This window comes from Roseivirga sp. UBA838 (assembly GCF_002296035.1).
GTDB lineage: Bacteria > Bacteroidota > Bacteroidia > Cytophagales > Cyclobacteriaceae > Roseivirga > Roseivirga thermotolerans.
Map to the genome: position 1 here is coordinate 1 of NZ_DBHC01000032.1, position 57,671 is coordinate 57,671.

A 57,671-nucleotide genomic window follows, 5' to 3' on the forward strand; every position below is an offset into this window, starting at 1 on the left:
TGAATTAATTTCTGTCTTAGGCTTACTTGATTGTGGTAGTTGAATATGGTGCTTAGCCAAGTGAAGAAAGATATTAAAGGCACTATCAAATTCATTTTTCAGCCTGCTGAAGAAGGTGGTACTGAGTTCGTAGTGACAAATAAATAATTATACCTATTTAGATCACATAGAAGTAAATAAACCACTTAAGTTTCCAGCTGTGTCTTGGCAACCCTTATCAGAATCATTTGTAGAGACGTAAATGGCGGCAAAGTGTCAAAACATGGGTCATTCAATCTAAGTAAGTAGCCCTAATAGTTAAATCGAAAAGAATTAGTTATGTTGTAAAGTAATAATCTTACAAAATATTTTTCGATGACTTAAATTCTCTAAATGGGACAAACCTATTGGCATAAGGGCATTGAAATCTGGTATAGCCGAGAAAGAAGGCTTTGGTGCATTCGGAATCGTACTACTATCTCAACCTACGCAAACATAGAAGTCTTGATGAGAGATCATCCTGAATTTGCGCATATCGAAGGACTCAAGCTAGTGTTGACAAGAAGGTTGGAAAAAAAAGCAAGAAATCAAGAGGTGAAAAACGATATAGCTGGAATCAAAACAGTAGTGAAATTTCCGGAGAAAAGAATAGTCGAAGATGGCAAATTAGTTACCTGTTACTACTGTTCCGGAAGCGGACGAGTTGGATATGGGTTACCCTGCCCTGAATGCAAAGGAAAAGGTGATTATATGGTTACTACCAAAGGCTTCTAAATTCGTGAGCATGTGATTAGCTGGGCAAAAGGGTTGGTTTTTGAACTATTGCCTGACCCTGACCAACCCCTCTGAACTTTGGAGGGGTTTATTTTTAGGCTTAAGAAAAGAAAGTAGGCTCAATAGCGAAAAGCAGCATTATCTGATTTATGAGATTGCACTCTGTCTCTATTCATGTCATTGTAAATAAAAGTTTGAATCGTTTTCGAGGGTTTTACTTGGTTTTAACATTTCCAAAAATTACGGCCTCAAACTGAACCTTGTGTTCATTGAATCATTTTTTCAGGCGGATTTATTTTAATCGAGAAATATATTTTTTACAATTAAAATAGGGTTACTTAATTACTATTTGGCTCGTAGTCGACCCTCCACTACTAACAACCCGTAAATAATAAGTACCTTTCGGAAGATCTCTCACATTCATCTTTGTAGATTTTTCGTTCAGTTCCAAAGTTCTAACAACTTCTAATTCGCTATTAATCAAATAAGCTTGGTATCTCTCTGAAGTAGCATTACGCAAAGGTCTTTCCTTACTTGTTAGTTCAATATTAATTTCGTCACTAGTAGGATTTGGATAGGTGCCTACTGACATCATCATTGGTCCTCCAGAACCCGAACAGCCATAAGGTTGATGTGACATATCAAAGAAAAATGTCTTCCAATTAGAGGTACCACAGAAATTAGTGGTTTTCACTCTTAAATATCTGTTGATAGCTGAACCAGCATTAAAGTTAATAGTTACAGAAGGAACAGTAGTAGTTGAGTTAGATATTGTTCCAGCATTGGTCTCCCAATAGTAACTTTGTGCATTGGTGCCTACAGGAAGAGTGACATGAAAAGTGCCGGGATCATTAGTTTGTTCATAGCATATTTCTATCGGCATATATCCCAAATCTTCATAAGTAATTGAAGCTGCCAAGGGTGCAGGGTTCATATTTATTTCCGTGGTCGTGTTGATCGGGTAAGGCCAAACACTCTGTGACCTGACATTTAAACTAGCACTTGTAGGAAACGCAGAAGGCGCTTGGATTTTAACAGTCTTGCCTCCTTGATAAATATTTGTAGCACTACTTAGATTTCCATTAGTGCTTGTTACTTTCCACCCAGCTGGCAATTCCCAAATCCACTGATGATGCCAAAAACAAAAGTCAGAGTTATTAGAATCCGATGGGTAATCTGGCAAAGTAACAGTTTGAATTTGATTTACTGAACAGAAATAAAGATCATTTGTGCCTTGTACTACAGCTTTACCTGGTGGCACTACATTAAACCTAAAATAAAAAGTTTCCTCCACCCATGAAGAGAAAATATCATCTTTAAATCTTGCAACAATCTGCACATCATTAGATTGTTGCCGTAGTCCATCAACAAAAATAGTGTCAGGGGGATTGGTTTGAATAATTTCTGTTTTTCCAATAAAAAAATTTGCTCTTTTATTATTACTATTATCAACATTTAAATTCAAATTAGTTAGCTCAGGTAGTTGAAATGGAGAGTTTGTGTTTACCCAAGGACTACTACCTATATGAACTTGTGTTGTAGTATCTAGATTGCCATTGATATACAGTGCGAAGACAAATTTTCCAGCGAGCTTGTTATTAAAAGCATCTCTGGCCGAGAATGACAGAAAGGTTTCTTCATTCGGGCAAATGCGCATATTGGGCGTGTAATTTTCAAGCTTAATAGTCTGGGCGTTCATTCCTAAGCAAACGCAACCTATTATTAATGTTAGTATTGTGTTTTTCATAGTTTATTGATTATTACGATTGATTTATTAACAGACACAATCTAATACTACCTTACATTCATGGTGCAAGAGTGCCATAACTAACATTCTTAAAATTACCTGCAATTCTTAGAGTAAGTGGAATTTGGTCACCCCTTGTGTAAATTTCTATACTCCCAGCACAATACTTATACCCTGAGTCTTCATAAATTTCAGAAATCTCAAACCTAACCAATTGATTAAAATTAGTTGCCATCCAGATAGACCCTCCGGGCTCCGAGCTATTTAATCGAAAGGTTGCTTGGAAAAAATCTGGATAGTCTAAAGAATAATTCTCGATATTAAATGGGCGTGTAAAATCGATGGTCCTCGAATTATTTTCTAATATCATATACCATAATGATTCTTCATTTTTAGCAGACACGACAATGTGATTATCTATTGTGTCATAACCAATACTCAACTTTCTAGGAACCCACTTACTTTGAGCCACCTGAAAATCTGCTAACAACGGTAATAAAGGAATTTCCTCAGGTATTGGTTCTTCTTGAGTACTGCACGACACAACAGCAACAAGAAAGAAAGAAAGAAAGAATGAGTGTCTATTTTTCATAAGATGGAAACTAACTCAATAATACAACTTAATCAGCAATAAATCAATATTGAAAACAACCTAATGAATTTAGTTAGTTTCGTTTCATGTTTTGATATCTCTTCGATATGATTAATTGTTTAGATCACATAGAAGTAAATAAGCTGTGTATTCATAGCACTTTATAGTAGTCATTTGTGAAGACACAAATGGTGGCTAATATGAGTGTCCTGAGCCTTCTGTTCATTACGATCCGTTAGCTTCTTCTGCCCAATTATTGAGCAGATAGAAGTCTCTGAATTAATTTCTGTCTTAGGCTTTCTTGATTGTGGTAGTTGAATATGGTGCTTATGACGGCCGGAAAACCATCAACTATAAAAAAACCCTAGACGAGGTATCAGTCCTCAATCCATAGTTTTCATCATCGAGAATTAAGTCCTATCTTCCTCATCAAAATTCCTTTTTATGAAGAAGATAATACCAGTCCTACTTTGCCTTTTAAGCTTATTCGCTACTTCAAATTCATTCTCTAACGACAACAACCCTGAGGAAAACGCTTTAGCCGATAAAGTACTGGAACTTGCTAAAAATGTTGAGCCTAAAGTGATTGAATGGAGACACTGGCTACACGAAAATGCAGAGCTTTCAAATCGTGAATTTAAAACCGCGGCTTATGTAGCCACACACCTCAAAAGCCTTGGGTTAGAGGTAGAAGAAGGGGTTGCCAAAACCGGAGTAATAGGTATTCTCAAAGGAGGAAAGCCCGGTCCGGTGATAGGGCTACGTGCCGACATGGATGGCCTTCCTGTAAAAGAACGGGTGGATTTGCCATGGGCTTCCAAGCAAATAGGAGAATATAATGGAGTGGAAGTTCCGGTAATGCATGCTTGCGGACATGACACCCATTTGGCTATTTTAATGGGAGTTGCAGAAGTGCTAAGCCAAGTGAAGAAAGATATTAAAGGCACTATCAAATTCATTTTTCAGCCTGCTGAAGAAGGAGCCCCTGCCGGAGAAGAAGGGGGTGCCGAACTCATGGTTAAAGAGGGCGTAGTCCAGGGTATGGATGTTATCTTTGGATTACACATTAATGCACAAACCGAAGTAGGCAAAGTAAATTATCGCCCAAATGGAATTATGGCAGCCGTCAACAGTTTCGACTTACACATCAAAGGAAAACAAACTCATGGCTCCACTCCCTGGACAGGAGTTGATCCGATAGTAACGGCAGCACAAATCATTAATAATGCCCAAACTGTGGTGAGCCGAAGCCTGCCTCTTACCAAAGCAGCCGCAGTACTTAGCTTTGGCAAAATTGAAGGAGGTGTTAGAAACAACATTATTCCTGAAGAGGTGCATATGGTGGGTACTATTCGAACGCTCGATGCCCAAATGAGAGAAACACTATTTGCTACCTTTGAGCGCATAGTAAAGAACACTGCAGCCAGCAATGGTGCTGAAGCTATCCTTACTATTAACAAAGGGTATCCGGTTACCTTCAACGACCCGGACTTAACGGCCCTTATGGCCGACACGTTTGTAGAAGTTGCCGGTGCCGAAAATGTGAATGCTTCTATGGATGCCATTACCGGAGCTGAAGACTTTTCTTTCTTTCAGGAACAAATACCGGGTTTGTACTTCTTTATTGGAGGAATGCCCAAAGGGCAAGATCCGGCCAAATCGGCACCTCACCATACACCAGACTTTTATGTAGACGACTCAGGTATGCTCACAGGCATACGACTTATGAGCCGTTTGGTGGTGGATTATGCGGAAAAGCAAAAGTAGCTTAGGGCTTACTTTTTACCCGTAACGCCCACTAAAGACTCTAAGTCGGCCAGCAGGCCAATGGTCAGGTTGCTATCGTCCAGGTTGTTCACATCAACCTGGCCATCACGATACTTGAACAACGTCTTGAATGGCGATTTTGGTAACTCTACACCCAGGGCAACGCTGTAGTTGAGTCTGATTTTCTGCTCGGGATTGATTTTTTCGCTAAAGTCATAATAGGCGTTAGACTCCAGTATAATGGAATAATTGTCGAACACGGGAATGTTGTAATAAAGGTTGGCATAAACCTGACCAGAGAATTCATTTTCGCCATCGGCACCAATTCGCATGTTATCAAATTCCTTATAAATCTTTCCACCCACATTAAGCACAGGCTTCAGGCGTAATCGATTACTTCCGTAAGTCAGGTCTACCAAATTGTCGATTAGCTTTTCATAAGAAAAATTAAAGGCCATTCTCCCGCTTGTAAAGGTCTGGTTGCCCTCTACCCCAAACCGGGCCATCATTTGGGCATCGCTGGCTCCGGAAATATTGAAGTTGATCGGGTAAACATACAGGTAGTTCAACGAGTCTTTTGAGTTGGTACTTACTCTACCCTTTGCGTAAAAAACCAATGGTTTCTTATCGTTTCCTTTGCCTGAGCCAAGAGCATAACTCTGATGAAAACTGAAGTCGGCATTGAGTTCCAGCTTGCCAATATCGCTTTCACTTTTAGGCGTAAAACTCCAGTTAAATGAGTTATTGGCATAGGCATATTCACCTCCCGAAGCAGCAAAGTATATATCCATAATACTCTCATTCATCTCGATTTTGCCTAATGATTGCTTCTCCAAATCGGGCTTGCTGATGGTATGCACACCGTTGGTCAGAATTAGTTTTATATCTGCTTTAGAACTCAGATACACATTGGCCTGAGTATTTTGAAGCAGAACGAGTTCATATTTGGAAATACCCGATATCTCTACTTGTATGTTTTTGTTCTGAAATCGTGTTTTCACCGCAATATCCGGATTCTGAAAAAGCTCCTTGCCATTGGCGTAGAATGCAAAGCTATTCTGAGTAGAATCGAAGTAGTGCAACGTTTTTATTTGGTTGATATTAGCATCGATACCCAGATTGCCAATGAGAATATTGATTTTAGGTGGATTTGGAGTATCTACCACGGTTTGGAAAGTGTATTGTGCATGCGCCTGTACACACACAAACAACAGAAGTGCTATAAGCTTTTTCATGATTTACCTGGGGCCTGTGCTGTAATTATTAGAAACGTAGTCGATACAATCTTTCACCACAGACCAGCTTGCAAAGATGGTTGGGTTTAAGATGACATCGTACATGTATTGATGGTAGGTGGTGCCATCGTCCGTTACCGGAATAGCCTGAATATTGGACTTTATTTTATTGAGAAAGACACTTCTGTGAGTTGGCTGAAACCCATTGAAGCTAAAGTTTTCGAAATCACCGTCAAAGTCGCTCACAGCTTCCAATGCCGGCTTCACCACCTGGGATTTTACGATATCGCGTGTTAATGACATATGGTTGAAGTTTAATATTCTTTCAATTTAAGAAATAAAAGCAGAGTTATTGGCACAAGTTCTATACTCTCCAATGAAGCAGGAGGCTATATGGCTGCGGCTTCATTTTCCATGCGCCTGGCCACCAGGGTAGTCAGGCAACTGGCGCTGTTGAGCTGATCTTCCCAATACATACCATGTGCCCGAATACCCGAAAGCATAATAAATCCAAGCAAGTTGAATCGCTTTTTGGGCAATACATTGAAGGGCAAGTTTTGTGGCAACAAAGCCTCAGCAGTTACCGATTGTTCGGCTTCTCCTTCCTGGTGGTCTTTTCTAAAATTTGAAGAGAGAATATCGGCTTGAGAATATATATTGTACCAGTGCCGAAGCGTAGTAGATTTAAACTCACGTTCTTGGTAATAGCTCTTCCAATAAAGCCTCACAAAATCGAAAGGACAGCCTATGGTTACCAAATGGGTCACCTTATCGGCAACCCTGAAGCTAGTAGCGCCCTTCATTGGAAAAAGTGTGTCCAAAGCCACCATAGTTCCAAAGCTATAGGCCATTACCGTCACCTGATCGTAGTTTTTATCTTCTTCGGCTACCTTTTCGAGAAGTTCTTCAAATTTACCCGTAAGGTTGAGCCGGTTATGTCCTGTGCTAAAGTATCGGATCATACACACCAGCTCGGTAGCCATTTCGGTTATGAACAATTTAAAATCGGGCATTACCAGATAAAAAAGTGCAAAAAACCCGATCAGGTATTCGGCTTTGCCGCGCATAACACCATATACCGAGTCTATAAACTGACCAAGCCTATTGTTCTCTATAAAGTCGTTGAATTGAGGTAGGGCTTTCAAGTCCACCATATCGCCAATGGCTACAGGAAATGAAGCCACCAACAGCAACCCAAAAGAGGCCAACAGGGCCAATATTGAAGCTGCATACAGAAATTGACCCGAGCTCCCTTCTGAAATACCACCTCTCCTTTTTACTATTCGCCTCAGTGTGTAATAAAACACTTTCGGCACATTTAAAAAGAGAATTGCGCTGAGTACAAAGGTTTTATGAATAAGACTGGTTTTCTTAAAACTGGCTGTTAGCTCATCGATATAACTGAACTCGTAGATATCGATGACATGCCTACTTTCTTGTCCAAGTTGTTCGTGCACCGCAGCCACCTGCGTTTTGAGTCCACCATCAATACCAAAAGATTCTTCCCGAATTTTGATGGAGTACTTCTTTTTCTCGTTGGGCTCATTGATATCTACCGCTTTCACATATCGATGGGCAAAGCTTGCAAGTGACTGGTCGGTAAAGCTGGAACCCAAGCCCGGCATGTATATAATGGCCTCCATAATGAAAAAATTAGACCATAAATTAGGAAATTACCGTCAGGAAATACGCTGCCCCACCTTTATATTTTCGCACTTATCTACTGAAAATCAAAAGATTACCCGAATTAGGGTAGCGCTTACTAATTTAAAGCAACTACTGGTAGTCTTCTCTAGCCGGGTTAAAGACATCCAGCAATTGGCAGTCGGTTATGGCTCTTCCCGAATGTGTAGCATTAGAAGGTATAATGGCTACATCGCCTGCTTTCATTAGCTTGGTTTCCCCCTCAAGAGTTAGTTCAAACTCTCCTGAAATAACTTGTGCCGCCACTTGTTCGTGAACGTGTGAGTGTTCGGGCAATTCGCTCCCGGCCTTTATCTCCCAATAGGCCAAGGTCATGTTTTGAGTATGAATCATCTTGCCGGAAAAGCCGGGCAATAGTTCTTTAGATGGGATATCTTTTAGATTAATGAAGGGCATTAGCTGAAGATATTTTGTTCATTGGCCTCTTCCAGCAAATCGTCTTTATTGATTGGCACAACCCCTACATGTTCGCAAACCAAACCACCTCCAAGGTTGGCCAATGCGGCTGTTCTCCTGGCGTCTAATCCGGCTGCCAAGCCACAGGCCACAATGCTTATTACGGTGTCTCCGGCACCTGAAACATCCGATATCTGCCTAACATGGGCGGGTATCAGGTGGTTTTCTCCATTGTCTTTAATAAAAACTCCATGTTCTGAAAGGGTAACCATAATCATGTGTGCATTTAAGGCACTTTGGAGAGCCTGAGCGGCTGATTTAATGGAGTCAATGTCTTTGGGGTCTACATCTACTTTGAGCCCTTCTCTCAACTCCTTTAGGTTGGGTTTAAAGAGGGTAGCGCCCTTATAATCCAGAAAATTGCGCTTTTTAGGATCTACCACCGTTGGAATTCCCAACCGGTTGGCCTCACTAATGGTTTCGGCTATAATGGTCTTGTTAATGACTCCTTTGTCATAATCCTCAAAAATAACCACCTGGCACTCGGGCAAGAGATTTTTAATATGAGCTAAAAGGCTCTTCTGCTCAATCTCGCTCATGTCTTTGTCTGATTCCGTGTCTACCCGGAGCATTTGGTGAGAGCCGGCCAAAATTCGTTCTTTCACGGTAGTCACTCGTTCAGAACTGGTAATTACCCCTTTGTCGGGAATTCCCCTTTCCCGAAGTCGTTCTAAAAAGAACTCTCCATCGGGGTCATCTCCCACAATAGCGCAGGGAATGGGGGTGGCTCCTAAAGACTGCACGTTCAACGCTACATTGGCCGCGCCACCCAGTCGCTTTTCCTTACTTTTGGCCAATACCACCGGCACAGGTGCTTCAGGCGAAATGCGGCTTACCGAGCCCCAGATGTAGGAGTCTACCATAACATCGCCAATTACCAGTACCTTCAGTTTGCTGAAAGCTTCAAAAAGAGATTCTGCGCTATTAAAAGTCATTTATTGCAATTTAGCTAAAGCGGTTTTCATTCGGCTAATGGCCTCACGCAGCTCTTCTTCAGAAGCTGCATAGGAAAGTCGTATACAGTCAGGGTCGCCAAAGGCGCCTCCCGTTACCACAGAAACATGAGCATTTTCCAGAATGTACATGGCCAAATCATCGGCATCCTTTACCGTAGTTGTACCATCGCTCTTCCCAAAGTAGGCACTCACATCGGGAAAGAAGTAGAATGCTCCTTGCGGCATATTGGTTTTAAAGCCCGGTATTTGGTCTAAAAGTTCCTTCACCAGGTTTCTTCTTCTCAAATACTCTTTGGTCATTTGGCGGGTTGGCTCCAAATCGCTGGTAAGGGCAGTGAGTGCCGCACGCTGTGCTATTGAACAGTTGGCCGAGGTAAACTGCCCCTGGATTTTGTTACATGCTTTGGCCAGCCAGGTGGGAGCACCAATATAGCCCACTCTCCAGCCGGTCATGGCAAAACCTTTGGCCATACCATTTACTGTGGCGGTTCTCTCCAGCATTCCGGGCAGAGCTCCTATACTGGCATGGGCACCAGTATAGTTGATGTGTTCATAAATTTCGTCAGACACTACAACGAGGTTCTCGTGCTTGAGCACCACTTTGGCTATGGCCTCTAACTCGGGCTTGGTAAACACTGAGCCGGTGGGGTTGCAAGGCGAAGAAAAAATCATGGCCTTAGTTTTAGAGGTAATGGCTGCCTCGAATTGTTCGGCAGTTACCTTAAAATCGTTTTCTATTCCTCCTTTTACTAATACCGGCACACCTCCTGCCAGCTCAATCAGGGCCGAGTAACTTACCCAGAAGGGTGAAAAAACTACCACCTCATCGCCTTCATTGATGATGGCCTGAAAAATATTGGCTATAGACTGCTTGGCTCCATTGGAAACCACAATTTGGTCGGGCGCATAATTCAGTCCGTTTTCCTTCTTGAATTTCTCGGCAATTGCTTCGCGAAGATCCAGGTATCCATTTACGGGAGGGTATGCAAAATACTTTCCTTCATCGATGGCCTTTTTGGCTCCATCCTGAATATGCTGTGGTGTTTTAAAATCTGGCTCTCCCAAGCTAAGGCTAATTACATTGATACCCTTTGCTTTGTATTCTCTGGCCTTGGCTGCCATGGCCAACGTGGCCGACTCGGCCATGTTTTTAATGCGGTCTGAAACAATGTTCATGTCCTGTTCTAATCGTAAATGGTTCTTGTTAATATGCTGCGGCCCAGAGTTACCTCATCGGCATACTCCAGTTCGCCACCAATTGGTATTCCTCGTGCAATAGTAGTGACTTTTATGCCCAAAGCCTTCAACTTTTTGGTGATATAGAAGGCTGTAGTGTCTCCTTCCATAGTAGGACTCAATGCCAGTATTACTTCCTCCACTTTAGGATCGCTTTTTTCAATACGGGAAAAGAGGGAGTCTATGTGTAAATCTTCCGGCCCAATACCTTCGATTGGTGAAATTACTCCACCCAAAACGTGGTACAGTCCCTTATATTGGTGGGTATTTTCTATGGCCATTACATCTGGCGTATCTTGTACCACACAAATAGTGGTAAGGTCGCGAGTAACGGTGCGACAGGTGCAATCGGTAGTATCTGAGATTATATGGCAGGTGCCGCAGTACTGAATATCTTCTCTAAGCTGCGCGAGGGCCGAAGTAAGGTTTTCGGTAGATTCTTTTTCTTGTTTCAGTAAATACAATACCAACCTCAAAGCTGTCTTTCTACCGATTCCGGGCAGCTTGGAGATTTCTTCTATGGCATTTTCTACAATTTTTGGGGGGAAGTTCAAGATAGTAGTGGGCAAAAATTACATAACTGTTGCGGTAATCCCCGCCTCTAAAATACTTTCACACATGGGTCTTAACTCTTTGAAGGTGCCATGTTTTACCGTGCACTTACCCTTGTAGTGAATCAGGAGTGTACACTGTTCGGCCTGTTCGGCAGAATGCTTACACACCTTCATTAAGATATTGATTACATGCTCAAAAGTATTCACATCGTCATTGAAGACCACCAAATCGCACAGGTCTTCTTCAATCACCTCATCCAATACCTCTACGCTTTCTTGCTCTTGGTAGCTTAATCGCATATCTCTAAAATTTGGAACAAATTTAATGAAAATCATCTGCATAACCAGTTGGTGGCGATTGGTTAATCGGAAATCAGTAGTCTGGCTCTTCTCCGTCATTGCGTGGCAAGTGCGGCTGCGACAGTCTCTACCATAAAGGCGCACCGTGTAAAACAAGTAGGTTGCTTTGTCGCAACCTGCTGCCAGTGCAAAGTTTGTTTCTCGCAACGATGCAACGGTTACAGCAATACCCCCGATTTCTGATGAACTGTTTTCTCATCACTGATATACTGATATCTTTACCCCATGAGTCCTACGCTTGTCATTGCCCTAATTGGTGGATATTTTCTGATGTTGATCGTGATTGCCCGATTGACTTCCAGAGGTGCCAATACACAGACTTTCTTTACGGCCAACCGGCAAAGCCCCTGGTATTTAGTGGCTTTCGGTATGATTGGAGCCTCACTTTCGGGAGTTACGTTTATCTCCGTTCCGGGGGAGGTGGGTAATAGCTTCTTCTCCTACTTTCAGGTGGTAATCGGTTACTTGCTGGGCTATTTTGTTATTGCCACAGTGCTTATGCCATTGTACTATCGCCTCAACCTGGTTTCTATTTATGGCTATTTGGAGCAACGCTTTGGTTTCTGGTCGTATAAAACCGGGTCAGGATTCTTCTTGCTTTCGAGGGTAGTAGGCGCAAGTTTTAGGCTGTTTCTGGTAGCTATAGTATTACAAACGGCCTTGTTCGATGCCTTTGGAGTACCTTTCTGGGTGAGTGTTATGGTGACCATACTGCTCATTTGGGTCTACACTTTCAAGGGTGGGATAAAGACTATTGTATGGACAGATACTCTGCAAACGCTGTTTATGCTCACCGCAGTGGTTGTTACCATTTTCATCATTACCAAAGAACTGGGCTGGTCTATTGGCGATGCCATTGCCCAAATTGAGGCAAGCGAAATGTCCAAAATCTTTTATTGGGACTGGAGTAGCGCCAGGTTCTTCCCTAAGCAGTTTATCTCGGGTGCCCTTATTGCTATTGTAATGACAGGGCTCGACCAGGACATGATGCAAAAGAATTTGACTTGTCGCAATCTTAAAGAGGCTCAAAAAAACGTATTTGGTTTTAGCGTGGTACTCATTTTTGCCAACCTACTCTTTCTTGGTATGGGCGCATTACTATTTATGTATGCCAATAACAAGGGAATTGAAATTCCTGCCAGGACCGACACCCTCTACCCACTTTTGGCCTTAAACCATTTAGGCACTTTTGCCGGAGTGGTCTTTTTACTTGGAATTATTGCCGCAGCATATTCCAGTGCAGACTCTGCACTCACTGCCCTTACCACGGCTTTTTGCGTAGACTTTCTGAACTTCGAAAAGAAGGAGGAAGAGGAGAAAAAAAGAACCCGCCTTAAGGTTCACATTGGTTTCTCGGTGCTTCTGTTTCTGGTCATTCTCATTTTCAACGCTATTAATGATGACAGTGTCATTAATTCCATTTTCAAAGCTGCCGGCTACACCTATGGCCCACTTCTAGGCCTTTTTAGCTTTGGACTTCTTACCAAAAGACAGGTGATAGATAAATATGTGCTTCCGGTTTGCCTGGCGGCCCCCTTGCTTTCTTACTTTATAGATTTAGCTAGCGGAAGCTGGTTTGGTTTCTTTATTCTGGCATTGAATGGAGCACTGACTTTCATTGGGTTGTTCTTGATTTCGAAAAAACCTTAGTGCTCCTGGTGGTGGCAATTTGCCGCCAAGATAGGACCAGCAGTAGCCTACAGACTCATACCACTTCGGCCAATCACCCCAACCTGATCTGGAACAGGCAGATATTCCTTTAATCTAAGGCACAAACCTCTTATGCATGTATTGAAATTCTTAGACTCTAATGCTTTAACTTAAAGCCATATGAGAACTGCAGCACTAAGAATACCCGCCTTCCTTTTAGTTGCTTCGGGCATTATCTTCATTAGCCTATGGCTCATGACATCTCCGAATTTCATTAGCAACCGTTCTTTGCTGGCCGTTGGCAGTTCGATAGACATAGCTCTTATTATTCCTTTGATCTACTTTCTTTTTATCAGAAACAGTTCCTTTCCGAAAATCACGGTCGTCCCTGTTTTTATATTAAGTCTTATCATGGCCTTTCAGGTTATTCCAGACGACTACCATGCTACTCTCAATAGAATTAAAATGTTGGTAGCGCCTATTGAGTTGGGTGTTATTGGTTTTCTTATTTACAAAGTCATTCAGTTAAATAAGAACCTCAGCCAAACAAAGGGTGGACTTCGTAATTTTCCTGAACGAATGAAGGCAGTTTTGCTCGATATGAAAGCCAAACCGGTTCTTGCTAATATAGCCAGTTCAGAATGTTCACTTTTCTATTACACTTTTGCAGGATGGGCGAAACCCCAAGCATTGGCTTCCAATGAGTTTAGCTATTACCTCGAGTCAGGATACAAGTCGGTTTTTGTTTTGGTACTCTTTCTTTTGCCGGTAGAGACTTTCGTTTTGCATTATTGGTTAATGATCATAAGCCCAACACTGGCCTGGATTCTCACAGGCATAAGCATTTACAGCCTGTTCTTCATTTTCGGTGATAGAAATGCGATGAGACACAGGCCCATTGTTTTGGATCAAGATTCGCTTTCAATCAACATTGGAATACGCTGGAGTTTTGAGCTACCCTATCACCTAATCGATAAAATTGAACTTAGAGAGGGCGATGCACACAGTGAAAAATTTGTCAACCTTAGTTCATTTGGACATGGCAATGTGGTTATCTCTTTAAGAGAAAAGCTACAGGTTCAGGGAATCTACGGCATCAAAAAAAGCACCGATAAACTGGTGCTTTCTATAGATAGTGAAGACAAATTCTTTGCGTCTCTTTCCAAGAGAATTACTGCGTAATTTTCTTCCTCAGCTTAATTTTGGCTGCATTTCTCCTTCTTCTCATGTTCAGTATTTCAACAGTAAGCGAGAAGAACACGGCAAAATAGATATAGCCCTTTTCTATGTGTTTGCCTATACCTTCCAACACCAGCATAAAGCCTATGAGAATGAGGAAAGACATGGCCAACATCTGAAGTGTTGGATGTTTGTTAATAAAGGCACTGATTTTACCGGCAAAGGTCATCATTACAATCATGGCCAACACCACGGCCACAATCATAATAATGATGTGTTCCGTAAGCCCTACAGCGGTGAGAATAGAGTCGAAAGAAAACACCATGTCAAGGGCCACTATTTGTAAAATAACCTTGCTCATAGTGGTAACGGTTTTGGTTTCCGACTCATGATCGGCTACCTCCAGCGACTCATGAATTTCAGTAGTACTTTTACCAATTAGAAAGAGACCACCCACAATTAGAATAATATCTTTTACGCTCACGGGGTGCTCCATTACGGTAAGCACGGGCTCGGTGAAACCAATAATCCAACTAATACCCAAAAGTAAACCCACGCGCATAAGAAGCGCCAGAGCCAAACCAAGGTTCCTGGCGGTTGCCTGCTGTTTCTCGGGCAATCGGTTAGAAATTATGGAAATAAAAATGATGTTATCGACCCCCAACACGATCTCCAAAAAGGTGAGGGTTAAAAGCGCTACTATTCCTTCAGAGCTTAAGAGTACTTCCATTGCGTTTATTCTTCTTTCTTAAATTTACTATCGCTGGCATAGGCCAGAATTGATTTATTAATGAATCGCCTAACCGGCTTTTCCAGGTCTTTCTGCCGCCTATCCAGTGTTACATGGAGTTTTATGACAATGGCATCTTTTTTTATGGAGTCTACTTTCAGGCTAAACTTCTCCAGGTTAATGTTCTTAAACTGTGCTTTTAGTGCCTCAATAAGGTAGCTTTCGAAATGGTCTATGTTGGGTAAGGCTTCCGGTAACAGCTCAAAATCAAAGCTCAGTTTTTTGAAATTTTTCTTTGAGCTATTGATAACATGCGATGAGGCCATGGTAGAATTGGGAATGTACACGATCTCATCATCATCGTTGAGCAACACAACATTCATAAGGGTAATGTCTGTTATGCGCCCGCTATCTTCGCCCACTTTAATGTAATCATTGATTGAAAACTGATTGGAAAACATCAGAATGAACCCATTAATCATATTTACCAGATACTCTCTGGAAATAATGGCAATAGCGGCTGCTACTATGCTAATGGAGGTAAAAAACTCATTTACCTCTATGTTGAAATAATATGGAATGGAAATAATAAGTATAACCCCATACAAAATGGACGCTATACGGTTGATACCCACAATATAATTGTCGCGAAAATCGCTCTCTTTGTTCTGTCGTTTTAGGTAAAGATATACCAGAGAGATTCGTCCAAAAGACACTAACAGCACACTGGTAAGATAAAAGAAGAGGGTAGGTAAAATACGTCCATCCAGTTTCAGTTGGTCATAACTATCAGGAAACCTGTATCGCCAAACCAAGCCAACCACAACCAGAATAAGCTTAATGAGAAAAAACAATCGCTTTTTCCCTTCTTGCCTGGCCCTGTCAAGGGGTCTGTTAATCTTACTTGCCTTTTTCAACAACTTCATGCTTACACGGGGCGAAATTACCGAATTTCGGCTAATCAAAGAGACAATTCAGCAGAGGGATCCCAAAACACCCTATCGAATTGCTGTATCTTATCGCCAATCACTTCTACGCCTTCGGCTTCCAGCCGTTCCTGCATTAGGCTAGGCGTTTCAAAATGATGCTTTCCGGTCAATATTCCTGTTCGATTCACCACCCGGTGAGCGGGCACATCGCTGAGCCCATGTGCTGCATTCATAGCCCATCCCACCATTCGGGCACTGCCTTTAGTACCCAGGTAGTTGGCAATGGCTCCATAGCTGGTTACCCGGCCTCTGGGTATAAGCCTTACCACCTCATATACATCATTGAAAAAATTTGAATGGTCCTTTGCCATGGTTTGAAACTACAAAAAAGTCCTGCACATTGAGCACAGGACTTTCAAATTCGTAGGTGTCAGTCTATGGGCTACCCTCCTCCGGCAAAAAAGCCCAAAAGGCCCATCATGTTGAGCAACACCAGTAAAATGGTGATGGGACAAACATAGCGGATAAAAAACACAAAGATGCTGGAAGCCAACGAGCCGGCCTTCCAGGTTGGAGACCCTGTATCCAGCTCGCTCACAATTTTATTCACAGGCATTTTCCAGGCCACATAAATGCAGGTAACCAAGGCTACCAACACTATAAAGAAAGTGCCAAAGAAAAAGTCTAGTATGTCTTGAAATCCTGTATACTGGTGTCCAAACATTACTATCTGCATTTTACTAAAGAAAGCGGAACCGCCTTGAGAAAGTGCGGAAGGAATACCCACAATAAATAGCAGGATACCCACCACCCAAGCCGATTTGTTTCGGCTCCATTTCTTTTCATCCATAAAGTAAGAGGCGGGCACCTCAAGCATAGAAATGGAAGATGTAAGAGCCGCTACAGTGAGTAACAAAAAGAAAAAGGCTCCAATAATGGCACCACCGGGCATACTATTGAAAATCTCAGGCAATACCTGAAACACCAGTGTGGGCCCGGCTGCAGGGTCTTTTCCAAAAGCGAAAACGGCAGGGAAAATCATAAAGCCCGCCAACAAAGCCACTCCTGCATCCATTAGTCCCACCCATAGGCCTGAACTAATAATACTGGTCTGTTTTGGAAGGTACGAACCATAAGTAATCATAATTCCCCAACCAATGCTCATAGAAAAGAAGGCTTGCCCCAGTGCTACCAAAAAGGTATTGGCACTTATTTTTGAGAAGTCAGGGTTTAGGTAAAAGTCTACGCCCTTCATGGCTCCCTCTAAAGTAAGCGACCGAACGGCCACTACTGCAATGAGCAAAAACAACATAGGCATAAGCACTTTAGCGGCTTTTTCTATGCCTCCGGAAATCCCTCCCTTTACAATAAAAATAGTGATCAGAGTAAATAACCCCATCAGTGGAATGGTGTTCATTGGGTTAGAAGCAAACTCCTGAAAACTACCCGTATCGCCACTAACAGACTTGAAAATATAGCCTATGGTCCAACCGGCTATATTTCCATAATAAGAAAGCACAAAGAAGCTGACGCAAAGTGCCAAAATAGCTCCAAGCCCCATAAACAGAGGGTTGGCCCCTGTGTCTTTAAACGCACCAATAGTGCCTTTTTTTGTCATTCGCCCAAACCCCATTTCTGTAAATAGCAAGGGCACGCCAATGAGCACTACGCAAAGCAAGTAAACCAAAACAAAGGCTCCGCCTCCATTTTGGCCCGTGATGAACGGAAAACGCCAAATATTACCCAAACCTACTGCCGAACCGGCAGCTGCCATGATAAATCCGAACTTGGATCCCCACTGACCGCGATTTCCATCGCTTAAATTAACGGCCATATAAAAAAGTTTACGTTGAGAATAGAAAAGTTTTAACAAAGAATATTCTCCATTTTCCATCTAAAAACCAAGCATATTTTATAGTAAGCCCTAAAACCAAAGAGAAAACTGTTCAAGACGGCTGCAAACGGTTGCACATTATGACACCGATTCAATTAAAACTTGAGTTTCTGCTTAAAAAAATTAGTTTGTCCGGCTTCATAAGAATCAAAACTGAACAATCGCAAATACTAACAGTCAATTATATATGGCAGAAAAAAGAGAAGAATTTAGTAACCGGTGGGGAATAATTCTAGCCGCCCTGGGTATGGCTATTGGTGCCGGAAACCTCTGGCGGTTTCCAAGAATAGCCGGAGAACATGGGGGTACCTTCATTATTTTATGGATGTTTTTCCTGGTGATATGGTCTATTCCCTTGCTGATGGCCGAACTGGCCATTGGTAAGCACTACCGAAAAGGAACACTAGGGTCGCTAGGTTCTTTAAGCGGAAAAAAATTCAATTGGATGGGCACCTTCGTTACCCTGGTAACAGTAGGTATTGCCTTTTACTATTCGGTGGTTACAGGCTGGTCGTTGCGTTACTTTTTGCTCAATACACAAAACCTGGTAGACTACCTCTTTGGGTCGGGTGCTATGAACGAAAAGTTTGCCGACCCTAGCGTAAACTTTATGGACAACTTCTGGGCAAGTCTTTCCAACTCTAGCTGGGAGGCAGTTTTATGCTATATGCTCACTATTACTATAGCCATTTGGGTTTTGGGCAAAGGCATTAAGAAAGGGCTCGAAAAAACCAATAAAATATTAATACCAACCTTATTTATTCTTTTGCTGGTGGTTGCTGCCTTTGCCATTCAAATGCCAGGTGGAGTGCAAGGCCTGGAATACCTCTTTACCATTGATGTAGAGAAGTTTAAAGATCCAATCATTTGGATTGAAGCCATTACCGACTCGGCCTGGAGTACCGGAGCCGGCTGGGGTCTGATGATTACCATTGGCTCTTTCTCGAGACAGAAAGAAGATGTAACCTTGAACACCTTCTTAGGTGCTTTTGGCAACAACACAGCCGCTCTTTTGGCAGCTATGGCCATTTTGCCGGCCGTTTTTGCTATGGCAGCTACGCCTACTGAAGCCATTGATTTCTTACATGGTGGAAATACAGCTTTGGTATTTACCATCTTACCACAGCTGTTTGCTCAAATGCCAGGGGGGCCATTCCTTTCGTGGATATTCTTTGGGGCCTTTGCCATGGCCGCTTTCAGTTCCATTTTGCCAATGATGCAACTGATTATAAAAAACCTGACCGACTATGAAATACCCAAAAAGAAAGCGGCCATTATTGCTGGTGCGGCATGTTTTATTGTTGGATTCCCTTCGGCCTGGTGGCTCGACTTCTTCGAGAATCAGGATTGGGTATGGGGCGTTGGCCTTTTGGTGAGTGGCATTTTTATATCCTTCCTCATTATCAGATATGGCCCCATGAAGTTCAAGAAAGACTTCATCGATCAGAATTCCGACTTCAAGGTATCTAAGCTATACTTTGCTGGCATGATCTACTTCAACTTTATAGCTGGCCTATTTCTGGTTTATTGGTGGATGGATCAGGGCTACAGCGAATACCCGTGGTTTGATGCCGAAGGCAACTGGAACTTGTTCGACAGATTTAGCAATGCAACCATAGTTACGCAATGGGGAATAGCCCTGCTTATTGCTGTGGTGTTTAATGGATGGTTTTACAGAAAATTCGTGAAAAAATGAGTGGAGAAGCAATAATAGGAATGATTATATGCCTTTCGATTACCCTGGGGGGATTTTTAGTTTTTTTAAAAATTGCGCTCAGTGCGGATAAGAAAGAGAACGTTAAAAACGAAAATTGACGTTAACCCTGAATGCATTTCAGGGTCTACTAAGAAGATGCTGAAACAAATTCGGCCTGACAACGAAATGTTTTAATTCTTGATTTGATCGGCCACAATGGCAATCCCTTCATCGAAAGAATGAGGCTCGTACCCAAGCACGGTGCGGGCCTTTTCTATGAGCAGCCCGGTTTTTGGGGGCCTTTTGGCTGTTTGACTGAAGCTGCTGGCATCGGCACGCTGCATAGTACGCATGTCGAGGTTAAAAAACTGTGCTGTTTTTACGGCCATTTCATAAGGATTGAGCAGATCTTTTCCACAAATGTTGAATATTCCGGAAGCTTTCTTTTTGGCAATAAGATAGCAGCCCATCGCTAAGTCTTCAGCAAGTGTAGGGCTCCGCAATTGGTCATCTACCACCTTAATCTCCTTGCCTTCTTCCAGGCTCTTTTTTACCCATAGAATAATATTGCTACGGCTCATATCGTGGGCAATACCATACACTAAAACGGTTCGGGCAATAGCATAGTCAATGGTAGAGTTCTCCAATAATTTTTCGGCTGCCAGTTTACTTTCGCCATAGTAGCTCACCGGATTGGGCACAGCCTCCTCATCATAGGGGCCATTTTCACCATCAAAGATAAAGTCGGTCGACAGGTGGAGTAAAAAGGTATTGTTATCTGCGCAAGCTTCAATTAGATATTTTACAGCATTTACGTTCTGATCCCAGCAAGCCTCTTTTTCCAGTTCACATTGGTCTACGTTGGTCATGGCGGCCGTGTGAATAACTACCTCGGGGCGGTGCCTGGCTACAACTTCCCGTACTTGCTCACGGTTGGTTATATCCATTACATCAAACTGGTAGTCATCTTGTGCATAGGGAAGCCGATTGGCCCCGCGGGCAGTCGCAATAAGCTCATCTTCTCCACGGTCGAGTATCAGTTTTACGAGTTTTTGACCTAGCAACCCATTGGAACCGGTGATGAGTACTTTCATGATTTAATCTTTTTGTGGATATTCTATGCCGTATTTTTTGGTAACCTCCCTCTTGGGTAGCGTTATTACTTTCACATGCATGTGAATATCTTCCAGCGGCTTATCGCGCAAATTGGTTTTGGTAGCAGCAATTTTATCAATCACTTCCAACCCTTCTACCACCTGACCAAACACGGTATATTGCCCGTCAAGGTGAGGAGCCCCTCCTTCGGTAGCATACACTTCTTTGGCCCAGGCCGGATAACCCGGGTCAGTCTGGTCGCCAAATTCCTTCTCAATTACATCGATAGAATTGAAGATTAGTCGCTTATAGGCCAGTCCAAAATCATAGGTAGAATCGGTTTCGCTCAAACCTCTGTGATACTCCACCTTTTCCGTTAGTTCCGGAAAACGTTCCGAGCGTAGCATTCGCGCAAACAACCCACTGAGCTTAAGCTCCTGCCTTCGCTCTGCCCGGGCTTTCAACCCTTCTTCATCGAATATTTCGCCATCTACAATGTAAAACTGAGAGCCGCTCGATTTTTTCTCAGGGTTTACAGCATCGCCTGTTCGGGCAGCCGCCAAAGCACCTTTTCGGTGAATATATTTTTCAGGAAGAAATTCAGCCTCGAGTGAATAGTCTACGGATTCACCTGCTACTCCAGTCGAAACATCACCTGTTTGAATCATGAAGTTTTCAATAACCCTGTGAAAAATCACGGAGTCGTACTGACCGTTCTTAGCCAGCTTCAGAAAGTTTTGCTTGTGAATGGGGGTATCATCGTACAACACGGCCGTCATATCGCCATATGGTGTAGAAATAACCACCAGTTCATCTACTTCTTTGGGGGAGCACGCCAGAACGCTCAAAAGCAACAGACTTGCCCAAAAAGCTTTAATACTTGTTCTATTGTTGGTTGCTGTAGTCATAGCCATACTTTTCTGCAATTTCTTTCTTAGGCATTTCTTCCACCGATACGTACATCCGAACGTCTTCTACCGGTCGGTCTCCGGGCTTGGTTTGAACCCCCGCAATGGAGTCGATTATGTCTAAACCGGAAATTACCTCGCCAAACACGGTATAGTCTCCATCCAGAAAAGGCGTACCTCCAATGGTTTTGTAGGCTCTCTTCTGTTCTTCAGACATTTCAGGTCTATTGAGTTTTCGGCCGGTGGCTTCTTCGAGTTGGTCTATGGTGGCCAATAGCTTCTTTTTCAACTCAGCGTCTCCTCCTTGCTCATAGGCCTGCTGATACTCTCTGTTCAGGTCGTGATCGGGTAAGGCAGAACGCAAGTATTGAGCTGCGCTGCCAATGGCTTGCAAGTTGGGGCCGCTAAATTGCCCGAGAGAGGCATCGTCTAGCACTTGTCCCTGAACCACAAAGAACTGGCTTCCGCTGGACGCTTTTTCGGGGTTCACAAAATCGGGTTGCCTGGCGGCAGAAAGGGCTCCCTTCTTGTGAAAAAACTGAGGAACAAATTCGGCCGGAATAGTATAGCCGGGGCCGCCACTTCCCAAATTCTGGTCGGGAGCCGCATTTTTCGATTCGGGGTCTCCACACTGAATCATGAAGCCCTGAATGACCCGGTGAAATAAGAGGCTATCGTAGAATTTTTCTTGTGCGAGCTTAATAAAGTTTTCTTTGTGCTTGGGTGTTTTGTCATACAAAACAGCCTTCATTTCGCCAAAATTGGTTTTAATGGTTACCAGGTAGTCATTGCCTGAAAGGTCTGCGGCTTTGGTAGTTTCACTGCCCGACTTTTCTCCTGAAGAATCGCAGGCCATTGTCAATAGAAAAACGGCCACTACGGCTAAAAAAATCTTCTGTCTAATCATGGTTCATTGTTCGTTTAATCTCCTCTAAAATGGCTTTCCCCCCCGAAGATAATACTTCATTGGCAAGTTCGGAACCTAGCCTCTCGGGAGTAGAAGCGTGTGTTTGGTGTTGTTTCACAATTCTCTTTTGGCCATCGAGGCTGATTATGCCTCCGGACATTTTCAGGGAATTATTCTCCAAGGTTGCGTATCCGTAAACCGGTATGCTACACCCTCCGTCCATGGTTTTTAAATAAGCTCTTTCGGCCAATAGGCAAGTTTCAGTGTCTGGGTGGTTGAGCACCTCCCTTACCTTGGCGCGTTTTTCGGCAGACAGGGTACTGTGAATTTCTATGGCAACACTACCCTGACCCACCGCGGGAATAAACTCATTGACCGATAGCTTGTGCTTTATTTTATCGTCATACCCCATCCGGTGCACTCCTGCATAGGCCAACAAAAGGGCATCGCAGGCACCTTCTTCCATCTTTCGGATTCTCGTTTGTAAATTTCCTCGAACGGCCACCGTTTCGATGCCCGGGTAAAAATGACGAAGAGTGGCTACTCTCCTTGTGCTGGAGGTTCCCAAAACCAACCCCGGACTACTCAGATCAACTGAGGGCTTGTGACTAATAATCACATCGTTCACTTCTTCTCGCTCCATAAAGGCAATGAGTTCAAAACCTGACGGGAGCTTTGATTGCATGTCTTTAGCACTATGAACGGCTATATCGATTCGGCCATCGGCCAATTGCTCTTCAATCTCTTCAGTGAACACACCCTTGCTGCCAATCTTGGCAATGGAAACATCGAGTATTTTATCGCCTTTGGTTTCAATGGTCACTATTTCTGTTTCGAGCCCTGCGGCCTGAAGTTTTTCTTCCACGTGGTAGGCCTGCCAAAGTGCCAGTCTGCTTCCCCTCGTTCCTATCTTAATTTTCATCAGGCCTTGAGTTTAGAAATGGTGCCTTTCTTTTTGGGTTGGTTTCTTTCGATGTAAGCCACTATTTGCTCGGCAATGTCTACACCGGTTGCTCTTTCTATACCTTCGAGGCCGGGAGAACTGTTGACTTCCAAAATAAGTGGTCCGCGGCTCGACTGCAAAATATCTACTCCGGCTACGGAAAGCCCCATGGCATTGGCGGCTTTTACAGCTACCGATTTTTCTAAACGGCTAAGTTTCACCACCTCGGCTTTGCCTCCACGGTGCAGGTTGCTCCTAAATTCACCTTCCTGACCTGTGCGCTTCATGGCTCCTACTACCTTACCATCGACTACGAAAACGCGTAGATCTGAGGCCTTGGCCTCTTTAATAAATTCTTGCACAATAATACGTGCTTTAAGTCCGTGGAAAGCTTCTATAACCGACTGAGCAGCTTTTCGGGTTTCGGCCAAAACTACACCCAACCCCTGGGTTCCTTCCAGAAGTTTAATAATCACAGGTGCTCCGCCTACATGATCTACAAGGCTGCGTTCTTCTTTGGAGTAGTTGGTAAAAGCGGTACGAGGCATGGGCAAACCTGCTCCACTGAGCAACTGTAAGCTTCTTAGCTTATCGCGAGAGCGAACAATGGACTGGGAGTAGGTGGTACTGAAAACTCCCATCATTTCGAACTGACGAACAACAGCAGTACCGTAAAAGGTTACAGAAGCCCCAATTCGGGGTATTACGGCATCAATATCGTCCAGAACCTCACCCATATAGTGTACTTTTGGACCTGTGGGTTCAATGGTAAGGTCGCACTTGAGGTGGTCAATAACCCTGGCCTCATGCCCTTTTGCTTTGATAGCCTCCACCAGCCTGCGTGTGGAATACAGGTGGCTATTTCTTGAGAGTACTGCTATCTTCATTTTTGTATTTCTTTTGGTACGAAAGATTCTTTTTTCTTACATCTACAACAAACCCCATTCTCAGTAGTTTTCGGCCCAAAAGCACTGGATACTTCATTTTACTTCGGTCCGAAAGGGAAAACTCGGTTTGTATTTTATGGCCAAAAAGCTCTACCAGGGTAGTTACTACAAAGCGCTCTTCCATGGTGCCATTGGAGCTTCTGATCTTCTTCTTCTTAAAATTGGTGGTTGAAAATGTTCTTGCTCTCTTTTCCTGAAGCCTGTTACCCTGAATATTAAAGGTGAGAACTTTTTCCCCATTAATGGTTTTCACCTTCACCTTAGAACAGTTAATGGCCGATGTGTAGGCTCCGGTATCAACCTTGGCGTCTACATCAAACAGGCCAAAATCGGGTAAATCGATCTTATCGACACGGCCAATGGTCACCGAACGTTTGAACATTTAAAGATTTTTGGCTCTCGCAATTTGGGCAATGGAAAGCGATAAATCAAGGAAGAGAATTTTCGGATTGGCATTTCGCTCCACATGATACTGCGCTTCATCGAGCTTAGGGCTTAGTATGGCTATTTTCGGGGGTACAAATACAGCCGAAAACTTTTCTACAAAGCCGCGCTCGGTTTCGGGCAATCTGGAAATGGCCTCTGCGCTAACCCCTTTAAGGAGCGTTTCGCGCATAAAGCGACTGGCCACCGCAAAAAGGCCCACCTGAAATTCCTTGCCTTTTTTCTGAAAATCATCGGCCAGCTGTATGAGCGCCTCAAAGTTGTATGAAAAACACTGGCGCATCCAGTCTTTAAAGTAATCGGCCACTTCATTGCCGGTTCCGCCAATCTCCAGGAGGGCCTTGCGCATATTGCCTTCGGCTCTGTAAGCCAATTGGGCAATCTCCTCTTCCGAAAGGTCTGTTTTTTGAGCCAATACCTGCTTTATATCCTCATCGTCAAAGGCAGGAATACGTAGCTGCTGAGCCCTGGAAAGTATGGTGGTTAAGAGCTTGTTGGCATCGTTAGAGACGAGAAGGAAAAGCGTATTTTCAGGGGGTTCTTCCAGTATTTTCAGAATACCGTTGGCGGCATTCACGTTCATTAGTTCGGGCAACCAAATGATCATTACTTTGTACTTTCCCTCAAATGACTTTAAGGATAGGGCCCTGACTATATTGCGGCTTTCCTGTCGGGGAATCATGAGCAGCTTGTTTTCCCAACCAAAGTGATTGCTCCAGTCACTCACATTGCCATAGGGATTTTGCTGCAAAAAGGCCCTCCACTCTACCAGAAATTTTTCGCTTGTAGCATCTTCTCTTTTCAGTTTTGGTGTGGCTGCCGAAGGGAATACAAAGTTTACATCGGGGTGAATGTATTTACTATTTTTTATGCATGAGGGGCAGTTACCGCAGGCGTCTTCGGCCCCGGGGTTTTCGCAGTTGACATAGGTGGTGAAGGCAAGTGCCATGGCTAAATTGGCAGAACCTTCTGCCCCTACGAATAACTGGGCATGTGCCACGTGGTTGCCCTGAACTGCCTCAATGAGCTGTTGTTTAGTATGCTTTAAGCCGGGTATGTCTTGAAACCTCATGATTTATCCCAGGTTCTATATGGTGCTGTTTCTTCAAAAACGTGAGCAATAATGGCCTGCTCAGTGGCATCGTAGGTTTTGCCGCGTCTTTGCATAGCAGCTTCGGCCACCTCGGCAAATTTATTGAGTCTGAAGGTAACTAAACCTCCGGTTCCGCCCCATGAAAATGAAGGAATGAAATTTTTGGGGAACCCCGCACCAAAAACATTGGCCCCAACACCAACCACTGTGCCGGTATTAAACATGGTGTTGATTCCGCACTTGGCATGATCGGCCATCATTAAACCACAGAATTGGAGCCCTGTATCATCGAACCGGCCGGAACCATAATTCCAAAGCCGCACCTTTGCGTAATTGTTCTTAAGATTGGAGGTGTTGGTATCTGCCCCAAGGTTGCACCACTCACCAATAACAGAATTGCCCAAAAAGCCATCGTGCCCCTTGTTGCTGTAGCCAAAGATTACTGAGTTGCTCACCTCTCCGCCTACCTTAGAATATGGGCCAATGGTAGAGTCGCCTTTTATTTTGGCCCCCATATTTACGTGAGACCCTTCACAAAGGGCAAAAGCTCCGCTAATAATGGCCCCCTCGTGCACTTGTGCATTCTTACCAATATATACCGGCCCATTTTCAGCATTGATAATAGCCGCTTTTATGGAAGCTCCTTTTTCGATGAACAGGTTCTGAGGGTTATAGACTATGGTGTGCGGATCGGTCACCGGCTCGGAGTTGCGGCCTGAAGTGAGTAGCTCGAAATCGGCAATTATTTCATTCCGGTTTTCTGCAAAGATTTTCCAGGTACGATCGATGAGAGTGAACTCTCCTTCAAATTCTACCGGGTGGCCTCCTTCTCCGTTTCTGGCCAATACTTGTTTATTTGCCACCAATTCTTCACCGGGCTGCAAGGCACTTATGGCTTCAATAAGGGCCTTGTTGGCACATAAAGCACCGTTTACCTGCACAGCAGAGGAGGCTTGCGCAAATTTAGCGCCCAGGTACGGCAGTGTTGAGTAGCTGCAAGTAAAGCCTCGCATTCGCCACTTGTCGGCAAGGGTTAAAATTCCTACCCTTATTTCGGCCACCGGGCGAGTAAAGGTAAAGGGAAGTAATTGGGTTCTTATTTCAGGTGAATCGAAAAGCGCAATGTCCATGCACAAAAATAAAAAAGTCTCCATCTGAAAAAATGGAGACTCCAAATAATGCTTTATGTATTTTTAGCCGACTACTTTTTGTAACGCTTGTTGAATTTCTCAACACGTCCTGCAGTATCAACAAATAGCTTCTTACCGGTGTAGAAAGGGTGCGAAGCAGAAGAAACTTCCACTTTAATAACTGGGTAAGTGTTACCATCTTCCCACTCAATGGTTTCACTAGAGGTCATTGTAGACTTAGTCAAAAACTTGTGCTCACTAGATGTATCGTAAAATACAACGGTGTTATAATCAGGATGAATGTCTTTCTTCATGGCTTCAAAATTATATCTCCCTCAAAAAGGACTGCAAATGTAGCGACTTGCCATTTATTTCACAAACTTTTCAATTTAATAATCAGGCAGTTATTTACAACTTTTTAAAACAAAGCCCTGATAGTCTTACAACAAGGCCCGGGGTTTTGGGCTCAAAGGTCTTAAATTTTATTCATTACGGCCGATACTACCCGGTCGCAACGGCTATTGCCAAATTCAAAAACCGCGCTAGTCATAGACTGTTTGAGTAGGTCGTCTTTGAGCATTTTTTTAGCACGGTGCAAACGCACCTTCACATTACTGTCGCTCAAATCGAGCAAACGAGCAATTTCTTGCCTGGGAGTTCCCTCCAGTTCATGTAAAATAAACACCAGCCGATACTTCTCCGGCAATCTGTCTATTGTTTGTTCTAAAATAGCCCTGGTTTCTCCTCCAATTACCTTCTTTTCAGGACCGGGTTCAGGGGCAACTATTTTGTGGGTATGATCTGTAGTACCAGCAGCCTCCATAAACATGGCCTGCTTCCTTTTTCTGAGTTTTTGAAGCGCTTCATTCATTCCTATTCTGATTAGCCAGGTAGAAAAAGCTGAGTTTCCTCTAAATTCATCGAGTTTTAGGTAGGCCTTCAGGTAAGCTTCCTGCATAATGTCTTCCACCTCACTTTCGGAGACTATATAGCCTCTTACCACCCGATAAAGAGTCTGATTGTACCTGCGCATGAGTATCTCAAACAACTCTTTTTCTCCGCTAAGTATTCTCCCTATTACTTCCGTGTCCGTCAGCTTTGCGGTGGTCTGTCGAGAAAAGGATATAGCTCTCATGGCTCTTTTGGGTTGTTTTCGGCCATTAGATGCCGGCAATACAACTTGGTTACAAAATTTTGTAACGGATTAGTTCCTTTTTCATCTAAAAGGAAACTTCAAACAAAATTGAAATGACAACCCATCAAAATTTGAACTCCTTTGTAAAGATTCAACAATGGCTCAAATACACCTTTGGACTGGTGCCCATAGCTGCCGGAGCCGACAAGTTTGTAAACATACTGACCGACTGGACCCAATATGTGTCGGGAGGACTAGCCGATATACTGCCTGTGAGTGCCTCCACTTTTATGGTTGTTGTGGGTGTAATAGAGATAGTTGCAGGCTTGGTGGTACTTACCAAAACCGAAATTGGCAGCTATGTGGTAGCCGCCTGGCTAACACTTATTGCTTTGAGCCTCATTTTTTCAGGGCATTATATAGATGTGGCCGTACGCGATATAGTGATGGCCATTGCAGCACTTTGCCTGGGCCAACTAACTCAAACCCTTGAACAAACGAAACAACAGGCTACCTAAAATACTCTCTCTAAGTGGTAGGTTCCGAAGGCTGTTTCGTGCACCGGAAGGCATGGTTCTGCTTTAGTCACAAATTATGGATAGCATGTTTCCGGTTTTACAGTTCTGCCAACAATTCCGATAATCTATGTAAGAATTGTATGCATTGAGACAGCCTTCTTACCTCCAACACTCACTAATCCCGAAATGACAAATCAAATGAAAATAATTTCGGACAAAATTGTCTTAAATAAAAACAGCCATTACATTTGGGCTAAAAGTAAGTCGCGAATGTTTTCAAAAGCATGTGAATACGGAATAAGGGCAACTCTATACATTGCTCAAAAGTCGCTGAACGGTCAAAGAGCAAGCCTTAAGGCCATAACTCACGAGATAGATTCACCAGAAGCTTTCACGGCCAAAATCCTACAACAACTCGCCAAAGCGCAGGTAGTTCGTTCGGTAAAAGGCCCACATGGTGGCTTCGAAATAGCGAGAGAAGACATTGATAGCATGCGGCTCAGCGAGATTGTTAATGCCATAGATGGCGACAACATTTACAAAGGCTGTGGCTTGGGCCTAAAGGCTTGTAATGCTCAAAAACCCTGCCCTGTACACCACAAGTTTACGGCCATTAGAAATGACCTTAAAACCATGTTGCAAGAAACACGCCTCCTGGAGTTAGCCACCAGCCTGGAAACCGGACTTACATTTTTGAAACGATAAAATTTAATTCAATAAAAGATATAAAGGTCTTAATATCTAAAATATGAATGCATATGACGTATTATCAACTAACTGAAACGGCAAAAGGCCCAATTCATCAATATCTGACTCCATGAGAACCATCATCAGCCTCACAGATATTCAGCTACTGGTAGATAGCTTCTATGAGAAAGTGCGTAAAGACACGCTTCTTGGGCCCATTTTCAACCGGCAGATTGAAGACCGCTGGCCTCAACATTTAGAACGGATGTATACTTTCTGGCAAACTGTGCTGTTGCAAGAACATACTTACCACGGCAGCCCATTTGCTCCACATATGCGTTTGCCCATTGGTGAACCACATTTTACCCGGTGGCTCCAATTGTTTTACAAAACCATTGACGAGAATTTTGAAGGAAGCAAAGCCGAAGAGGCCAAATGGCGCGCTCAAAAAATGGCCGAGATGTTTATGGTGAAAATAGATTACTATCAAACGAGAAACTCAAAACCCTTGCTATGAGTAGCAAAGTACAATCGCCCGTTTCGGTAGCATCAGTCTTTCTGTGGATTGGTTTTGTCTGTGCCATCAGCTTTATGGAGGCCTGGCTCAAGTTTAGGGCACCGGGAATTACGCTGCCATTGGGTCTTGGTATAGGACGTCTGGTATTTGGCGCCCTCAACAAAGTGGAGTGGGTATTTGCTCTTTCGCTACTTTTCCCGCTCCTGTCAGTGCGCAAATTCATGAAAGCGAGCACCCTTTTGTATCTGCTAGCCATTATTATTCTCATTGTCCAAAGCCTATGGATGCTTCCTACCCTCGATGCCCGGGCAGAGATGTACATACAAGGAATTACCCCACCACGCTCTAACATACACTTTTACTACGTGGGAGCGGAGTTTGTAAAAGTGGCCTCGCTATTTATATATGCTATAACACTCTTTAAACAAAACCACTCAAGAACGCCTTTTACTCAGGAGAGTACTCAACGAACCTATTGAATGAAAAGAAAACCATTGAAGCGAACCCAGGCCCTACAGCCCCTTAGCCGGGAGCATCATCAAGGGCTATTGCTCTGTTGGAAGATTAGAAAAGGTCTTGGCACCGGAGTAGACCCTTGTCGAATAAAGGCCTACGTAGACTGGTTTTATGAAAATTACCTGTTCACTCATTTTCATCAGGAAGAGCAATTCGTTTTCCCACTACTGGGCAATGAACACGAGCTTGTAAGAAAGGCTCTGACCGAACACCGAAGGCTCAATCGGCTATTTTCGCAAAAGGAAGACCTTACAAGAAACCTTAGCCGTATAGAAGAAGAACTTGAACAACACATTTGATTTGAAGAACGAGTGCTCTTTGAAGAAATACAACGCACCGTTAGCACAGAGCAATTGCAATCGCTTGAACTAAGCCATCAAGAAACCGGATTTCAGGAAAATAACTCCGACCCCTTTTGGCTTTAAGGCCACGCTGTATTACAGTTGCACAAAGTCGGCCATCCAACACTTTTGCCATTCAATGCTGTAACCAAAACCTACTTTCTGTATCCAATGGTCACTTATAATAACAGAACAGACCATTATGAAAACACTTCTCAGATCACAAACAAGACTGCTGGCCATAGCCATTTTTCTCTGCATTGGTTTTGGCCTGAAGGCACAGGAAACACCAAAGCTAAACGACACTGAAATAGCCCATGTGGGCGTTGTGGCTAACCAAATTGACATTAGCTATGCAGAAATAGCCAAATCCAGATCCAGAAATAAAGCCATAGTGAACTTTGCTGAAACTATGGTTCGAGACCATAAGGCCTTCATTGAACAGGCCGAAAAGCTGGTTACTCGATTAGGGGTAAGCCCTCAAGACAATGCAGTAAGCCAGTCTCTGCTTGAAGGAGCCAAACAAACCCGCGAAATGCTGATGACCAAAAGCGGAAAAGCCTTCGACAAAGCCTACATCGATAATGAAGTGGCCTATCACAAAATTGTTATTGATGCCCTCAAAAACCTACTAGCCGCTCAGGCAAGCAACGATGAGCTTCGCTCTTTTCTTGAGGGCATAGTTCCTGCCCTGGAGGGGCACTTAAAGCATGCCGAAATGGTACAAAAGTCTATTTAAGACCCACTACTAACTGCTGGGGCTTCTCAGCCCATTGATTTCCAAGGCCCGGTTCAGCTCCCAACCAACTACTCATCAAGTAGTTGTTCATTGAGAAAAGTGTCAACGAACCGCGTCCGCTTATCATAGCTGAGAGCCCCTCTTTTCTTTCTTAATCATAAACTCATATTTGCATGAAAACTTTGTTCAGCCTGGCAGCTATTGCCTTAATTAGCTATTGTAGCCTTTGGCCACAGGCCTCCCTAAAAAAGGGACAAACTCCTCAAAATCATACCGTTGAAATAAAACAACTCAAATTCATACCTGATTATATTGAGGTTAATAAAGGAGATACTGTTACCTTTATTAACAGAGATTATGTTCAACATGATGTTACTGAAGAGAAAGCTAAGCGGTGGACTTCCGGGATTCTTAAAAAAGATGAAAGCTGGAAAACAGTTGTAAAAGGCGATGAAGACTACTTTTGCACTCTTCATGTCATCATGAAAGGGAAAATAAGAATTAAGAAATAGCACCAACTCACCCATGGAGCACGGTCGGACTGACACTTTTGACATAGAAGCCCAACCCTCACTTCACCTGCTGGAGACTGATTCTACAAGCAGGTCAGAACTATTGAGTGCCATAGTCAATTATGGAGAGGTTTTTCTAAACACGCTTCAAGAACGTAAGGCCTACGAGCACTCTGCTCACGAGCGTAAGGGAACGGACGACTTCTTTGAAATAGATCAGGCCAGATATTCTATAGAAGATATTTTGCCTTTTTTGGCTCAACGCCTCGATGTTCCCGGTATTAACACTGCCTCCGGGGGCCATATGGGTTACATTCCGGGGGGAGGTATTTACGAATCGGCCTTGGGAGATTATCTGGCGGCAGTAACCAACCGCTATGCGGGAGTATTTTTTGCATCGCCCGGAGCTGTGCGCATGGAAAACGCCCTAATTCGCTGGGCTGCAAGATTAATTGGCTATACGGACAGCTTTGCAGGTAACCTGACTTCTGGCGGAAGCATGGCCAACCTTATTGCCGTTTCTACCGCCCGAGAGGCTCAAAACATTAAAAGCCGACAGGTAGATCAGTCGGTTATTTACACCACCCAGCAGGCTCATCACAGCCTGCAAAAAGCCATTAGACTTTGCGGCTTAGAGGAATGTGTACTTCGTTTTGTTGAGCAAGACCTCCAATATAAAATGGTACCGCAGGCTCTTGAGGCACAAATTCAAGAAGATATAACCAACGGGCTGAAGCCATTTTTAATTATTGCCAATGCCGGTTCCACCGATATTGGTACCGTAGACCCACTAGACGACATTGCCCACATAGCTCGCAAATACAGCCTGTGGTTTCATGTAGATGCGGCTTATGGTGGCTTCTTTATGCTCACCGACTACGGCAGGCAAATTATGAAGGGTATAGAAAAAGCCGATTCGGTTATTCTCGACCCACATAAGGGACTATTCCTTCCATATGGTTCTGGAATTGTATTGGTTAAAGAACAGCGACACCTTGCTCAAGCCAACCGCTACGAGGCCAATTACATGCAAGACACCAAGGATTATCATGAAGAAACTTCTCCGGCAGAACTCTCACCAGAATTGAGCAAGCACTTTAGAGGTATGCGAATGTGGCTACCCCTAAAGCTGCATGGTACAGCCCCTTTTCGTAGCTGCCTTGAAGAAAAGCTGGATTTGGCACGTTACCTTCACGCTCGGCTAAAAGACCTTGGTTTTGAGGTAGGTCCTTACCCAACCCTTACCACCGTCATTTTCAGGCATGTTCCCAATGAGCAAAATGCCAATGCCTGTAACACTGCTCTGGTGAAGGCCATTCACAAAGACGGTCGTATTTTTGTTTCCTCAACCAGCCTGAACGGCCATGTTTATCTCAGAGCTTCCATTCTCTCGTTCCGAACTCACCGAAGAGAGGTTGATCTTCTGATCCAAATTCTGGAAAAAGAAAGAGCGCTTCTTGAAACACAGCCTTAATTGAGAGCTTTATTCATTCAAAGCACTCCGCTTTGGTATATATCTTATATTTAGGTTGAATAGCAGTCGCAGGCCAGAATAGTGGACGAATTACCATTTTTGTGCTGTTTCGATTGGCTATACACCTAACTTCGCATCGATTTTACGATATGAAAAAAACTCTTCTTTCAGCACTATTCCTTTTTTTGGGCACTACCCTTTGGGCTCAGAACAATTATATTCCCTACAACCGCGATTATTACCACCTGATTGACCGGTTTCAAATTAAGTATGCTGAAAAGGGCAATCTGTTGCAAACAAGCTTTAAGCCCATTCGCAGAGCAGAACTGGCCACATTTCTAAAAAACATTAGCCCAAATGTGGAAGAAATGTCTTTGCAAGACCGGTTCAACTACGAATTTTTAATGAACGACAACTGGAGTCTTACGGCTTCTGAGTACAATGAAAACGATAAGCATTGGTGGAACCTGGCCTATGAACGAAAATCCGACCTGTATGTATTAAAGAGTCAGGACTTTACTCTTCGTATTAACCCCGCTCTTACCTTTGGCCTGGGCAAGGATTCTGAAGAAGACCAGACACTCTTTACAAACACTCGTGGTATTGAGGTACAGGGCGATATTGACGGGCGGCTAAGCTTTTACACCATGCTCACTACAACCCAGGCTCGCTTTCCGGACTATGTCTACGATTATATAAGGGGGAATAGGGCTTTTCCCAACGAGGGTTTTTGGAAAGATGGAGAAGGCAATACCCGAACCTGGGATTTTTTTCATGGTAGAGGATACCTCAACTTTAACCTGACTAAGAGTATTCACTTGCAGGCCGGCTACGACAAACAGTTTATCGGCAATGGCATTCGGTCTATGGTATTGTCCGATTTTTCTAGCCCTTTCCTCTTTGGTAAAATAACAACCCGCCTGGGGCCTGTTAGGTACACCAACCTTTTCGCTGAACTCACAGAAGATATTGTTTTTGCCAACGCAAACCCCGGAGACGGTAGCTACCCAAAAAAATTCATGGCTTCACACAGGCTCGATGTAAACCTATTGCCCAACCTGGAGATTGGTGTGTTTGAAACTATTATGGCCGACAGTGCCAATATTAACTACTTCAATCCGGTAATTTTTTATCGCTATATAGAACAACAGCAAGGTAGCCCTGATAACTCTTTGGTAGGTCTGGATTTTAAACTGAACCTAAAGGGGCAATATCAACTCTATGGGCAGTTCATTCTCGATGAATTTGTAATCAGTGAACTACGTTCTGGCGATGGTAGCTGGCGAAACAAATTTGGTATTCAGTTGGGAGCTAAATACATCGATGCGTTCAACATTAGTAACCTGGACCTGCAAGCAGAGTACAACGTAGCTCGCCCTTATTTCTACGCCTACGAGCGCCCGGCACTCAGCTACTCGAACTATCGCAACCCATTGGCACACCCCCTGGGAGCCAATTTTAAGGAGATTATTTTGGCGGGTAGATATCAACCCCTGCCCCGGTTGTACGTGAGTGGAAAACTCATTTACAGCCAATATGGCGAAGACGGAAATGGCATGAACTATGGAGGAAACGTATTGGCCGACACGGACGATCGTATTGGAAACAACAACATTCGTATTGGCCAGGGTATTGGTACTAACCAAACCTACATAGACCTCACCGGAAGCTACATGCTATTGCATAATGTATTTGTTGACTTAAAAACCATTTACCGCAACAAGACCAGCGACCTGGCCTCACGCTCATCCAGTAGCTTCATAAGCTTGCTTTCTTTGCGCTGGAACCTGCCTCAAAGAGAACATGAGTTCTGAGAATGTCATTTATTGCCTAACTTGCCCACCAATTAGCGCATGAGTACATACGGACGCATTATTTCATTTGCCAAACCCTACCATCGGTACTTTCCGCAGTATGTGGTACTGGCTCTTTTGGCTATTATTTTCAGTCTTACTAACCTGGCTCTTCTGGAGCCGCTGTTTATTGTAATCTTCGATACCAAAGGGGCAGAAGCAATGCAGGCTTTGGCAACGGTCGGAGAGTTTGAGGTAAGCATAAATTATGTTAAAAGCCTTTTCTACCATAAGCTTCTGGAAGTGAGAGAAGCTTATGGTAAAAGTAGTATGCTCATTTATGTGAGTATTGTTATTGGCATCTCTGCTTTTCTGTCCAACCTCTTCACATACCTTTCCAATGTAATTATGGGCTACCTCAGGGCAGAGGTCATCCAAAAAATTAGAGACAAGGTATTTCTGAACACTTCCGGTTTGCACATGGGCTTTTTTGCCGGTGAACGAAAGGGAGACATAATGTCGCGCATGACCAACGATGTGCAGGAAATTGAAGTCACTCTGGTGAGCTCCATTAAAGTATTTTTTAGAGAGCCAGCCACCATTATCGTCTATCTCATCTTCTTATTTGTCACCTCTGTAAAGCTTACTCTGTTCACACTGGTCTTTTTTCCGGTAATGGGTTTTGTGATCTCGGAAATAGTAAAAAAACTCAAAAAGAAAGCCATTATGAGCCAGGAGTCTCTGGCCCGAATTGTGAATCTAATGGATGAGGTTTTTGGAGGCATGCGGGTTATCAAAGCCTTTAATGCCAAGGCTTATGTGAATGACCTTTTTAATAAAGAAACACACCAATACAAGCGCATTAGCATGTCTATGGCACGCAAAAACGAATTGGCCTCTCCCATATCACAGTTTTTGGGCATTATTGTAGTAGCTACTTTGCTGGTAGTAGGCGGTAACCTCGTGCTCAGTGAAAAAAGCGATCTTGAGCCAGAGCAACTCCTTACCTATATTATAGTCTTTAGCCAAATTCTTAACCCGGCCAAAAGCATTTCTCAAAGCATAAGCAATATTCAAAGAGGCCTTGCTTCGGCAGAAAGGATTTTTAGGCTTATCGATGAAAAACCAAAGATTCAGAACCATCCGCAAGCCAAAATCCTCAACAGCTTCAACCAGGAAATCAGGTTTGACAATGTGAGCTTCACCTATGAAAAGGAGCCTGTACTTAAGAACATCAACCTAACCATTAAAAAAGGGGAAACTGTGGCACTGGTGGGCTCTTCTGGAGCCGGAAAATCTACGCTAGCCGATTTGGTACCGCGGTTCTACGACCCAACCGATGGGCAAATTACCATAGATGGTGTGCCGGTAAGTGAAATAAATATTAACTCGCTGAGAGACCTAATGGGTATTGTTACCCAGGAGTCTATACTCTTCAACGACTCAGTGGCCAAAAACATAGCTTTTGCCAAGCCCAATGCTCGCGAAGAAGATATTGTGCAGGCCGCTAAAATTGCCAATGCCCATCAATTCATTACGGAATTGGACGAAGGTTACCAAACCAGCATTGGTGAACGAGGTGGTAAGCTTTCAGGAGGCCAAAGGCAACGCATTAGCATTGCCCGGGCCATTATGAAAAATCCGCCCATTCTAATTTTGGACGAAGCTACTTCAGCACTCGATACTGAATCGGAAAAGCTGGTACAAGAGGCACTAACCAACCTCATGAAAAACCGAACGTCTTTGGTAATTGCTCACAGGCTAAGCACCATTCAACATGCCGATAAAATAGTGGTAATGGATAAAGGCCGTATTGTAGAACAAGGAACCCATCAGGAACTTATTGCTTTAAAGGGCATTTATCATAAGCTGATCAACATGCAGTCAGTTTAGATTAATTCAAGCATTTATTGGCTTATTATTGGCCAATTAAACTATATTAGAGAACCTTACACGAAATGGAGAATCAGGAACTTATTGTTAATGAGTTAAAGGAAGCCGCCAAAGTGCTGGACCAGTTTCTTTCTAACTCAACCAACATTGAGGCTATAGAAACGGCCGCACAACTCATGGCCGATGCTGTATTGGAAGAAGGAAAAATATTTAGCTGTGGAAACGGAGGCTCTCACTGCGATGCCATGCATTTTGCCGAAGAGCTTACCGGACGGTATCGGGAAGACCGCAAGGCCCTTCCGGCCATTGCCATTTCAGACCCCAGCCACATATCATGCGTTTCTAATGATTTTGGCTATGACGCAATTTTCTCGCGCTATATAGAAGGCCTGGGCAAACCGGGCGATGTACTCTTAGCCATAAGCACCAGCGGCAACTCCAATAATATTTTACGGGCTGCCGCCATGGCCAAACAAAAGAAAATGAAAATTGTAGCCCTAACAGGCAAAAATGGAGGCGAACTGGCTGAACTGGCCGATGTGGAAATACGGGTTCCGCATTTTGGCTATGCCGATAGAATACAAGAAGTACACATTAAGGTAATACACATAATCATTCAGTTAATAGAAAAACACACCGTTGGAGTTATCTAAAGGATATGGAAGTGCCGTTTTCGGGGTCGATGCGCAAATCATTACCATCGAAGTTAATATAGTTGATGGCACTAAATTCTTTTTATCGGGTTTACCAGATAGTGCGGTTAAAGAAAGTGAACACCGTATAGAATCCGTATTTAAATACTTTGACTACCGCATGCCTCGCAAAAAGGTGGTGGTAAACATGGCTCCTGCCGACATTCGTAAAGAAGGCTCGTCTTACGATTTACCCATAGCCCTAGGGGTCCTTAAATCGTCAGGACAAATTGTAGCCGATGATCTGGAAAAGTATGTGGTTATGGGAGAACTCGCCCTCGATGGTACTCTACGCCCCATCAAAGGAGCCCTTCCTATAGCCATTGAGGCACGTAAACAAGGCTTTAAGGGCTTTATTCTTCCTCAAGAAAACGCCAACGAAGCAGCTATAGTTAATAACTTGGATGTGATAGGTGTCCACAATCTTGTAGAAGCCATAGAGTTTCTGGACGGATCGCGGCCCATAGCCCCCATTATTTACGATACACGCGAGCACTTTTTTAATCAGCTTAACGACTATGAAGCAGACTTTGCTCATGTGCAGGGGCAAGAAAACATAAAGAGAGCCTTGGAAATTGCCGCTGCCGGGGGTCATAATGTAATAATGATTGGCCCTCCTGGAGCCGGTAAAACCATGCTTGCCAAGCGATTGCCTTCCATTCTACCTCCCTTAAATCTTCAAGAGGCACTGGAAACCACCAAAATCCATAGCGTGGCCGGAAAATTAGGATCGAATGCTCAGCTAATCACTCAACGCCCTTTCAGAAGCCCTCACCATACGGTTTCTGATGTGGCTCTGGTGGGTGGCGGTGGAGTACCTCAGCCAGGAGAAATATCGTTGGCACACAACGGGGTGCTATTTCTGGACGAACTTCCTGAGTTTAAACGTACGGTTTTGGAAGTAATGCGTCAGCCCTTGGAAGAGCGAAGAGTAACCATTAGCCGGGCCAAGCTGTCAGTTGACTTTCCTGCCAATTTCATGCTCATAGCCAGTATGAACCCTTGCCCTTGTGGCTACTATAACCATCCGGAAAAAGAGTGTGTTTGTGGTTCTGGCCAGGTACAGCGCTACCTCAATAAAGTAAGCGGCCCATTATTGGATCGCATAGATCTCCATGTTGAAGTAACTCCTGTCTCTTTCGATCAGATGACCCAAAATCGGAAATCAGAAAGTAGCGAAGAGATTCGAGAACGTGTGATTGCCGCCAGAGACATACAACGTGAGCGGTTCAAAACCCTGGGTATTCACTCCAATGCCATGATGGGCAGCCAGATGGTTAAAGAAGTCTGCCAAATTAATGAGGCTGGAAAAACCCTACTCAAAACAGCTATGGAAAGACTAGGCCTTTCGGCAAGAGCTTACGATAGAATATTGAAAGTGAGCCGCACTATTGCCGACCTTGACGGAAAAGAAAGCATTGGTATTGAACATTTGGCAGAAGCCATTCAATACCGCAGCCTCGACAGAGAAGGCTGGGCCGGGTAACCTACCAAGCCAGGGAAGATACTGCTACAATGTATTTCAGGTTTCTTTGTACGGCCTTATTTGGAAATAAGCAATTAGAAAGCAAACAGTCTTCTTAAACCAGGCAAGACCTAAGTTAAGAAGACCGTTATCCAAATCGGCCCCAACTAACCTTGATTTATTTTCTTATTGAGAAAATAAGAAAATAGAAATCCTGACCCAAGCATTAAAAACAAACTTACAAAGTATGGTCCGGGATTATCTCCCCTTTTATCCATCCATCCTAAATCGTTCATCAGGGCTTCGAGGCCAAAACCTAACATAATACCCAAGGCTATACATATACACACAATACCCAACACTACTATAAAGAAGTAGTTTTTCTTTCTGGGTTCAATGTTAAACAGCTTGGCATCTGCCCCCTTTTCTATAAGTAGTACTCTCTCCTTATGCCGGGTGTGATAGTAGTAGTAGATTAGAGCCACTGCCCCACCGATGGTTAGTATCAGAAATACCGCAAACACTGTACTTGCTTCCATAATTGTTATTTTTCGTTCTGCCAGCTTTGATGCCGCTTCCGCTGAGTAGGTTACAGTTTGGACCGGTATTTCTGCTCATGAAATAATTCGTAACTTTCACTTGTTCTGCCTGCAAACCTTATGGTGTTTTCTTTTTTAAATCGTAATGCCCCCCTGCTATCCCAGGGCTTATTTACCCAACTGTGTCAGGCAAGCTTTTTAAAGAAACCCTAAAAATCTACTAGGCCTGTAACCTTATTCTTTCAAATGTAGTCAAACGCAGCAAAGTGAAAAGCCACAATGAATTATACGCAATGGAACTAATCATCGCTAGGGTAAAACAGGGCGATATGGTTGCATTCAATGCACTCATTGATGAGCACAAGGCAATGGCTTTTACTTTAGCTATAAAGCTTTTGAAAAACCGGGAAGATGCTGAGGAAGTAACTCAAGACGCATTTGTCAAAGCATATAAGAACATATCCCAGTTCGAAGGAAAATCTAAGTTTTCTACCTGGTTATATACCATAGTATACAACACTGCTCTTACAAGGCTGCGCAAAAAACAGATCAGCATACAAGAGTTAGACTCGCATACCGTAGAAAATTCGGTTGAAGCCAGTGAATCATCTGCTTCCTGGAATACCTTACGAAAAGATGAAAGAAGCAGCTACATTCAGCAAGCGCTACACCGACTGGTTGAAGAGGATCAGGTGGTGATCACCTTGTTTTACCTTAATGAAAATTCACTGGTAGAGATTTGCGAAATCACAGGCTGGGAATTATCCAACGTTAAAGTTAGATTGCACAGAGCAAGAAAAAGGCTACTTGCTCAACTCGAAAAGCTATTAGATACAGAGGTTAGGTCATTATTATGAGTAAGTTCGAACTTTCAGATGAGCAGCTAAAGCAACTTCTTAGAAGCGAAGGGTTAGAAGAGCCTTCACTGAGCTTTAACCGTAAAGTATTGGAGCAAGTGCAGGTCTATGAGCGCGCCCGATCCATTCGTACGCCTATGTGGGTTAAGGTTCTCTTTGCCCTATTTATTGTTGTGCCAGTTGTACTCATCATTACAGTTGGCGGTGTTAATTACCAGCTAGGAGAAGGTAGCTTTTCGTTCAATACAATTCAACTACCCAGAATAAACATAGACCTAAATTATCTCTACTATTTTGCACTTCTTGTGGCTGCCTTGTGGTTATCGGTGGTCTTCTACAAAATTCTGGACAAGTCGAATCACAGGGTTAAAAACGGTTAATAGTTTTTCAGGAACAGGTCAATTATACAACTTGTGGTATTGTTCATGCTATGAGAACCTGCTACTCCCTAATTGTCATGTTGGCCACAACCCTGTTATTACAAGCACAGGAGAGCCAACCCTTGAGCGGTGTAGTTTTAGATTCTAAAACTGGTTTCCCTGTGCCATACGCCAGTATTCTCATCAAGAATAAGCAGCAGGGAATGGGAGCCACAGGCAAGGGTACTTTTAGACTAAATCTCTCGCTGGGAGATACCCTTCAAATATCTTCAATAGGCTATGAAACTCTCACTATTGGCCTCGACTCTTCAAACACCAATTTTTCTGAGGTAAGTATATTCAAACTCAACCCGGCAGTGTATGATCTTGACTCTCTAGAAATTTTTGAGCTAAGCGATCATTTCTACCTAAAGCGCCCAAAACGCGACACTTTAGACATTGGAGTGAGTCTACCCGCTGTACCAAGAGACTGGAGCCGCCCTCAAACACTACCTCTCACCACTGGTGAAGCAGGAGTTATTATTACCGGTTTTCTCAACAGTTTTGACAAAACACTTAAACAAAAACAGATTCTCAACGAGTTTAGCAAGGCCGATGCCTTTAGGAAACAAAGAGCAGCCGAAAGAGAAAAATACTTCAATAAAGAACTTGTAAAACGAGTAACACGCATAGACGACCGTGTAATTGACGAGTTTATGGAGTTTTGCAATTTTCTGGATGGGCAAATCATTGGTAAAACCGAATATGAAATTACACTTCTTATATTAGAAAGGTACAAGGCTTTTTTAAGAAGGTAATTAAAACAAAAGGCATTGCACTATAGTCAGCTTTAAGTTGCGTTCAGGTCACTCAGATTCCTCTAGCCTTATTTACCCCTTGGCTTTGGTACAATTTTCGTAATATCGAACATTAAAGAAAGAGCTTATGAAAGTTTTAATGTCTATGCTTTTCGGATTTCTGATGGTTTTGCCGCAGAGCAACGAATTGAACAAAGCAGCCGGAAATTGGGAAGGAAATATCACAGCACCTGGTGTAAGCCTCAAGATAGTCTTCCATATTGTCAATAGCGAAGGAAAGCTTAGTGCTACTATGGATAGCCCCGATCAGGATACCTACGGACTTAAAATGGATGAGGTAGTCTTTGCCAATAATAAAATTAAAATGACGATTCAACAGTATGGAGGCCAGTATGAAGGCGAGTTGAAGGACGACAAGTTTGTTGGAAAATGGTCTCAGGGAGGTCAATCCATAGACCTAAACTTAACCCGAATTAAAAAGAAGGGATCGAGCTGATACTCAGCTTAAATAAACAGTATTGTTAAAGGTTGGCGAAATCAATAAATTGAAATCGTCAACCTTTTATTTTATGAAGAAACTTACCTATGGGCTCACCTTTCTGGTTTTTGCCCTCTTTATTGCGCAACCGCTTTTCTCCCAGATTGAGAAAGCCCCTCCCAGAGCGGAAGGAGAAGGCCCATTCAACAAACTTATCATTAGGGGTGTAACACTGATCAATGGCAACGGAGCTCCTCCCACGGGACCGGTAGATATAGTAGTGGAGAAGAACATAATCAAGGGTATTTACAATGTAGGTTACCCTGGTCTGCCCATCAATGAGCGTGGTCGTCCTAAAGCAGCTCCGGGCGATAAAGAACTGGATGCCGAAGGCATGTACCTTCTTCCAGGGCTTATTGATATGCACGGACATATTGGTGGCACCGGACAGGGAACACCAGCCGAATATGTATTTAAGCTATGGCTCGCTCATGGCATTACAACCATTCGAGACCCTTCTGCAGGAAACGGATTAGATTGGGTGCTGGAGCACAAAAAGAAAAGCGCCAACAATGAAATAACCGCTCCTCGCATTTTTGCCTATACGGGCTTTGGCCAGGGAGCAAAAGAACCTATATCGACCCCCCAGCAAGCCAGAGAGTGGGTGCGGCAAAACGCTGCCAACGGAGCTGATGGCATTAAATTCTTTGGTGCTGCTCCAGACATTATGCAGGCGGCATTGGAAGAAAATAAGAAACTTGGGCTTCGGTCGGCCATGCATCATGCGCAAATGGATGTAGTGCGTTGGAATGTCCTTAATTCTGCCAGGGCCGGACTTACCTCTATGGAACATTGGTATGGACTGCCCGAAGCGATGTTTACGGATAGGAAAATTCAGAATTACAGCCTGGATTATAACTACCGAAACGAGCAAGATCGTTTTGGAGAAGCGGGCAGGCTATGGAAACAAGCCGCTCCCCCGTATTCTGAAAAATGGAATGAGGTAATGAATGAACTTATTGCTTTGGACTTTACTCTGGATCCTACATTCAACATATATGAAGCCAGCCGTGATCTCATGAGGGCATATACGGCCGAGTGGCACCAGACCTACACTTTACCTTCGTTGTGGGATTTCTACCGCCCCAGCCGCAGGTCGCATGGTTCTTACTGGTTCTCATGGGGTACGGAACAGGAAGTGGCCTGGAAAGAAAATTACAGGCTTTGGATGACCTTTGTGAACGAATATAAAAATCGAGGTGGAAGGGTTACAGCCGGATCAGACTCAGGGTTCATTTACCAACTCTATGGCTTTGGCTTCATTCGCGAATTAGAGCTCCTGAGAGAAGCAGGTTTTCATCCTCTTGAAGTAATCATGTCGGCCACACTTAATGGAGCCGAAGCCTTAGGCGCAGACGATATGCTGGGTTCAGTAGAAATTGGAAAGTATGCCGACTTTGTGATTCTGGAAGAAAACCCACTCGAAAACCTGAAGATGCTCTATGGAACAGGCTTTATTAGGTTAAATGATAACAATGAGGTTGAAAGAGCCGGTGGAGTTAAATACACCATTAAAGACGGAATTATATACGATGCCAAGCAACTTCTGGAAGATGTAAAACGCATGGTAGATGAAAAAAAGAATGGAATGACCTTTAAACTTACTCACAAATAGATGAAAAAATATATTTCTACAGGGCTGATCGTATCAGCCTTTTTTTGTCTGGCATCCTGTAAACAATCCAAGCCGGAGGTTTACACTCCCGAACACTTTCAGGCTCTATCATTATTGGGAGACTCTCTCAAAATTCCTGAAAGGTCTGTAGAAGCAGAAGCCCGGCTCATGGCCAATTTAGATGAAGCCAAGGCCAACTACCTTGCAAATCCAACGGAAATGAATACCATTTGGCTTGGCCGAAGATATGCCTACCTGTCGGACTATAGAAAAGCCATAGAAGTGTTTAGTGAGGGTATCGAAGCTTTTCCTTCCTCTTATAAAATGTATCGTCATCGTGGCCACCGGTATGTGAGTCTTCGTGAGTTCGACAAAGCCATTAGTGATTTTGCCAAGGCTTATGAACTTATGCCCAAAGACACCATGGAAACGGAACCCGATGGGGCACCTAATGCGCTCAACATCCCGCTTTCTAATACACAGTTCAATATTTTATATCACTATGGCCTGGCCCACTATTTAAAAGGTGAGTTCGATAAAGCAGAGCCTATTTATAAAGAGTGTATGGAATACTCCGATAATCCTGACCTGAAAGTGGCTACTATGGATTGGCTTTACATGACCTTGAGAAGACAGGGTAAAACAGAAGAAGCCAATACCCTTTTGAATTCGCTGAACAGCGATTGGGAGATTATCGAAAATGACAGCTATATGAAAAGGCTGCTCATGTACAAAGGAGAGCTAAAGACAGAAGAACTATTTAAAACAGACAATGCCGATGTGGCTTTGAGTCTGGCTACTCAAGGGTACGGTGTTGCCAATTGGTATCTTTATGAAGGTGATACTGCTACTGCTAAGCGCATTTTTAAAGACGTTGTTAATGGTACAAGCTGGGCTGCGTTTGGCTATATAGCAGCAGAGGCCGATTTGAGCCGGTTGCAATAGTTATTATTGTAAAGAAGTGATAAAAAAGGAGGGTGTTAATACACCCTCCTTTTTTTATATCTAAAGTTTTAAGACTCAATTCTAGTTGCCATAACCGGTGTTCTGCACAAGACTAGGGTTTGCATCCATCTCTCGCTGTGGTATCGGGTATACCATTTCAGGAGCGTTATAGGCAAAGCCATCGGCTGTTCCTTGTAGTCTTTTCAAGTCGTGAATAGCCTGTCCTTCATGAGCCAATTCCAGCTTTCTTTCCAACAGAATATCTGGCAAAGTAACTACCAACAAACTAGGCAGGTTTACTCTGTTTCTGATTCTGTTAATATCAGCCAATGGAGTTGCACCTACATTGGTACCTTCTCTGAAGTTCGCTTCTGCACGGGTTAGGTACATTTCTGCCAATCTTACCATGGTTACATTACCAAACTGGTTGTTCCACTTACCACTTCGCATGGCTCCGTTACCCATATAGAATAAGTCAAGGCGATCATCTAGCGGATCGTACAAGTCTAAGTGGGCCTGTAGTATATCTACATCACCATCTCTACCACCAAAAGAAGGAATAGAGAAGAATGTATTCATACTGTTCACCCCATCCTGATTATTCACTTGAATAGCAAAAATATCTTCGCTGGAGTTATTGTCATTGTTAAATGCACCCGCATAGGTGTTGGTGAGCGAGTAGTTACCGCTGGTTATTACTCTATGCGCAGCATCTCTTGCATTCGCATAATCTCCCATTTGAAGATATACTCTCGAAAGTATGGCTGCAGCCGCAGCATCGGTAGCGTAAATGCCATTAGAAGAAGGCAACAGGCTTTCGGCCGTTGTAAGGTCACTTATTACCTGATTGTACACCTCCTGAACCGTGTTTCTAGGTACCTGGCTATCTTCACTGATGGCCCTTGTTGGCTCTAAAACCAGCGGAACACCAAGGTTGCTGTTCACATTACCGGCCGAGTAAGGCTGTGCATAAAACTTCACTAGTTCAAAGTATAGCACTCCTCTGATAAAGAGAGCCTCTCCCCGAACTCTGTCTCTATCGGCAGCATTTACCACATCAATAGCCGATAACACGTTGTTGGCGATGTTAATGGCGCTGTAAGCCTGAAGCCACTCACCTGTAACATCGGCATTATTCACGGTCATAGACTTGTTAAAGATTTCTCTTGGTCCGTTAAAAGTACCGGCCCATCTAATCTCTCCATTGGCCGCTAGCAATTCTGAATCTCTCAGAATATTGCCACCAAACAAACTTCCGTTACCCAGGTCGTTGTATGCACCCACGAGCACGGATTTCACGTTGCTATCAGTGGTAAGTGCCTGTCCTTCATCTATACTCTGTGCAGGAGACAAATCAAGTTTGTCATCGCACGAGGCCAGGCCAATAGCAATTACCAGTGCTAAAAATTTATGTATAACTGTCTTTTTCATTTTGTTTCTCTTTACGTCCATCATCTTAGAATCCAACATTAAGACCGAAAGTAAGTGTCTTAGCCTGAGGCGCAGAGTAGAAATCATTACCCTGGTTGATGTTACTAGATCTGTAATCTGTGTTTACCTCTGGATCCCAACCGGAATAGTTGGTAAATGTAGCCAGGTTGATTCCTGTCATGTAAATTCTCAAGCTTCTGAGGTTAGCTTTCTCCAACACGCTTGAAGGCACATTGTAACCAAGTGTCACGTTTTTCAGGCGGAGATAATCACCGTCTTCCAAATAACGGCTTGAGGCCTGTACACCATTACCATAGGCCAATCTGGCTTGTGGTACCATGGTGATGTCTCCCGGCTGTTGCCATCTGTTCAGCTGATCTCTGGTTTGGTTATCGAACCAGTCTCCATTAGCAGACTGGAACCCTCCACCACCATTATATATCTGGTTTCCGGTTACAAACTGAAGCAAAATGCTCAGATCGAAGTCTTTGAAGCGGAAGTTGTTGGTTAAACCACCAATCCAGTCTGGGTTAGGATCTCCCAAAACAACACGTGCTGCAGCGTTGAAGTCGTTGGTTGTTTCTCTTTCAGAACCCGGGGTATTGAGATACCAAAGAGCATCTCCATTGTCTGGGTCAGCACCGGCAAACTCTCTTCCATAGAACACACCAATTGACTCACCAACCTTTACAACGTTCAACCATCTTGAGCTACCTGAGTCAATCAGTTCCTGATCTCCATCGAGTGCTTTTACTCTGTTTCTGTTTCGGGCAATGTTGAAGCTGGTATTCCACTCAAAGTCAGTTGTTCTCACATTGGAGGTGTTCAATACAAACTCGAAACCTTTGTTTTCCATTTCACCAATGTTCTGCAACTGGCTATTGAAACCTGAAGTACCAGGAACCGGTACGTTCAACAGAAGGTCTTCTGTGTTCTTCACGTAGTAATCAATCTCTCCCGAGATTCTATCTTCGAACAAACCGAAGTCGATACCTACGTTGAATTGTTTGGTAGTTTCCCAGGTAAGGTCAGGGTTAGGGATTTGAGTAGGCTGCAAGCCTGAATCGCCTGCATAGGCCGATCCTCCATAAAGACCCAAGTGACCAAAGTTACCGATACCGGCATTACCTGTAGCCCCATAACTGGCTCTCAATTTCATGAAACTAACGGCTGAAACATCACTTAAGAAAGACTCTTCAGAGAGTATCCATCCGGCCGAGGCTGCAGGGAAGAAACCGTATCTCTCGTTCTCACCAAATCGCGAAGAACCATCAACACGACCACTTACTGAGAAGAGGTATTTATTGTTGATTTTATAGTTTACTCTGGCAAAATAAGAGAGGAATGAGAACTGAGTTAGTGTTGAAGTACCGCCTGTAATTTCGGCCGCACTAGCCACTTTTTTCAGATCGTCTACGGCAAAACCTGTTCCGGTTACGCTGGTCACATCGGTACTTGAATACTGATACTCCGAACCTGCTGTTACACTTAGGTCGTGGCCATTACTCAAAGATTTATCAAAATTGGCATAAACCTTAGAGGTATTGTTGAGCACTCGCACCCAACGAGAGAAGCCTTGACCATCTACCGATTGGCCGGTAAATGTTCTTTTTCCCCAGAATCTATCTTCGTTTTGATCCAGGAGGTCAATGCCATATTCGGCAGTCACCTTAAGACCCGGCATTACATTGTATGTGGCATACACGGCACCGATGTTTCTGAAAACAGTGGTAATAAACTCAGCGTCTTCGTTCTCAATTAACCCATTGTAATAGGTTGTGGTTGGCCTGTCGTATAATTGACCATTGAGGTCTCTTACAGGAGTAATTGGTGCCAAAGCAACCAACTGAAGCGGAGTGGCAAAAGCGTTGTCATCGGCAACCCTGTCGTTAATGGTTCTGGCCAAAGACAAGTTCATACCAAACTTAAGCTTATCGGTAGCCTGATGGTCCAGGTTAATTCGGCCAGAGGTTCTCTGGAAGTTGTTTCCTATAAGAATACCATCCTGATCTGAGTAGCTTCCGCTAATATAGAATGAGGTTTTGTCTGATCCTCCACTAGCCGACACATCGATGAGCGTGCTAGTAGCATCCTGGAAGGCAAGGTCTTGCCAATCTGTATCGGTTTCATTGTTTCTCCAGTCAGACCAACCGGAATAGCGGTCGAATCTACCTTCGGCAAATTGCAACCATGATCCGGGATAATCAGCCGGATTATTAATCGGGTCGAAGCCTTCCAACAAATCAGAATTATATGCTGCCTCGGTGAATAGCTCAATATACTCTTCAGCATTGAGCCAGTCCTTTTTACCGGTGGGGCGGCTAAACCCTTGTTGAATATTGAGGTTCACTCTTGTATTTCCGGCCTTACCTTTTTTGGTTGTAATAATTACTACTCCATTGGCACCTCTGGAACCATAAATTGCTGCTGCAGAAGCATCTTTCAGGATTTCAAGAGACTCGATATCATTGAAGTTGATATCGGCCAGCGGGCTGGTTTGAGAAGAAGATGAGGATTGGCTCTGGGTAGTTACTGGCACACCGTCAATTACATATAGCGGCTCGTTCGAACCTGTAATGGAGGTAGCCCCACGAATTCTCATCTTAATGCCCTGGCCTACTTTACCGTTTTCGCTTTCAATAAAAACGCCTGCGGTACGGCCCTGAATGGCCTGTTGAAAGTTGGGTACTGGTGTGTTTTCAATTTGCTCGGCCTTTAGAGATACAATGTTACCCGTAAGGTCTTGCTTAATTTGCGAACCATAACCCACTACAACCAGCTCACCGGCAGATGTTACACTTGGCATTAGCTGTATGTTAATGTTGGTTCTGTTTCCCACTTGGCTTTCTTGAGTAACAAAGCCCACAAAGCTGTAGACAAGAATTGACTCTGCACTTGGAACTGTTATACGGTATTGCCCATCGGCATCAGTAAATACCCCTTGGGACGTTCCCTTGATTTGAATGGTTACGCCAGGTAACCCTTCCCCCGTTTCATCGGTCACCTTTCCGGTGATCGCCCTACTCTGTGCCCAAAGCCCGGAGGCTATAAACACGAGAGCAAAAAACATCAGTAGTTTTCTCTTCATAATTCAGTGGTTAGTTTACATAAATGGTAAAGGCATCAGAACACTCTAGAAAAAAATGCCCTGAGGCGTTGTTCCATAACCTACAAGATTACAGAATTTTAAATAATTAGACATTGAAATAACAATTAATTTCCAATGTCCCCCGACTGGAATGTAAAATAAAATTTTATAAAAAAAATTAATGCAAACGGTTCCTTCTTGCTATAAACAAAAAAAGCGCCCTTCAGGCGCTTTATTTAAGTGGTTGGAAATTGTTTATCCTTTGCGTTTGGCCGCCTGAATTTGGTCGGCTAAAAGTCTTATGCTCTCTTTCAGATAGGGGTCTTTGATATCGTCCAACGAACGATCTTTTACCTTGTTGGCCTCCAGCTCGGTAAGAGAAGCACCAATCTTTACCTGGGAAGCTCTGCGTTTATCCAGATCTTCCTGTTCCTTCTTTCGCACCTCATAATTCAATGATACTTCAGTGCGTTTTCTATTCTTTTGAAGCTCCTGAATGTCGAACTGAAGATCGACCAGGGTTTGCTCTTCTTTGAGTCTCTTTTGATGTTGTCTTTTCAGAGCGGCTATCATGGCATCATTTACATAATTCATGGGCTTGTAATTGGCCGCTTCTATTTTATCCCACGGCAAGGCACTGGGTTGAGAGCTTTCTCCAAAGTCTTCAGCACTGTAGAGCGATGGAAACTCAATATCAGGAGTAACACCTCTGTGCTGTGTACTGCTACCTGTAACCCTATAAAACTTGGCAATCGTGAATTTTATAAGGCCCAGCTCCTCGTCTTCAGCTCCACGAATAAAATCGTTGAGACCGCGTACGTTTTGCACGGTTCCTTTTCCATAGCTCTGCTCACCTACTATTATACCTCGCTTATAGTCTTGAATGGCTCCTGCAAAAATCTCAGAAGCTGAAGCTGAAAAGCGGTTGATCATCACATTAAGAGGGCCATCATAGAACAATTCCGGATTTTCATCGTCCATTACCTCTTTACGGTTTTGAGGGTATTTAACCTGTACTACGGGGCCTTCCGGAATGAAAAGACCGGAAAGGTTTATGGCTTCGAACAGGGCTCCTCCTCCGTTGTTTCTCAAATCGAGCATTACACCATCTACTCCCTCCGCTTGTAGTTCTTTAATGAGGCGCTTTACATCGTTGGTGGTACTAGTGTAGTTATCAGGATTATCCGCCATTTCATCGGCATTCAGGTAGAAATCTGGTACAGTAATAATTCCCAGCGTAAATTTTTCTCCGTTTTCTGTGAGTTGAACTACCTGGCTTTTGGCCCTGGCATCGTCTAGATTTATCTTGTCCCTCACCAGGCTCACCACTTTGGTTTCGGCTCCGGGGCTGGCTCCGGCCGGAAGTAGTTCAAGTCTAACCAAGGTTCCTTTTGGTCCTCTTATCTGACCGGCCACTTCATCAGACCTCCAGCCAATTACATCAATCATTTCGCCATCGGCACCCTGGGCCACGCCAACCACACGATCGTCTTTGTTGACCTGGCCACTTAGAAACGCAGGGCCTCCTGGTCTCAGCTCTACAATCTTGGTGTAATCATTATCTTGCTGCAATGTGGCTCCAATACCCTCCAACGACTTTTTGCTCTGCATCTCAAAATCTTCGGCATTAAGGGGTGTATAGTAGTTGGTGTGCGGATCGAACGACTCGGTCACCGAGTTCATGAATATTTCAAACACATCATTACTGTTATACTTTTCTACATTGCTTTTAAAGCGTTCGTAGCGTGTTTTAAGTACTTCGGCAATTTTGGCATTGTCAGAACCCGAAAGTTTAAGGTTTAGGGCCTGATTTTTAAGTGTTTTTCTCCAAAGCTCGTCTAACTCGGCCTCCGTTTTGGCATAGGGCATATCGCTTCTGTCGAAGTGAAAAATTTCATTCTTCGAGAAGTCGAACTTATAACCGGTATTGGCCAAGGCATATTTAAGTCTTGACTCAACCCTATTCTTATATATATTGAATATGTAAAAGGCAGGAACGAGATTTCCTCTTTTCAGGTCGTCATCCAAGCTAAACCGGTATTTTTCAAACGATTTAATATCGCTGGCCAGAAAGTAATTTTTATTGCCATCGAGAGCCTCCAAATAGTTATCAAAAATGACTGACGAAAGGGAATCGTTAAGGTCTACATCGCGGTAGTGAAGGTAATCGAGAATCTGTATTATGATTCTCGCTTCTTTCATGTGCGACTGAGTAGGTTGTAAATACTTGGTGGAGTCTATTTTTGCCCATGACACCTGGAGCAGTAAAAGCATTAGGCCGGACATCATCATCTTTCTCATCATCTTCATATCAACGCAGTTAGGTTTCAAACGTTTCCAAAGGCTTCCGTACAATGTATGAATTTCAACCGAAAACTAGGATTCATTTTTATGGAGTAGTACAATTATAATACCATTGAACATCTTAGGAGTTTCAGCGGAGAACTCCTAAGATGTTAAAATTTCTAAACTTACTGGCAACGAAGCGATTTAGAGGGGTTAACTGTCGCAGCCCTTACCGACTGGAAGGTAACTGTGAGCAGAGCAATGAGCAGGGCGGTTACTGCCGAGAGCACAAACCACATCCAATGAATGTCTACTCTATACTCAAAGTCTTTGAGCCACTCGTTCATCAAATAATAGGCGACAGGAATGGCCAGAACTATGGCTACTAAAATAAGTTGAGAAAACTGTCTGGATAGCAGCAGAACAATACCACCAACACTGGCTCCCAGTACTTTTCTAACTCCAATCTCCTTGGTTTTTTGCTCGGCAGTAAAGGCCGAAAGACCAAAAAGGCCAAGACAGGCAATAAATATGGCCAACCAGGTGAAGCTAAACACCAGGCGACCAAACTTTTCATCGGAGGCAAACTGCTGCCCGAATTCTTCATCGAAAAACTGATATTCGAGAGGGCTGTTGGGAAATACCTCTTCCCAAGCCGAACGAATGGCCCCTACAGCATCGCTGGTTTGGCTGGCATTGAATTTTATGGCCAGATTGCCTCCACTGTTAGGATTATAGAACATGGCCAGGGGCTCAATCTTATGCCGCATACCGGCAAAGTGAAAATCTTTGACGACTCCGATTACGGTTCTCTCCGTTTGGCCAAACGTTATTTTCTTACCGACCGGGTTGTCCCAGGCCAATTCTTTGGCCATGGCTTCATTAATAAGAATGGATTGTTGTTGGTCTGATGGCATCTCTCGGTTATATCCTCTGCCACTTACTATTTCCATGCCCATTAACTCCATATACTTATCATCAAAACCAACCACCGAAATAATCCAGGTATCTTCCTGAGGCACTCCTTCGGGTCTTACACTATTTCTGCCAAAGGTTCTACCGGGCATATTCCCTGTTCGGGCTGTTCCCAAAATCTCAGGCCTCTGCTCGAGCGAATTCATGAGTACCGGCAACGACTGCTGCAGGCTGGGGTGACCCACATTTAGTGTAATAATTTGTTCGGTGTCGAAGCCCTTATCTATATTTCTTTGATGCTGCAACTGATCATATACAATGGTGGTACCAATAATCATGGCTATGGAAATGGCAAACTGAAAAATAACCAGCGACTTGCGTAGCACTACTCCTTTGGCACTTGTCTTAAATGAGCCTCTTAAAATAGCTATTGGGTGAAAGCCGGAAAGAAGCAAGGCCGGGTAGCTGCCGGAAAAAATCCCTAATACGAACACAAACAACAGGGCTCCTAGTATCCACTGGGGGGTGGTTATAAAGTGAATGGCTAAATTGCTTTCTATGGGCAGATTGACAAACCCTCCTACCAGACCAACCAACACCAGTGCAATGAGAAAAGAAAGTACACAAAGCACAACGGATTCAATCATAAACTGACCTATAAGCTGGCCTCTAATTGCTCCAAAAACCTTGCGAACCCCAACTTCTTGTGCCCTATTGGCACTACGTGCCGTAGAAAGATTCATAAAATTAAAGGAGGCTATGAGCATAACAAAGAGGCCCACTGCGCCTAAAGTATAGACATAGCTAATGTCTGTTTTATTGAGGTTATAGTTTTCGAAGAGAATTCCGCTAGACTTGAGATGAACATCGGCTAAAGGCTGGAGGGTAACCTTAAAGTTCTCACCAACATCGTTAGCCCGAATAAGTTCTTCCATTTTCGCCTCTACGGTCTTCTCAGAATCCGGACTGGCCAGCTCTACATAGGTAACCATACTAATGCTTTGCCAGGACCTCAGAAACTGAGCAAAACCAGAAGTCGTATCGGCCTGTTGCATGGAAACCACTACATCGAAGTCGAGATGAGAGTTATTGGGCACGTCTTGCATTATGCCCACAATCTCCAACCCGGTCTGATTGCCCACATCTATACGTTTGCCAATGGCCGGTTCGGAACCAAAGGTTTTCCTAGCCATAGACTCAGAAAAAACCACTGTGCTGGGCTCAGTGAGCACTTTCTCGGCATCACCATCCAGTAGCTTAAAATCGAACATTGTGAAAAGCGAAGGCTCTGCAAAGGCAAAGTTTTGAGTATAGTACCCTTGCTGTTCGTAGGTAATTAGCTGCCTTCCCTGAGGAATCATCCGAACTCTTTGTACTACTTCAGGGAAGTTTTCGTCCATGGCCTCACCCAGGGCAGGTAGGGTAATTCCCACCAGATTGCTACTCACTCCCAGAGCCTCATCTATAGTGAGTACACGAAAAATATTTTCTCCTTTGGAGTGGAACTTATCATAGCTAAGCTCATGCTGCACAAACAAAAAAATGATAATGCAACATGCCATACCAACCGATAGCCCCACTATGTTGATGACCGATGTGCCCTTGCTCTTGAGGAGATTTCTTAGGGCTATTTTGAGATAGTTTTTTAACATGACCTTTTGTTTAAGAAAACAACTTGAAAATTACGCTTGTAGTAATATACTATATTTATGTAAGCGGTTACTTATTAACTTCCAAAGAAATAGCTTTTCTTGCTAAATCAATAGCTCTTTGCAAGGCTTCATCGGCTGGCACTTCAATGTGTGGCTTTACACCTGTTCCCTCCCAGTTTGTTTTTGTCACGGGGTTTATGGCTCTGCCCTGAGGCACGTTCACATAAAACCCACCCGTTATTACCATTGGACCTCCCGGATGGGCACCGCCTCCTGTCACTTCTCCAATAACAGTGGCTCTTTTTAAATGCTTCAGGTCATAAGCAAACTCTTCCGCAGCTGAAAATGTATAACTACTAGTGAGTATATAGATAGGAACATTAGGCCGTGTTTTGCTAACCATTCCCGGGTCTGACCAGGTTTCGGTAAAGGTATTGGAAGGCCTCCAATAAAACGTATTGAGATGAGTAGCCTCGCTGAAAAGGTAGCTGCAAATGAAACGAATCATAGATGGCGATCCGCCTCCATTCTTGCGTAGATCAAAAATGATGGCATCGGCTTCAATGAGTTTTGCCATGGCCGGCAGAGCCACTTCTTCGGCAAACCGAATATCAGTAAAACCACGAAGATCCAGGTAGCCAATATTTCCTTCAAGCACCTTTACCTCTTCAAAACCATGATTTTCCAAAGGCTTTCTTCCTCCATAAGGGTCTCTATTGCGAATGGCTTCTACCCGTGTCGGATCATATGCCACTCGTAGGTGCTTGTCGTTCATTACCGAACGCAAATCTGCCTCAAGCGCCCGGCAAAGAGCCTTAGGGTCGGTTAGCTCACTGTAGATTCCTTTGTTAAGGTTACTCATGAGCAAGTCTTTCATGGCCGCCCCCTTTTCAGGATATACATAATTGTTGTACATAATATCTGCGAGGCGCTCCACTACGCTGTGCTTGTCAAAATCTTGACCATAGACTGACAAAGCAAAGCACATAAAAATGGTTATTAGTTGAGTTTTCATATTGACACAATTAAGTAAGTGCTTACGTATTTTCAAGCAACAGGTTGGTTTTGGTAACAAACATTAACACAACGGAGTGTGGGAACACCAAACACTTTCCCTGTTGAGTGAAGCCAAAACATCTATATCACTTTTTGAGCACGGAAAACTTAACCAAACCAGCAGATCCTTCGGCAAGCTCAGGATGGGGAAAAGGACACCAAACACTTTCCATGTTGAGCGAAGCCAAAACATCTACACTACTTTTGTGAGTACATAAAGCTCAATGAAACCGACAGATCCTTCGGCAAGCTCAGGATGAAAAAAGGACACCAAACACTTTCCATGTTGAGCGCAACCGAAACATCTACACCACTTTTGCGAGTACAGAAGGCTCAATGAAACCCGGCAGATCCTTCGGCAAGCTCGGGATGGAAAATAACACCCTTCTCTTTAGCGGAAAGTACAAGCCACTATTTCAATTCTTGTAAAAGTCTCCTCTATGAAAGGGATCTTCAGGAGGCCATTTCATTATTTCAGAATTGAGGAACTTCCACTCAGGATTTATTTCTGAGATGAGCGCTTCTTTTTTAGACCTCCTCCATCCTTTCAGCTGGCTTTCTCTGGCGATTGCATTCAGTACGTATGGGGTCTCTTCATAATAAATGAGATTGTAGCAATAGTATTTTCCAGCAAAAGTCTCCGGCTTCCCTCGGTTTAGATAATGCTCAGTAATTCGTTGTAAGAGATTATCCGTTCTTCCTATATAGAGAACAGATTTATTTGGGTTTGTGGTAATGTAGATGAAGAAAGTCTTATTCATTAGTGTGTGTTCTTAAGTAAATCTACCAAAATTTTACACCTACAGATCCTTCGGCAAGCTCAGGATGGGAAAGGGGCACCGCACTTCTTTTCCATGTTGAGCGCAGCCGAAACATCTACACCTTTTTTGCGAGTACGGAAAACTTAACCAAACCAGCAGATCCTTCGACAAGCTCAGGATGGGGAAAAGGACACCGAACACTTTCCGTGTTGAGCGAAGCCGAAACATCTACACCTTTTTTGTGAGTACAGAAGGCTCAATGAAACCGACAGATCCTTCGGCAAGCTCAGGATGGGAAAGGAGTACCAAACACTTTTCTATGTTGAGCGAAGCCAAAACATCTACACTACTTTTTTGAGCACGGAAACTTAACGAAACCAGCTGATCCTTCGGCAAGCTCAGGATGGGAAAAGAGCTCCGCACTTCTTTTCCCCGTTGAGCGCAGCCGAAACATCTACACCTTTTTTGCGAGTACGGAAAACTTAACCAAACCGACAGATCCTTCGGCAAGCTCAGGATGGAAAAAGGGCACCGCACTTCCTTTCCATGTTGAGCGAAGCCGAAACATCTACACCTTTTTTGTGAGTACGGAAAACTTTACGAAACCGACAGATCCTTCGGCAAGCTCAGGATGGGAAAGGGGCACCGAACACTTTCCATGTTGAGCGCAGCCGAAACATCTACACTACTTTTGCGAGTACAGAAAGCTCAATGAAACCCGGTAGATAAGTACACCTATAAAATCACTACTTCATTGGTCGTAGCCGCTCGTTAATTGACTTCTTATCCAAGGCCTGCTCAACAGCTTCGAGACTTGCGAGTATATCTTTCGATTCTCGGAGTAGTTCATCATTCGCGCGCTTAATCTTCTCCCAAAGTGGATCCATATCTTGAGCCAGCTTCCTACCTTTGGCAGAGAGCTTCAACAACCGCTTCCGTTGATCCTGTGGGTCTTTACGCTCATTTACCAAGCCTTTCTTAACCAGTATATTTGCCACTTGGTTTATGGCCGGATGGGTTTGCTGCAGCATGGTAGATAATTCTGTTACAGCCAGCTCCTGGCCATCTTTAAGCGCATAAAAAACGGCAAACCACCTGGGTTCAAAATCAAAGGCAGACTCTTTATATATCTGTGCTACATCGCGAGCAAGTCGCTCACTCAGGTTCTTAAGGCGGGTAGCCAGGGCCAGACTACCCAGTTCGTTGATTATATTTCTTTCCAATTACTTTTTCTTTTTGGGGGCAATAAACGGCACTCTTCTATCCCTTATCAATTGCATCAACTCGTTGAGTTTCTCATTTATACCGGCAGCTTCAGACATAGCCACATCGGCCTCTTTCATTACATCTATGGCTCGCTTTTTCTGGCCATCCGTCACCGGGGGTTCAATGCCATCGATAGTACCATAGATATGCAAAAGTTGAGCTTCTACTTTATTTGGAAAATTAATTACATCCTGAAAAGTCTTTTGGTTGGGCTGAATGAGCTTTTCTTCCATAGCATCAATGTCTTCAATAAGTGCGTTCGCCAACTCATGAACATCGGCAAACTCTTCACTATCGATACGCTCTTTGAGATCGTTTACCTGAGCTCTCACCGACCTAATATTAGTAGCCACCTCTT

General features: G+C 43.7%; 56 protein-coding genes (1 of these 56 running past the window's edge). 23 read left to right on the plus strand and 33 right to left on the minus strand.

What is annotated here, in order from left to right; translation table 11 throughout:
• Positions 1 to 372 precede the first annotated feature (372 nt).
• Positions 373 to 753, plus strand: a complete 381-nt coding sequence (locus B3O12_RS10465; protein WP_286756262.1) for a hypothetical protein — start codon at positions 373 to 375, stop codon at positions 751 to 753.
• A 334-nt stretch (positions 754 to 1,087) separates the two neighbouring features.
• Here the strand turns inward: B3O12_RS10465 and B3O12_RS10470 are convergent, their stop codons facing one another.
• Both B3O12_RS10470 and B3O12_RS10475 read right to left on the minus strand, forming a co-directional pair.
• The gene (locus B3O12_RS10470; protein WP_286744441.1) at positions 1,088 to 2,500 is read right to left on the minus strand and encodes a T9SS type A sorting domain-containing protein; all 1,413 of its coding nucleotides are present in this window, start codon (positions 2,498 to 2,500) and stop codon (positions 1,088 to 1,090) included.
• A gap of 58 nt (positions 2,501 to 2,558) precedes the next feature.
• Positions 2,559 to 3,092 carry a hypothetical protein gene (locus tag B3O12_RS10475; RefSeq protein ID WP_286744444.1) on the minus strand — a complete coding sequence of 178 codons (534 nt, stop codon included), beginning with the start codon at positions 3,090 to 3,092 and terminating at the stop codon, positions 2,559 to 2,561.
• Positions 3,093 to 3,536: 444 nt separating this feature from the next.
• Between B3O12_RS10475 and B3O12_RS10480 the strand changes: the two genes are divergently transcribed.
• Positions 3,537 to 4,859: an amidohydrolase gene (locus B3O12_RS10480; RefSeq protein ID WP_286744447.1), complete on the plus strand. Its 1,323-nt coding sequence runs from the start codon at positions 3,537 to 3,539 to the stop codon at positions 4,857 to 4,859.
• Between the two features lie 8 nt (positions 4,860 to 4,867).
• On the opposite strand, the gene B3O12_RS10485 is transcribed toward B3O12_RS10480, so the two are convergent.
• From B3O12_RS10485 to B3O12_RS10520, 8 genes are all read right to left on the minus strand, one after another.
• Positions 4,868 to 6,094: a hypothetical protein gene (locus B3O12_RS10485; RefSeq protein ID WP_286756263.1), complete on the minus strand. Its 1,227-nt coding sequence runs from the start codon at positions 6,092 to 6,094 to the stop codon at positions 4,868 to 4,870.
• Between the two features lie 3 nt (positions 6,095 to 6,097).
• Positions 6,098 to 6,397 (minus strand): hypothetical protein, encoded by a 300-nt coding sequence (locus B3O12_RS10490; RefSeq protein ID WP_189628465.1) that lies wholly within the window; start codon positions 6,395 to 6,397, stop codon positions 6,098 to 6,100.
• Positions 6,398 to 6,483: 86 nt separating this feature from the next.
• Positions 6,484 to 7,737, minus strand: coding sequence for a hypothetical protein (locus B3O12_RS10495; protein ID WP_286756264.1), 1,254 nt, complete (start codon positions 7,735 to 7,737; stop codon positions 6,484 to 6,486).
• Between the two features lie 133 nt (positions 7,738 to 7,870).
• Entirely contained in the window at positions 7,871 to 8,194 is a 324-nt protein-coding gene (locus B3O12_RS10500; RefSeq protein WP_286756265.1) for a cupin domain-containing protein, read from the minus strand.
• Positions 8,194 to 9,189, minus strand: a complete 996-nt coding sequence (locus tag B3O12_RS10505) for a bifunctional heptose 7-phosphate kinase/heptose 1-phosphate adenyltransferase (RefSeq protein WP_189628468.1) — start codon at positions 9,187 to 9,189, stop codon at positions 8,194 to 8,196. Before B3O12_RS10505 ends, B3O12_RS10500 begins: the two co-directional genes overlap by 1 nt.
• Positions 9,190 to 10,386 carry a pyridoxal phosphate-dependent aminotransferase gene (locus B3O12_RS10510; RefSeq protein WP_286756266.1) on the minus strand — a complete coding sequence of 399 codons (1,197 nt, stop codon included), beginning with the start codon at positions 10,384 to 10,386 and terminating at the stop codon, positions 9,190 to 9,192.
• An 8-nt stretch (positions 10,387 to 10,394) separates the two neighbouring features.
• Positions 10,395 to 11,000: a recombination mediator RecR gene (recR, locus tag B3O12_RS10515; RefSeq protein WP_286756267.1), complete on the minus strand. Its 606-nt coding sequence runs from the start codon at positions 10,998 to 11,000 to the stop codon at positions 10,395 to 10,397.
• An 18-nt stretch (positions 11,001 to 11,018) separates the two neighbouring features.
• Positions 11,019 to 11,300: an ATP-dependent Clp protease adaptor ClpS gene (locus B3O12_RS10520; protein WP_189629262.1), complete on the minus strand. Its 282-nt coding sequence runs from the start codon at positions 11,298 to 11,300 to the stop codon at positions 11,019 to 11,021.
• Between the two features lie 285 nt (positions 11,301 to 11,585).
• Between B3O12_RS10520 and B3O12_RS10525 the strand changes: the two genes are divergently transcribed.
• The gene (locus tag B3O12_RS10525) at positions 11,586 to 13,010 is read left to right on the plus strand and encodes a sodium:solute symporter (RefSeq protein WP_286756268.1); all 1,425 of its coding nucleotides are present in this window, start codon (positions 11,586 to 11,588) and stop codon (positions 13,008 to 13,010) included.
• Positions 13,011 to 13,190: 180 nt separating this feature from the next.
• Entirely contained in the window at positions 13,191 to 14,192 is a 1,002-nt protein-coding gene (locus B3O12_RS10530) for a hypothetical protein (protein ID WP_286756269.1), read from the plus strand.
• Here the strand turns inward: B3O12_RS10530 and B3O12_RS10535 are convergent.
• The 4 genes from B3O12_RS10535 to B3O12_RS10550 all read right to left on the minus strand — a co-directional run bounded on the left by B3O12_RS10535 (position 14,182) and on the right by B3O12_RS10550 (position 17,682).
• Positions 14,182 to 14,919 (minus strand): TerC family protein, encoded by a 738-nt coding sequence (locus B3O12_RS10535; protein ID WP_189628472.1) that lies wholly within the window; start codon positions 14,917 to 14,919, stop codon positions 14,182 to 14,184. The two genes, B3O12_RS10530 and B3O12_RS10535, sit on opposite strands and share 11 nt — an antisense overlap.
• Positions 14,920 to 14,924: 5 nt before the next feature.
• Entirely contained in the window at positions 14,925 to 15,845 is a 921-nt protein-coding gene (locus B3O12_RS10540) for a mechanosensitive ion channel family protein (RefSeq protein WP_189628473.1), read from the minus strand.
• Positions 15,846 to 15,880: 35 nt separating this feature from the next.
• Positions 15,881 to 16,219 carry an MGMT family protein gene (locus tag B3O12_RS10545; protein ID WP_189628474.1) on the minus strand — a complete coding sequence of 113 codons (339 nt, stop codon included), beginning with the start codon at positions 16,217 to 16,219 and terminating at the stop codon, positions 15,881 to 15,883.
• Positions 16,220 to 16,290: 71 nt separating this feature from the next.
• On the minus strand, positions 16,291 to 17,682 hold the full coding sequence (locus B3O12_RS10550) for a sodium-dependent transporter (RefSeq protein WP_286756270.1): 1,392 nt from the start codon (positions 17,680 to 17,682) through the stop codon (positions 16,291 to 16,293).
• 247 nt (positions 17,683 to 17,929) lie between these two features.
• On the opposite strand from B3O12_RS10550, the gene B3O12_RS10555 reads away from it, so the two are divergent.
• On the plus strand, positions 17,930 to 19,438 hold the full coding sequence (locus B3O12_RS10555) for a sodium-dependent transporter (protein ID WP_286744464.1): 1,509 nt from the start codon (positions 17,930 to 17,932) through the stop codon (positions 19,436 to 19,438).
• Between the two features lie 191 nt (positions 19,439 to 19,629).
• Here the strand turns inward: B3O12_RS10555 and B3O12_RS10560 are convergent, their stop codons facing one another.
• From B3O12_RS10560 to B3O12_RS10605, 10 genes are all read right to left on the minus strand, one after another.
• Positions 19,630 to 20,532: an SDR family oxidoreductase gene (locus B3O12_RS10560; RefSeq protein WP_286756271.1), complete on the minus strand. Its 903-nt coding sequence runs from the start codon at positions 20,530 to 20,532 to the stop codon at positions 19,630 to 19,632.
• Between the two features lie 3 nt (positions 20,533 to 20,535).
• Positions 20,536 to 21,441 (minus strand): peptidylprolyl isomerase, encoded by a 906-nt coding sequence (locus B3O12_RS10565; protein ID WP_286756272.1) that lies wholly within the window; start codon positions 21,439 to 21,441, stop codon positions 20,536 to 20,538.
• Positions 21,419 to 22,348, minus strand: coding sequence for a peptidylprolyl isomerase (locus B3O12_RS10570; RefSeq protein ID WP_306110160.1), 930 nt, complete (start codon positions 22,346 to 22,348; stop codon positions 21,419 to 21,421). The genes B3O12_RS10565 and B3O12_RS10570 overlap by 23 nt, the downstream gene beginning before the upstream one ends.
• Entirely contained in the window at positions 22,341 to 23,270 is a 930-nt protein-coding gene (gene hemC, locus B3O12_RS10575) for a hydroxymethylbilane synthase (protein ID WP_189628479.1), read from the minus strand. Before hemC ends, B3O12_RS10570 begins: the two co-directional genes overlap by 8 nt.
• Positions 23,270 to 24,178, minus strand: coding sequence for a 30S ribosomal protein S6--L-glutamate ligase (gene rimK, locus B3O12_RS10580; protein WP_189628480.1), 909 nt, complete (start codon positions 24,176 to 24,178; stop codon positions 23,270 to 23,272). Before rimK ends, hemC begins: the two co-directional genes overlap by 1 nt.
• Complete coding sequence (locus B3O12_RS10585) at positions 24,150 to 24,620, minus strand: ATP-dependent zinc protease (RefSeq protein ID WP_189628481.1); 471 nt, start codon at positions 24,618 to 24,620, stop codon at positions 24,150 to 24,152. Before B3O12_RS10585 ends, rimK begins: the two co-directional genes overlap by 29 nt.
• On the minus strand, positions 24,621 to 25,754 hold the full coding sequence (locus tag B3O12_RS10590; RefSeq protein WP_286756273.1) for an ATP-binding protein: 1,134 nt from the start codon (positions 25,752 to 25,754) through the stop codon (positions 24,621 to 24,623). It lies immediately after the preceding gene.
• Positions 25,751 to 26,905, minus strand: coding sequence for a GlmU family protein (locus tag B3O12_RS10595; RefSeq protein ID WP_286756274.1), 1,155 nt, complete (start codon positions 26,903 to 26,905; stop codon positions 25,751 to 25,753). Before B3O12_RS10595 ends, B3O12_RS10590 begins: the two co-directional genes overlap by 4 nt.
• A 71-nt stretch (positions 26,906 to 26,976) precedes the next feature.
• Positions 26,977 to 27,219 (minus strand): type B 50S ribosomal protein L31, encoded by a 243-nt coding sequence (locus B3O12_RS10600; RefSeq protein ID WP_189628484.1) that lies wholly within the window; start codon positions 27,217 to 27,219, stop codon positions 26,977 to 26,979.
• 161 nt (positions 27,220 to 27,380) lie between these two features.
• Entirely contained in the window at positions 27,381 to 28,040 is a 660-nt protein-coding gene (locus B3O12_RS10605) for an RNA polymerase sigma factor (RefSeq protein WP_189628485.1), read from the minus strand.
• A gap of 113 nt (positions 28,041 to 28,153) precedes the next feature.
• Here B3O12_RS10605 and B3O12_RS10610 point away from each other — a divergent pair, with 113 nt between their 5' ends.
• From B3O12_RS10610 to B3O12_RS10665, 12 genes are all read left to right on the plus strand, one after another.
• Positions 28,154 to 28,558, plus strand: coding sequence for a hypothetical protein (locus B3O12_RS10610; protein ID WP_189628486.1), 405 nt, complete (start codon positions 28,154 to 28,156; stop codon positions 28,556 to 28,558).
• Positions 28,559 to 28,756: 198 nt separating this feature from the next.
• Positions 28,757 to 29,263, plus strand: a complete 507-nt coding sequence (locus tag B3O12_RS10615) for an Rrf2 family transcriptional regulator (protein ID WP_308440954.1) — start codon at positions 28,757 to 28,759, stop codon at positions 29,261 to 29,263.
• Positions 29,264 to 29,375: 112 nt separating this feature from the next.
• Positions 29,376 to 29,762 carry a group III truncated hemoglobin gene (locus tag B3O12_RS10620; RefSeq protein WP_286756275.1) on the plus strand — a complete coding sequence of 129 codons (387 nt, stop codon included), beginning with the start codon at positions 29,376 to 29,378 and terminating at the stop codon, positions 29,760 to 29,762.
• A complete protein-coding gene (locus B3O12_RS10625) occupies positions 29,759 to 30,241 on the plus strand; it encodes a hypothetical protein (RefSeq protein WP_286756276.1) in 483 nt (160 codons plus the stop codon). Before B3O12_RS10620 ends, B3O12_RS10625 begins: the two co-directional genes overlap by 4 nt.
• Positions 30,242 to 30,577 (plus strand): hemerythrin domain-containing protein, encoded by a 336-nt coding sequence (locus B3O12_RS10630; protein ID WP_286756277.1) that lies wholly within the window; start codon positions 30,242 to 30,244, stop codon positions 30,575 to 30,577.
• 244 nt (positions 30,578 to 30,821) lie between these two features.
• Positions 30,822 to 31,358, plus strand: coding sequence for a DUF4142 domain-containing protein (locus tag B3O12_RS10635; RefSeq protein ID WP_189628490.1), 537 nt, complete (start codon positions 30,822 to 30,824; stop codon positions 31,356 to 31,358).
• Positions 31,359 to 31,531: 173 nt separating this feature from the next.
• A complete protein-coding gene (locus B3O12_RS10640) occupies positions 31,532 to 31,870 on the plus strand; it encodes a plastocyanin/azurin family copper-binding protein (protein WP_189628491.1) in 339 nt (112 codons plus the stop codon).
• A 13-nt stretch (positions 31,871 to 31,883) separates the two neighbouring features.
• The gene (locus B3O12_RS10645; protein ID WP_286756278.1) at positions 31,884 to 33,344 is read left to right on the plus strand and encodes a pyridoxal phosphate-dependent decarboxylase family protein; all 1,461 of its coding nucleotides are present in this window, start codon (positions 31,884 to 31,886) and stop codon (positions 33,342 to 33,344) included.
• A gap of 149 nt (positions 33,345 to 33,493) precedes the next feature.
• Positions 33,494 to 35,158 (plus strand): hypothetical protein, encoded by a 1,665-nt coding sequence (locus tag B3O12_RS10650; RefSeq protein WP_286756279.1) that lies wholly within the window; start codon positions 33,494 to 33,496, stop codon positions 35,156 to 35,158.
• Between the two features lie 39 nt (positions 35,159 to 35,197).
• Positions 35,198 to 37,030, plus strand: a complete 1,833-nt coding sequence (locus B3O12_RS10655) for an ABC transporter ATP-binding protein (protein ID WP_189628494.1) — start codon at positions 35,198 to 35,200, stop codon at positions 37,028 to 37,030.
• A gap of 65 nt (positions 37,031 to 37,095) precedes the next feature.
• Entirely contained in the window at positions 37,096 to 37,683 is a 588-nt protein-coding gene (lpcA, locus tag B3O12_RS10660; RefSeq protein WP_286756280.1) for a D-sedoheptulose 7-phosphate isomerase, read from the plus strand.
• Positions 37,670 to 39,208: a YifB family Mg chelatase-like AAA ATPase gene (locus B3O12_RS10665; protein ID WP_286756281.1), complete on the plus strand. Its 1,539-nt coding sequence runs from the start codon at positions 37,670 to 37,672 to the stop codon at positions 39,206 to 39,208. The genes lpcA and B3O12_RS10665 overlap by 14 nt, the downstream gene beginning before the upstream one ends.
• Before the next feature lie 146 nt (positions 39,209 to 39,354).
• On the opposite strand, the gene B3O12_RS10670 is transcribed toward B3O12_RS10665, so the two are convergent.
• Complete coding sequence (locus tag B3O12_RS10670) at positions 39,355 to 39,726, minus strand: DUF6249 domain-containing protein (protein ID WP_189628497.1); 372 nt, start codon at positions 39,724 to 39,726, stop codon at positions 39,355 to 39,357.
• A gap of 293 nt (positions 39,727 to 40,019) precedes the next feature.
• Here B3O12_RS10670 and B3O12_RS10675 point away from each other — a divergent pair, with 293 nt between their 5' ends.
• The 6 genes from B3O12_RS10675 to B3O12_RS10700 all read left to right on the plus strand — a co-directional run bounded on the left by B3O12_RS10675 (position 40,020) and on the right by B3O12_RS10700 (position 44,858).
• Positions 40,020 to 40,583, plus strand: a complete 564-nt coding sequence (locus tag B3O12_RS10675; protein WP_286744245.1) for an RNA polymerase sigma factor — start codon at positions 40,020 to 40,022, stop codon at positions 40,581 to 40,583.
• Positions 40,580 to 40,963, plus strand: a complete 384-nt coding sequence (locus B3O12_RS10680) for a hypothetical protein (RefSeq protein WP_189628499.1) — start codon at positions 40,580 to 40,582, stop codon at positions 40,961 to 40,963. Before B3O12_RS10675 ends, B3O12_RS10680 begins: the two co-directional genes overlap by 4 nt.
• Positions 40,964 to 41,013: 50 nt before the next feature.
• Complete coding sequence (locus B3O12_RS10685; protein WP_286756282.1) at positions 41,014 to 41,760, plus strand: carboxypeptidase-like regulatory domain-containing protein; 747 nt, start codon at positions 41,014 to 41,016, stop codon at positions 41,758 to 41,760.
• 127 nt (positions 41,761 to 41,887) lie between these two features.
• Entirely contained in the window at positions 41,888 to 42,256 is a 369-nt protein-coding gene (locus B3O12_RS10690) for a hypothetical protein (protein ID WP_286756283.1), read from the plus strand.
• A gap of 73 nt (positions 42,257 to 42,329) precedes the next feature.
• Positions 42,330 to 43,913 (plus strand): amidohydrolase family protein, encoded by a 1,584-nt coding sequence (locus B3O12_RS10695; protein ID WP_189628502.1) that lies wholly within the window; start codon positions 42,330 to 42,332, stop codon positions 43,911 to 43,913.
• On the plus strand, positions 43,914 to 44,858 hold the full coding sequence (locus tag B3O12_RS10700) for a tetratricopeptide repeat protein (protein WP_189628503.1): 945 nt from the start codon (positions 43,914 to 43,916) through the stop codon (positions 44,856 to 44,858). It abuts the gene before it with no gap.
• An 81-nt stretch (positions 44,859 to 44,939) separates the two neighbouring features.
• Here the strand turns inward: B3O12_RS10700 and B3O12_RS10705 are convergent, their stop codons facing one another.
• The 8 genes from B3O12_RS10705 to B3O12_RS10740 form a co-directional block, all read right to left on the minus strand.
• Positions 44,940 to 46,289 carry a RagB/SusD family nutrient uptake outer membrane protein gene (locus tag B3O12_RS10705; RefSeq protein ID WP_189628504.1) on the minus strand — a complete coding sequence of 450 codons (1,350 nt, stop codon included), beginning with the start codon at positions 46,287 to 46,289 and terminating at the stop codon, positions 44,940 to 44,942.
• Between the two features lie 25 nt (positions 46,290 to 46,314).
• On the minus strand, positions 46,315 to 49,377 hold the full coding sequence (locus B3O12_RS10710) for a SusC/RagA family TonB-linked outer membrane protein (RefSeq protein WP_189628505.1): 3,063 nt from the start codon (positions 49,375 to 49,377) through the stop codon (positions 46,315 to 46,317).
• Between the two features lie 255 nt (positions 49,378 to 49,632).
• Positions 49,633 to 51,687 (minus strand): carboxy terminal-processing peptidase, encoded by a 2,055-nt coding sequence (locus tag B3O12_RS10715; protein WP_286756284.1) that lies wholly within the window; start codon positions 51,685 to 51,687, stop codon positions 49,633 to 49,635.
• 161 nt (positions 51,688 to 51,848) lie between these two features.
• Positions 51,849 to 54,230, minus strand: a complete 2,382-nt coding sequence (locus tag B3O12_RS10720) for an ABC transporter permease (protein WP_286756285.1) — start codon at positions 54,228 to 54,230, stop codon at positions 51,849 to 51,851.
• Positions 54,231 to 54,297: 67 nt separating this feature from the next.
• Positions 54,298 to 55,245 carry a S41 family peptidase gene (locus B3O12_RS10725; RefSeq protein ID WP_286756286.1) on the minus strand — a complete coding sequence of 316 codons (948 nt, stop codon included), beginning with the start codon at positions 55,243 to 55,245 and terminating at the stop codon, positions 54,298 to 54,300.
• A 457-nt stretch (positions 55,246 to 55,702) separates the two neighbouring features.
• The gene (locus B3O12_RS10730) at positions 55,703 to 56,047 is read right to left on the minus strand and encodes a GIY-YIG nuclease family protein (RefSeq protein WP_286756287.1); all 345 of its coding nucleotides are present in this window, start codon (positions 56,045 to 56,047) and stop codon (positions 55,703 to 55,705) included.
• A 746-nt stretch (positions 56,048 to 56,793) separates the two neighbouring features.
• Complete coding sequence (locus tag B3O12_RS10735; RefSeq protein ID WP_189628509.1) at positions 56,794 to 57,270, minus strand: MarR family winged helix-turn-helix transcriptional regulator; 477 nt, start codon at positions 57,268 to 57,270, stop codon at positions 56,794 to 56,796.
• Positions 57,271 to 57,671: the final stretch of a VPS10 domain-containing protein gene (locus B3O12_RS10740; protein WP_286756288.1), read on the minus strand. It continues 2,719 nt past the right edge of the window; 401 of the gene's 3,120 nt are visible here — the last part of the coding sequence; the start codon falls outside the window, past its right edge; it ends in the stop codon at positions 57,271 to 57,273. It abuts the gene before it with no gap.

Bases quoted from the DNA above. Each gene is read 5' to 3' on its own strand.
- B3O12_RS10465 (WP_286756262.1), top strand. From the start codon at position 373: ATGGGACAAACCTATTGGCATAAGGGCATTGAAATCTGGTATAGCCGA.
- B3O12_RS10470 (WP_286744441.1), bottom strand. From the start codon at position 2,500: ATGAAAAACACAATACTAACATTAATAATAGGTTGCGTTTGCTTAGGA.
- B3O12_RS10475 (WP_286744444.1), bottom strand. From the start codon at position 3,092: ATGAAAAATAGACACTCATTCTTTCTTTCTTTCTTTCTTGTTGCTGTT.
- B3O12_RS10480 (WP_286744447.1), top strand. From the start codon at position 3,537: ATGAAGAAGATAATACCAGTCCTACTTTGCCTTTTAAGCTTATTCGCT.
- B3O12_RS10485 (WP_286756263.1), bottom strand. From the start codon at position 6,094: ATGAAAAAGCTTATAGCACTTCTGTTGTTTGTGTGTGTACAGGCGCAT.
- B3O12_RS10490 (WP_189628465.1), bottom strand. From the start codon at position 6,397: ATGTCATTAACACGCGATATCGTAAAATCCCAGGTGGTGAAGCCGGCA.
- B3O12_RS10495 (WP_286756264.1), bottom strand. From the start codon at position 7,737: ATGGAGGCCATTATATACATGCCGGGCTTGGGTTCCAGCTTTACCGAC.
- B3O12_RS10500 (WP_286756265.1), bottom strand. From the start codon at position 8,194: ATGCCCTTCATTAATCTAAAAGATATCCCATCTAAAGAACTATTGCCC.
- B3O12_RS10505 (WP_189628468.1), bottom strand. From the start codon at position 9,189: ATGACTTTTAATAGCGCAGAATCTCTTTTTGAAGCTTTCAGCAAACTG.
- B3O12_RS10510 (WP_286756266.1), bottom strand. From the start codon at position 10,386: ATGAACATTGTTTCAGACCGCATTAAAAACATGGCCGAGTCGGCCACG.
- B3O12_RS10520 (WP_189629262.1), bottom strand. From the start codon at position 11,300: ATGCGATTAAGCTACCAAGAGCAAGAAAGCGTAGAGGTATTGGATGAG.
- B3O12_RS10525 (WP_286756268.1), top strand. From the start codon at position 11,586: ATGAGTCCTACGCTTGTCATTGCCCTAATTGGTGGATATTTTCTGATG.
- B3O12_RS10530 (WP_286756269.1), top strand. From the start codon at position 13,191: ATGAGAACTGCAGCACTAAGAATACCCGCCTTCCTTTTAGTTGCTTCG.
- B3O12_RS10535 (WP_189628472.1), bottom strand. From the start codon at position 14,919: ATGGAAGTACTCTTAAGCTCTGAAGGAATAGTAGCGCTTTTAACCCTC.
- B3O12_RS10540 (WP_189628473.1), bottom strand. From the start codon at position 15,845: ATGAAGTTGTTGAAAAAGGCAAGTAAGATTAACAGACCCCTTGACAGG.
- B3O12_RS10545 (WP_189628474.1), bottom strand. From the start codon at position 16,219: ATGGCAAAGGACCATTCAAATTTTTTCAATGATGTATATGAGGTGGTA.
- B3O12_RS10550 (WP_286756270.1), bottom strand. From the start codon at position 17,682: ATGGCCGTTAATTTAAGCGATGGAAATCGCGGTCAGTGGGGATCCAAG.
- B3O12_RS10555 (WP_286744464.1), top strand. From the start codon at position 17,930: ATGGCAGAAAAAAGAGAAGAATTTAGTAACCGGTGGGGAATAATTCTA.
- B3O12_RS10560 (WP_286756271.1), bottom strand. From the start codon at position 20,532: ATGAAAGTACTCATCACCGGTTCCAATGGGTTGCTAGGTCAAAAACTC.
- B3O12_RS10565 (WP_286756272.1), bottom strand. From the start codon at position 21,441: ATGACTACAGCAACCAACAATAGAACAAGTATTAAAGCTTTTTGGGCA.
- B3O12_RS10570 (WP_306110160.1), bottom strand. From the start codon at position 22,348: ATGATTAGACAGAAGATTTTTTTAGCCGTAGTGGCCGTTTTTCTATTG.
- hemC (WP_189628479.1), bottom strand. From the start codon at position 23,270: ATGAAAATTAAGATAGGAACGAGGGGAAGCAGACTGGCACTTTGGCAG.
- rimK (WP_189628480.1), bottom strand. From the start codon at position 24,178: ATGAAGATAGCAGTACTCTCAAGAAATAGCCACCTGTATTCCACACGC.
- B3O12_RS10585 (WP_189628481.1), bottom strand. From the start codon at position 24,620: ATGTTCAAACGTTCGGTGACCATTGGCCGTGTCGATAAGATCGATTTA.
- B3O12_RS10590 (WP_286756273.1), bottom strand. From the start codon at position 25,754: ATGAGGTTTCAAGACATACCCGGCTTAAAGCATACTAAACAACAGCTC.
- B3O12_RS10595 (WP_286756274.1), bottom strand. From the start codon at position 26,905: ATGGACATTGCGCTTTTCGATTCACCTGAAATAAGAACCCAATTACTT.
- B3O12_RS10600 (WP_189628484.1), bottom strand. From the start codon at position 27,219: ATGAAGAAAGACATTCATCCTGATTATAACACCGTTGTATTTTACGAT.
- B3O12_RS10605 (WP_189628485.1), bottom strand. From the start codon at position 28,040: ATGAGAGCTATATCCTTTTCTCGACAGACCACCGCAAAGCTGACGGAC.
- B3O12_RS10610 (WP_189628486.1), top strand. From the start codon at position 28,154: ATGACAACCCATCAAAATTTGAACTCCTTTGTAAAGATTCAACAATGG.
- B3O12_RS10615 (WP_308440954.1), top strand. From the start codon at position 28,757: ATGAAAATAATTTCGGACAAAATTGTCTTAAATAAAAACAGCCATTAC.
- B3O12_RS10620 (WP_286756275.1), top strand. From the start codon at position 29,376: ATGAGAACCATCATCAGCCTCACAGATATTCAGCTACTGGTAGATAGC.
- B3O12_RS10625 (WP_286756276.1), top strand. From the start codon at position 29,759: ATGAGTAGCAAAGTACAATCGCCCGTTTCGGTAGCATCAGTCTTTCTG.
- B3O12_RS10630 (WP_286756277.1), top strand. From the start codon at position 30,242: ATGAAAAGAAAACCATTGAAGCGAACCCAGGCCCTACAGCCCCTTAGC.
- B3O12_RS10635 (WP_189628490.1), top strand. From the start codon at position 30,822: ATGAAAACACTTCTCAGATCACAAACAAGACTGCTGGCCATAGCCATT.
- B3O12_RS10640 (WP_189628491.1), top strand. From the start codon at position 31,532: ATGAAAACTTTGTTCAGCCTGGCAGCTATTGCCTTAATTAGCTATTGT.
- B3O12_RS10645 (WP_286756278.1), top strand. From the start codon at position 31,884: ATGGAGCACGGTCGGACTGACACTTTTGACATAGAAGCCCAACCCTCA.
- B3O12_RS10650 (WP_286756279.1), top strand. From the start codon at position 33,494: ATGAAAAAAACTCTTCTTTCAGCACTATTCCTTTTTTTGGGCACTACC.
- B3O12_RS10655 (WP_189628494.1), top strand. From the start codon at position 35,198: ATGAGTACATACGGACGCATTATTTCATTTGCCAAACCCTACCATCGG.
- lpcA (WP_286756280.1), top strand. From the start codon at position 37,096: ATGGAGAATCAGGAACTTATTGTTAATGAGTTAAAGGAAGCCGCCAAA.
- B3O12_RS10670 (WP_189628497.1), bottom strand. From the start codon at position 39,726: ATGGAAGCAAGTACAGTGTTTGCGGTATTTCTGATACTAACCATCGGT.
- B3O12_RS10675 (WP_286744245.1), top strand. From the start codon at position 40,020: ATGGAACTAATCATCGCTAGGGTAAAACAGGGCGATATGGTTGCATTC.
- B3O12_RS10680 (WP_189628499.1), top strand. From the start codon at position 40,580: ATGAGTAAGTTCGAACTTTCAGATGAGCAGCTAAAGCAACTTCTTAGA.
- B3O12_RS10685 (WP_286756282.1), top strand. From the start codon at position 41,014: ATGAGAACCTGCTACTCCCTAATTGTCATGTTGGCCACAACCCTGTTA.
- B3O12_RS10690 (WP_286756283.1), top strand. From the start codon at position 41,888: ATGAAAGTTTTAATGTCTATGCTTTTCGGATTTCTGATGGTTTTGCCG.
- B3O12_RS10695 (WP_189628502.1), top strand. From the start codon at position 42,330: ATGAAGAAACTTACCTATGGGCTCACCTTTCTGGTTTTTGCCCTCTTT.
- B3O12_RS10700 (WP_189628503.1), top strand. From the start codon at position 43,914: ATGAAAAAATATATTTCTACAGGGCTGATCGTATCAGCCTTTTTTTGT.
- B3O12_RS10705 (WP_189628504.1), bottom strand. From the start codon at position 46,289: ATGAAAAAGACAGTTATACATAAATTTTTAGCACTGGTAATTGCTATT.
- B3O12_RS10710 (WP_189628505.1), bottom strand. From the start codon at position 49,377: ATGAAGAGAAAACTACTGATGTTTTTTGCTCTCGTGTTTATAGCCTCC.
- B3O12_RS10715 (WP_286756284.1), bottom strand. From the start codon at position 51,687: ATGAAGATGATGAGAAAGATGATGATGTCCGGCCTAATGCTTTTACTG.
- B3O12_RS10720 (WP_286756285.1), bottom strand. From the start codon at position 54,230: ATGTTAAAAAACTATCTCAAAATAGCCCTAAGAAATCTCCTCAAGAGC.
- B3O12_RS10725 (WP_286756286.1), bottom strand. From the start codon at position 55,245: ATGAAAACTCAACTAATAACCATTTTTATGTGCTTTGCTTTGTCAGTC.
- B3O12_RS10730 (WP_286756287.1), bottom strand. From the start codon at position 56,047: ATGAATAAGACTTTCTTCATCTACATTACCACAAACCCAAATAAATCT.